General features: G+C 71.9%; 41 protein-coding genes (1 of these 41 running past the window's edge). 29 read left to right on the top strand and 12 right to left on the bottom strand.

What is annotated here, in order from left to right; translation table 11 throughout:
- Nucleotides 1-315: 315 nt before the first annotated feature.
- Nucleotides 316-1,152 (bottom strand): undecaprenyl-diphosphate phosphatase, encoded by an 837-nt coding sequence (locus ACIQNG_RS06405; RefSeq protein ID WP_401482860.1) that lies wholly within the window; start codon nt 1,150-1,152, stop codon nt 316-318.
- A gap of 424 nt (nt 1,153-1,576) precedes the next feature.
- Here ACIQNG_RS06405 and ACIQNG_RS06400 point away from each other — a divergent pair, with 424 nt between their 5' ends.
- From ACIQNG_RS06400 to ACIQNG_RS06290, 23 genes are all read left to right on the top strand, one after another.
- Nucleotides 1,577-5,359 carry an ABC transporter ATP-binding protein gene (locus tag ACIQNG_RS06400; protein WP_401482859.1) on the top strand — a complete coding sequence of 1,261 codons (3,783 nt, stop codon included), beginning with the start codon at nt 1,577-1,579 and terminating at the stop codon, nt 5,357-5,359.
- 502 nt (nt 5,360-5,861) lie between these two features.
- Nucleotides 5,862-7,157 (top strand): glycosyltransferase family 4 protein, encoded by a 1,296-nt coding sequence (locus ACIQNG_RS06395; RefSeq protein ID WP_401482858.1) that lies wholly within the window; start codon nt 5,862-5,864, stop codon nt 7,155-7,157.
- A gap of 309 nt (nt 7,158-7,466) precedes the next feature.
- On the top strand, nt 7,467-8,465 hold the full coding sequence (locus ACIQNG_RS06390) for a GDP-mannose 4,6-dehydratase (RefSeq protein WP_401482857.1): 999 nt from the start codon (nt 7,467-7,469) through the stop codon (nt 8,463-8,465).
- Nucleotides 8,466-8,580: 115 nt separating this feature from the next.
- On the top strand, nt 8,581-9,306 hold the full coding sequence (locus ACIQNG_RS06385; protein WP_401482856.1) for an NDP-sugar synthase: 726 nt from the start codon (nt 8,581-8,583) through the stop codon (nt 9,304-9,306).
- Nucleotides 9,307-9,367: 61 nt separating this feature from the next.
- On the top strand, nt 9,368-10,330 hold the full coding sequence (locus tag ACIQNG_RS06380) for an NAD-dependent epimerase/dehydratase family protein (protein WP_401482855.1): 963 nt from the start codon (nt 9,368-9,370) through the stop codon (nt 10,328-10,330).
- A complete protein-coding gene (locus ACIQNG_RS06375; RefSeq protein ID WP_401482854.1) occupies nt 10,330-11,346 on the top strand; it encodes a radical SAM protein in 1,017 nt (338 codons plus the stop codon). The genes ACIQNG_RS06380 and ACIQNG_RS06375 overlap by 1 nt, the downstream gene beginning before the upstream one ends.
- Before the next feature lie 2 nt (nt 11,347-11,348).
- Nucleotides 11,349-12,254 (top strand): GNAT family N-acetyltransferase, encoded by a 906-nt coding sequence (locus ACIQNG_RS06370; protein WP_401482853.1) that lies wholly within the window; start codon nt 11,349-11,351, stop codon nt 12,252-12,254.
- Entirely contained in the window at nt 12,254-13,633 is a 1,380-nt protein-coding gene (locus ACIQNG_RS06365) for a glycosyltransferase family 4 protein (RefSeq protein WP_401482852.1), read from the top strand. Before ACIQNG_RS06370 ends, ACIQNG_RS06365 begins: the two co-directional genes overlap by 1 nt.
- Nucleotides 13,630-14,337 carry a PIG-L deacetylase family protein gene (locus tag ACIQNG_RS06360; RefSeq protein WP_401482851.1) on the top strand — a complete coding sequence of 236 codons (708 nt, stop codon included), beginning with the start codon at nt 13,630-13,632 and terminating at the stop codon, nt 14,335-14,337. The genes ACIQNG_RS06365 and ACIQNG_RS06360 overlap by 4 nt, the downstream gene beginning before the upstream one ends.
- On the top strand, nt 14,334-15,317 hold the full coding sequence (gene galE / locus ACIQNG_RS06355; RefSeq protein ID WP_401482850.1) for a UDP-glucose 4-epimerase GalE: 984 nt from the start codon (nt 14,334-14,336) through the stop codon (nt 15,315-15,317). The genes ACIQNG_RS06360 and galE overlap by 4 nt, the downstream gene beginning before the upstream one ends.
- A 1-nt stretch (nt 15,318) precedes the next feature.
- Entirely contained in the window at nt 15,319-15,924 is a 606-nt protein-coding gene (locus ACIQNG_RS06350) for a histidine phosphatase family protein (protein WP_401482849.1), read from the top strand.
- The gene (locus ACIQNG_RS06345; RefSeq protein WP_401482848.1) at nt 15,921-17,483 is read left to right on the top strand and encodes an alkaline phosphatase family protein; all 1,563 of its coding nucleotides are present in this window, start codon (nt 15,921-15,923) and stop codon (nt 17,481-17,483) included. Before ACIQNG_RS06350 ends, ACIQNG_RS06345 begins: the two co-directional genes overlap by 4 nt.
- Nucleotides 17,480-18,391, top strand: coding sequence for an ABC transporter ATP-binding protein (locus ACIQNG_RS06340; protein WP_401482847.1), 912 nt, complete (start codon nt 17,480-17,482; stop codon nt 18,389-18,391). The genes ACIQNG_RS06345 and ACIQNG_RS06340 overlap by 4 nt, the downstream gene beginning before the upstream one ends.
- Nucleotides 18,384-19,235 (top strand): ABC transporter permease, encoded by an 852-nt coding sequence (locus tag ACIQNG_RS06335; RefSeq protein WP_401482846.1) that lies wholly within the window; start codon nt 18,384-18,386, stop codon nt 19,233-19,235. Before ACIQNG_RS06340 ends, ACIQNG_RS06335 begins: the two co-directional genes overlap by 8 nt.
- Nucleotides 19,232-19,477 carry an acyl carrier protein gene (locus tag ACIQNG_RS06330; RefSeq protein ID WP_401482845.1) on the top strand — a complete coding sequence of 82 codons (246 nt, stop codon included), beginning with the start codon at nt 19,232-19,234 and terminating at the stop codon, nt 19,475-19,477. Before ACIQNG_RS06335 ends, ACIQNG_RS06330 begins: the two co-directional genes overlap by 4 nt.
- The gene (locus ACIQNG_RS06325; protein ID WP_401482844.1) at nt 19,474-20,163 is read left to right on the top strand and encodes a phosphatase PAP2 family protein; all 690 of its coding nucleotides are present in this window, start codon (nt 19,474-19,476) and stop codon (nt 20,161-20,163) included. Before ACIQNG_RS06330 ends, ACIQNG_RS06325 begins: the two co-directional genes overlap by 4 nt.
- Nucleotides 20,164-20,170: 7 nt before the next feature.
- Entirely contained in the window at nt 20,171-20,812 is a 642-nt protein-coding gene (locus ACIQNG_RS06320) for a class I SAM-dependent methyltransferase (protein WP_401482843.1), read from the top strand.
- Nucleotides 20,813-21,089: 277 nt separating this feature from the next.
- A complete protein-coding gene (locus ACIQNG_RS06315; RefSeq protein WP_401482842.1) occupies nt 21,090-21,554 on the top strand; it encodes an NUDIX hydrolase in 465 nt (154 codons plus the stop codon).
- 96 nt (nt 21,555-21,650) lie between these two features.
- A complete protein-coding gene (locus tag ACIQNG_RS06310) occupies nt 21,651-22,040 on the top strand; it encodes a hypothetical protein (protein ID WP_401483066.1) in 390 nt (129 codons plus the stop codon).
- A 138-nt stretch (nt 22,041-22,178) separates the two neighbouring features.
- Nucleotides 22,179-23,606, top strand: coding sequence for a S28 family serine protease (locus tag ACIQNG_RS06305; protein ID WP_401482841.1), 1,428 nt, complete (start codon nt 22,179-22,181; stop codon nt 23,604-23,606).
- 275 nt (nt 23,607-23,881) lie between these two features.
- Complete coding sequence (locus ACIQNG_RS06300) at nt 23,882-24,214, top strand: hypothetical protein (RefSeq protein WP_401433177.1); 333 nt, start codon at nt 23,882-23,884, stop codon at nt 24,212-24,214.
- Between the two features lie 99 nt (nt 24,215-24,313).
- Complete coding sequence (locus ACIQNG_RS06295; protein WP_401482840.1) at nt 24,314-26,596, top strand: hypothetical protein; 2,283 nt, start codon at nt 24,314-24,316, stop codon at nt 26,594-26,596.
- 201 nt (nt 26,597-26,797) lie between these two features.
- Nucleotides 26,798-27,646, top strand: coding sequence for a hypothetical protein (locus ACIQNG_RS06290; RefSeq protein WP_401482839.1), 849 nt, complete (start codon nt 26,798-26,800; stop codon nt 27,644-27,646).
- On the opposite strand, the gene ACIQNG_RS06285 is transcribed toward ACIQNG_RS06290, so the two are convergent.
- The 3 genes from ACIQNG_RS06285 to ACIQNG_RS06275 all read right to left on the bottom strand — a co-directional run bounded on the left by ACIQNG_RS06285 (nt 27,630) and on the right by ACIQNG_RS06275 (nt 31,724).
- Nucleotides 27,630-28,688, bottom strand: a complete 1,059-nt coding sequence (locus tag ACIQNG_RS06285; RefSeq protein ID WP_401482838.1) for a hypothetical protein — start codon at nt 28,686-28,688, stop codon at nt 27,630-27,632. The genes ACIQNG_RS06290 and ACIQNG_RS06285 overlap by 17 nt on opposite strands.
- Before the next feature lie 93 nt (nt 28,689-28,781).
- On the bottom strand, nt 28,782-30,623 hold the full coding sequence (locus tag ACIQNG_RS06280; protein WP_401482837.1) for a glycoside hydrolase family 3 protein: 1,842 nt from the start codon (nt 30,621-30,623) through the stop codon (nt 28,782-28,784).
- 183 nt (nt 30,624-30,806) lie between these two features.
- Nucleotides 30,807-31,724, bottom strand: a complete 918-nt coding sequence (locus ACIQNG_RS06275; protein ID WP_401482836.1) for a LysR family transcriptional regulator — start codon at nt 31,722-31,724, stop codon at nt 30,807-30,809.
- A gap of 153 nt (nt 31,725-31,877) precedes the next feature.
- Here ACIQNG_RS06275 and ACIQNG_RS06270 point away from each other — a divergent pair, with 153 nt between their 5' ends.
- Together ACIQNG_RS06270 and ACIQNG_RS06265 are read left to right on the top strand one after the other, a co-directional pair.
- On the top strand, nt 31,878-32,891 hold the full coding sequence (locus tag ACIQNG_RS06270) for an EamA family transporter (protein WP_401483064.1): 1,014 nt from the start codon (nt 31,878-31,880) through the stop codon (nt 32,889-32,891).
- A 53-nt stretch (nt 32,892-32,944) separates the two neighbouring features.
- Nucleotides 32,945-33,865 (top strand): DUF4037 domain-containing protein, encoded by a 921-nt coding sequence (locus ACIQNG_RS06265; protein ID WP_401482835.1) that lies wholly within the window; start codon nt 32,945-32,947, stop codon nt 33,863-33,865.
- Here the strand turns inward: ACIQNG_RS06265 and ACIQNG_RS06260 are convergent.
- From ACIQNG_RS06260 to ACIQNG_RS06250, 3 genes are all read right to left on the bottom strand, one after another.
- Nucleotides 33,849-34,649, bottom strand: a complete 801-nt coding sequence (locus ACIQNG_RS06260) for a sugar phosphate isomerase/epimerase family protein (protein WP_401482834.1) — start codon at nt 34,647-34,649, stop codon at nt 33,849-33,851. The genes ACIQNG_RS06265 and ACIQNG_RS06260 overlap by 17 nt on opposite strands.
- 64 nt (nt 34,650-34,713) lie before the next feature.
- Nucleotides 34,714-35,634 carry a GNAT family N-acetyltransferase gene (locus ACIQNG_RS06255; RefSeq protein WP_401482833.1) on the bottom strand — a complete coding sequence of 307 codons (921 nt, stop codon included), beginning with the start codon at nt 35,632-35,634 and terminating at the stop codon, nt 34,714-34,716.
- A 177-nt stretch (nt 35,635-35,811) separates the two neighbouring features.
- Nucleotides 35,812-36,579 carry a DUF2637 domain-containing protein gene (locus tag ACIQNG_RS06250; protein WP_401482832.1) on the bottom strand — a complete coding sequence of 256 codons (768 nt, stop codon included), beginning with the start codon at nt 36,577-36,579 and terminating at the stop codon, nt 35,812-35,814.
- Between the two features lie 519 nt (nt 36,580-37,098).
- On the opposite strand from ACIQNG_RS06250, the gene ACIQNG_RS06245 reads away from it, so the two are divergent.
- Entirely contained in the window at nt 37,099-37,581 is a 483-nt protein-coding gene (locus tag ACIQNG_RS06245; protein ID WP_401433150.1) for a hypothetical protein, read from the top strand.
- Nucleotides 37,582-37,638: 57 nt separating this feature from the next.
- Here ACIQNG_RS06245 and ACIQNG_RS06240 read toward each other — a convergent pair whose 3' ends face one another.
- Nucleotides 37,639-38,688 (bottom strand): LacI family DNA-binding transcriptional regulator, encoded by a 1,050-nt coding sequence (locus ACIQNG_RS06240; protein ID WP_401482831.1) that lies wholly within the window; start codon nt 38,686-38,688, stop codon nt 37,639-37,641.
- A gap of 267 nt (nt 38,689-38,955) precedes the next feature.
- Here ACIQNG_RS06240 and ACIQNG_RS06235 point away from each other — a divergent pair, with 267 nt between their 5' ends.
- The 3 genes from ACIQNG_RS06235 to ACIQNG_RS06225 are packed head-to-tail and all read left to right on the top strand — an operon-like array spanning nt 38,956 to nt 42,436.
- Nucleotides 38,956-40,107 carry a Gfo/Idh/MocA family protein gene (locus ACIQNG_RS06235; RefSeq protein ID WP_401482830.1) on the top strand — a complete coding sequence of 384 codons (1,152 nt, stop codon included), beginning with the start codon at nt 38,956-38,958 and terminating at the stop codon, nt 40,105-40,107.
- On the top strand, nt 40,104-41,474 hold the full coding sequence (locus ACIQNG_RS06230) for a DUF993 family protein (RefSeq protein ID WP_401482829.1): 1,371 nt from the start codon (nt 40,104-40,106) through the stop codon (nt 41,472-41,474). The genes ACIQNG_RS06235 and ACIQNG_RS06230 overlap by 4 nt, the downstream gene beginning before the upstream one ends.
- A 5-nt stretch (nt 41,475-41,479) precedes the next feature.
- Nucleotides 41,480-42,436 carry a sugar phosphate isomerase/epimerase family protein gene (locus ACIQNG_RS06225; protein ID WP_401482828.1) on the top strand — a complete coding sequence of 319 codons (957 nt, stop codon included), beginning with the start codon at nt 41,480-41,482 and terminating at the stop codon, nt 42,434-42,436.
- A gap of 81 nt (nt 42,437-42,517) precedes the next feature.
- Here ACIQNG_RS06225 and ACIQNG_RS06220 read toward each other — a convergent pair whose 3' ends face one another.
- The 4 genes in view from ACIQNG_RS06220 to ACIQNG_RS06205 are tightly spaced (at most 50 nt apart) and all read right to left on the bottom strand, a layout consistent with a single transcriptional unit that may run on beyond the window.
- Nucleotides 42,518-43,420 (bottom strand): ribokinase, encoded by a 903-nt coding sequence (locus ACIQNG_RS06220; protein ID WP_401482827.1) that lies wholly within the window; start codon nt 43,418-43,420, stop codon nt 42,518-42,520.
- Between the two features lie 15 nt (nt 43,421-43,435).
- Entirely contained in the window at nt 43,436-45,382 is a 1,947-nt protein-coding gene (locus tag ACIQNG_RS06215) for a substrate-binding domain-containing protein (protein WP_401482826.1), read from the bottom strand.
- Entirely contained in the window at nt 45,372-47,045 is a 1,674-nt protein-coding gene (locus tag ACIQNG_RS06210; RefSeq protein ID WP_401483062.1) for a sugar ABC transporter ATP-binding protein, read from the bottom strand. The genes ACIQNG_RS06215 and ACIQNG_RS06210 overlap by 11 nt, the downstream gene beginning before the upstream one ends.
- Nucleotides 47,046-47,095: 50 nt before the next feature.
- A protein-coding gene (locus ACIQNG_RS06205; protein ID WP_401482825.1) for a LacI family DNA-binding transcriptional regulator crosses the window boundary here: on the bottom strand, nt 47,096-47,370 show its final stretch. The gene runs 796 nt beyond the window's last position; the window shows 275 of its 1,071 coding nt (coding positions 797-1,071); its start codon lies off the right edge, out of view; its stop codon occupies nt 47,096-47,098.

Here is a 47,370-nt window from a genome sequence, read left to right as displayed (position 1 = left end):
GTCCGGCCGCCGCCACGTCCACCGGCCGCGGTCCGGCCGCCGCCACGTCCACCGGCCGCGGTCCGGCCGCCGCCACGTCCACCGGCCGCGGTCCGGCCGCCGCCACGTCCACCGGCCGCGGTCCGGGCGGCGCCTGCTCCCCGTCCGTCCACCTCGCGGGCTACTCCGACGATGACCCTCACCGGCACCCGAGCGGGCCGCCTGAAGCTCCTCCCGGCCAGCGACGACAACGAGAACCCGAACCGGATCACTCGCCTCTACGACCTCCGCCTCCTGCCGGAGTGACCCCCGCCCCCACCCCCACCCCCACCCCCGTCAGGTCGCCGGAATCACGTCCGTCCACAGCAGCACCAGGATCACCACACCCACCACCACCCGGTACCAGATGAACACGCTGTACGTGTGCCGGGCGATGAAGCGCAGGAGCCAGGCCACCGCCGCGTAGCCGACCAGGAAGCTGACCACGGTCGCGGTGATCGTGGCGGGCCAGCCGACGCCGTTCGAGATCGCGTCGTACTCGTCGACGACCTGGAGCAGGCCCGCCCCCGTCAGCGCGGGGATGGAGAGCATGAACGACAGCCGGGTCACCGTCACGCGGTCCAGGCCGCGCAGCAGCCCGGCCGAGCCGGTCGCGCCCGAGCGGGAGACGCCCGGGATCAGGGCCAGGCACTGCACGAGGCCGATGATCAGGGTGTCCTTCCAGGTGACGTCCCGCTCGCCCCGGGTCTGGGTGGCCCTGCGGTCCGCGAACCACAGCACCCCGCTCCACAGGATCAACGCGATGGCGACGACGTACAGGCTCCTCAGGGTCGTCTCGATGTGGTCCTTGAAGACCAGGCCCACGATCCCGATGGGGATCGAGCCGATGATCACCGCCCAGGCGAACCGGTAGTCCGGGTCGCGCCGCTCCTCACGGCGCGCGACGCCCCGGAAGAACGCCCGCAGCAGGCGGGCTATGTCCTTGCGCAGGTACAGGATGGTCGCCAGGACCGCGCCCACCTGGATGATCGCCGTGAACGCCGTGATGTCGGGGTCGTCGGTGGAATGACCGAGGAGTCTCTCCAGAAGGGTGAGGTGACCGGTGCTGGACACCGGAAGGAATTCGGTCAGTCCCTCCACGGCCCCCAGAAACGCTGCCTCGACGATGTTCACCCGGTCCTCTTCCTGTTCCCGTTGCCGTGTCCGTTGCCGTTCACGCTGACGTCCTGCTCCCTGTGCGGTCTCTCGCGTACCGGGGGAGCGTAGGAAGCCGGACCGGGCCGGCGTATCCGCCGATCGTCAGGGAACGGACCTGACCCTCGTCAGGGGGGAGGGCCCGGCCCCCGCCGCGGCCGGGGGATCGCGGCCGAACGGTGCCGGGTGTCCGCGGCCGTACGCGCCCGGTGTCCGCGGCCGTACGCGGCCAGTGACCGCGGCCGAACGGAGATGAGCGATCGCGGCCGGACGGAGACGAGCGATCGCGGCCGGACGGAGACGAGCGATCGCGGCCGAACCGTGCCGGGTGTCCGCGGCCGAATGTTGCGGAGGGATGAAATCCGGTTGGTTTCGTGTTGCCGCCCACTGGAGGAGCGGGTGTATGACGGACGACGAAAGAGGCGGCGGCGTGGCAGCAGGACAGGGGTGGGTACGACGGCTCGCCGGGTACGCCTGGCGGCATCCCAAGGACGTGATCCTCGCCCTCGGCTCCTCCCTGGCGGGCATGGCGGTCATGGCCCTGGTCCCGCTGATCACCAAGGTGATCATCGATGACGTGATCGGCGACAAGAGCCGCGCCATGGGCGTCTGGGCCGGTCTGCTGATCGCCGCCGCCCTCGTCGTCTACGCCCTCACCTACATCCGCCGCTACTACGGCGGACGCCTCGCCCTCGACGTCCAGCACGACCTGCGCACGGACATGTACGACACGATCACCCGGCTCGACGGGCGGCGTCAGGACGAGCTGTCCACCGGCCAGGTCGTCGGCCGGGCCACCAGCGACCTCCAGCTGATCCAGGGCCTGCTCTTCATGCTCCCGATGACCATCGGGAACGTCCTGCTGTTCGTGATCTCCCTGGCGATCATGGCCTGGCTGTCACCGCCGCTGACCCTGGTCGCGGTCGCCGTCGCCCCCGCCCTGTGGTGGATCGCCAAGCGCTCCCGCTCCCGGCTGCACCCCGCCACCTGGTACGCCCAGGCCCAGGCCGCCGCCGTCGCGGGCGTCGTCGACGGCGCCGTCAGCGGCGTCCGCGTCGTCAAGGGCTTCGGACAGGAGGAGCAGGAGACCGGCAAGCTGCGCGAGGTCGGCCGCAAGCTGTTCGCCGGACGCCTGCGCACCATCCGCCTGAACTCCCGCTACACCCCCGCCCTCCAGGCCGTCCCCGCCATCGGCCAGGTCGCCATGCTCGCCCTCGGCGGCTACCTCGCCGTCCGCGGCGACATCACCCTCGGCACCTTCGTCGCCTTCTCCACCTACCTCGCCCAGCTCGTCGGCCCCGTCCGCATGCTCGCCATGGTCCTCACCGTCGGCCAGCAGGCCCGCGCCGGCACCGAACGCGTCCTGGAGCTGATCGACACCGAGCCCTCCCTGGCCGACGGGACGAAGGAACTGCCCGCCGACGCCCCCGCCACCGTCGAGTTCGACGACGTCTCCTTCGCCTACGACGACTCCACCCCCGTCCTGCGCGGCCTCAGCTTCGAGATCCGCCCCGGCGAGACCCTCGCCGTCGTCGGCGCCTCCGGCTCCGGCAAGTCCACCGTCTCCCTCCTCCTGCCGCGCTTCTACGACGTCACCCACGGCGCCGTCCTCATCGGCGGCCACGACGTGCGCGAACTGACCCAGGAGTCGCTGCGCGCCGCCATCGGACTGGTCCCCGAGGACTCTTTCCTCTTCTCCGACACCGTCCGCGCCAACCTCGCCTACGGCCGCCCCGACGCCACCGACGAGGAGATATCCGCCGCCGCCCGCGCCGCCCAGGCCGACCGGTTCATCACCGAACTCCCCGACGGCTACGCCACCACCGTCGGCGAGCAGGGACTGACCCTCTCCGGCGGCCAGCGCCAGCGCATCGCCCTCGCCCGCGCCCTGCTCACCGACCCCCGGCTGCTGGTCCTGGACGACGCCACCTCCGCCGTGGACGCCCGCGTCGAGCACGAGATCCACGAGGCGCTCAAGGAGGTCATGCGCGACCGGACCACCCTGCTCATCGCCCACCGCCGCTCCACCCTCGGCCTCGCCGACCGCATCGCCGTCCTGGACTCCGGCCGCCTCGCCGACCTCGGCACCCACGACGAACTCCAGGAACGCTCCCCGCTCTACCGCCGGCTGCTCACCGACCCCGACGAACTGGGCGGGGTCTCCCCGGGCCACGCCCTGCCCGCCGCCCCGCCCGAGGACACCTCCGTCCGCGCCGAACTGGACGCCGAGTTCGACGCCGAGCGCGGCATCACCCCCACCCTGTGGACCGGTGACCGCGCGCCCAAGGACCTCGCCCTGGCCGGCAGCCCCGCCACCCCCGAACTCCTCGCCCAGGTCGACGCCCTGCCCCCGGCCACCGACGTCCCCGGCGTGGACGAGGCCCGCGCGGTCCGCCCCGAGGCCCACTACGGCCTCAAACGCCTGCTGCGCGGCTTCGGCGCCCCGCTCCTCATCAGCCTCGGCCTGGTCGCCGTGGACGCCGGCATGGGCCTGCTGCTGCCGGTGATGATCCGGCACGGCATCGACAGCGGCGTCACCGAGGCCGCCCTCGGCGCGGTCTGGGCCGCCTCGCTGCTGGCGCTGATCGCCGTACTCGTCCAGTGGGTCGCGCAGACCGGCGAGATCCGGATGACCGGCCGCACTGGCGAACGCGTCCTCTACTCCCTGCGTCTGAAGATCTTCGCCCAGCTCCAGCGGCTCGGTCTCGACTACTACGAGCGCGAGCTGACCGGCCGCATCATGACCCGGATGACGACGGACGTGGACGCCCTGTCCACCTTCCTCCAGACCGGCCTGGTCACCGCGTTCGTCTCGATCGTCACCTTCTTCGGCATCATGGGCGCCCTCCTCGTCATCGACCTCCAGCTCGCCCTCGTCGTCTTCGCCACCCTGCCCCCGCTGATCGTCGCCACCTACTTCTTCCGCAAGGCGAGCGTGAAGGCGTACGAACTCGCCCGTGAGCGGGTGTCGACGGTCAACGCCGACCTCCAGGAGTCGGTGGCCGGACTGCGGATCGTGCAGGCGTTCGGCCGCGAGCGGGACGGCGGCCGGCGGTTCGCCGCGCACAGCGACAGCTACCGCCGGGCCCGTATCCGCGGCCAGTGGCTGATATCGGTCTACTTCCCGTTCGTGCAGTTCCTCTCCTCGGCCGCCGCCGCGTCCGTGCTGATCGTGGGCGCCGGCCGGATCGAGGCGGCGACCCTCACCACCGGCGCCCTGGTCGCCTACCTCCTCTACATCGACCTGTTCTTCGCCCCCGTGCAACAGCTCTCCCAGGTCTTCGACGGCTACCAGCAGGCGTCCGTCTCCCTCGGCCGGATCCAGGAACTGCTGCGCGAGCCGACCTCCACCCGCTCCGCCCGCACCCCCCGCGAGGTCGGCTCCCTGCGCGGCGAGATCGCCTTCGAGGACCTGCACTTCGCCTACGGCCCCGCCGACGGTGCCGACCGGGCGGAGCCGGCCCTCACCGGGATCGACCTGCGCGTCCCCGCCGGGCAGACCGTCGCCTTCGTCGGCGAGACCGGCGCCGGCAAGTCCACCCTGGTCAAGCTGGTGGCCCGGTTCTACGACCCCACCTCCGGCCGGGTCACCGTCGACGGCGCGGACCTCAGGGACCTGGACATGACGTCGTACCGGCACCGCCTCGGCGTCGTCCCGCAGGAGGCGTACCTCTTCCAGGGCACCGTCCGCGACGCCATCGCCTACGGCCGCCCGGCCGCCACCGACGCCGAGGTGGAGGCGGCGGCCCGCGCGGTCGGCGCGCACGAGATGATCGCCCGCCTGGAGGGCGGCTACCTGCACGAGGTCGCCGAACGCGGACGCAACCTCTCCGCCGGGCAGCGCCAGCTGATCGCCCTGGCCCGCGCCGAACTCGTGGACCCGGACGTCCTGTTGCTCGACGAGGCGACGGCCGCCCTCGACCTGGCCACCGAGGCACAGGTCAACCAGGCCACCGACCGGCTCGCGGGCCGCCGTACCACCCTGGTGGTGGCGCACCGGCTGACCACGGCCGCCCGCGCCGACCGGGTGGTGGTGATGGACCACGGCCGGGTCGCCGAGGACGGCACCCACGAGGAACTCCTCGCCCTCGACGGCCATTACGCCCGTCTGTGGCGCACCTTCATCGGCCACCCCGAAGGACCGGAGGAGCCGGAGGGCGAGCAGTCGGTGGCGGCACTCCGCTAGGGCCTGTCGTGGGGATCATCCCGGCGTCGCGGGGTCTGGCCGGGCGATGGGGGAGACAACGGCCGGAAAACATACGAGAAGGGGCAGAATCTCGTCACATCGCATGGGCTGGCCGCATATTTCATCGGACGTCTTTGCCGTGCCGACCTGCCCCGGAAGAGGAATACGGCAGCCAAACGTGACCTCGGTCACGTTGCATTGGTCAATCTGATTTGCCTTATTCCGCCTACAATGGAAACAGGATTCCGTGGCAATGACCGATGCGGGCCTCGAAGTGAGCTGCCTGGAACGGTTGTTGAGACGCGGTATGAGAGTGGCCTTTGGTAAAAGGTTTGACTCCGGTTGACTGTGGTCTTTCCTGTGGCTTTTGAAATTCAGGGCACAGGTGCGTCGGTGTATTCCGGGGTATTCGGGTGTCGGCTGCTGCACTTCCATCCAGGACGTCGCCGTGAAAATTCTCGTCACCATTTCCGACCGTGTCTGGGGCGGAAAGCATCAATTCATGCTCGACACGCTCTTCGCGCTGCGGCGACTCGGTCACGAGGTCCGGCCCGTCATGGAGGGCGAGGGGATGGCGGCGGCCCGTTTCACGGAGCACGGCTTCCCGCTCCTGGCCGTGCCCCCGTTCGCCACCCACCCCGCGCAGGCCGCGGCCGTCGTCGCCCGGGAGGTGGCGGCGGCCGAACCGCACATCCTGTGCGCGACGGGACGCCATGACGCCGCCGTGGTGAACCGGGCGCTGAAGGGCGCGCGGACGACACCGATGACGGTCCTGTACCGGCTGTCGGCCTTCCCGCTGGAGGAGAAGGGCGACGCCAGGGAATTCGCCGACGGGGCCCACCTCACCATCGCCACCTCCATCGAGCAGCGCGAGCGCCTTTTCCCCCACAAGGAGGAGGACCGAGACCTCGTCATCGTCACCAGCGGCGTGCGGCGGGAGTTCGTGGAACGGTTGACCGCGCTCGAATCCAGCACCGCCCGCCGGGAGTTGGGCATCCCGGAGGGGTCCTTCGTCTTCACCGTCTCCTCTCGGCTGTCGTGGGAAAAGGGAATCGACCGGGTCATCCGCGCGATGAAACCGGTGAGCGAGTCCTGCCCCTCCGCACTGCTGCTGCTGACCGGAGACGGTGCGGAACGCGAGGCCCTGAGCACGCTGGTGCGCGAATCGGGCCTGACCGAACGCGTGCTCTTCACCGGCCATCTCCCCGACGTGGCGCCCGCCCTGGTCGCGACGGACGTGGCCGTACTCGCGACCGTCGTGCCGGAGCCGCAGCCACTCGCCCTCAAGGAGGCCATGGCGATCGGACGTCCGGTCATCGCCTCACGGACCGGCGGCATTCCCGAGTTCGTCACGGACGAGGAGAACGGCTTGCTCGTCTCCGACGACGACGAACTGACGCGGGCCATGCTGCGCCTCGCGGCCGAGCCCGCGCTGGCGGCCGAACTCGGACGGCGCGCACGGCGGACCGTCCTCGGCGGACATCTCTTCGAGCAGAAGGCCCGGCACCTCTCGCACTGCCTGGACCGGCACGCCATCCGCCATCTCCCGCTGGACACCGTCCTCGGTGAACTCGCCTTCGCCGAGATGTCCTGGCCGGACGATCCGGACCGGGGCGTCGACTCCGGCCCCCGAATACCCGCCCTCACCGGGCTGCCGCGCGATGTCCTCGCCGTCCTGCGGGACGCCGTGCGGCACCGCGATCCGCGACGCCTCCTCGGCCTGCCCGCGGGCGCCGCCCCGTACGTCGAGACGTTCCACGCCCTGGGCGTCCTCGTACGGCCGGCCGCGCTCGGCTAGAGACGCCGGGACGGACGTAGCCGCAGGGGCGTCGACGCCGGTGTCCGGCGTCCGGGTCGGCCCGTGGGAGGGCCCGGACGCCGACGCCGGGGCGGTCGCGCCGACGCGATCACCCGGGCGCGCGCCGGACCGCGCCTGACACCCGGTCCGCCGCCCGGCGGCACCGGGTCCGGCGAGGCGGATTCCCTCCCCCTCACGCCCTCCCTGTCCCTTCCACGTCCCCTCATGCCCTCACGCCCCTCATGCCCTCATGTGCTCACGCCTTCATGCCTTCACGCCTTCATGTCCCTATGCCCTAGAGGAGCGCCAGTGTCTCTTTCCAGTTGGGCCGGCCGCAGCGTTCTGGTGACCGGCGCGGAAGGGTTCATCGGGTCGACGCTCGTCGATCTGCTGGTGGAACGGGGTGCCCGGGTGCGGGCCCTCACGCACTACAAGCCCTACGCCGAGAAGGGCCACCTCGCCCACTATCCGGACGGCTCCGACACCGTCGAGATCATCGCCGGGGACGTGCGGGACGCCGGACGGGTCATGGACGCCGTGGCGGGCTGCGACACGGTGTTCCATCTGGCGGCGCTGGTCGGCGTGCCGTACAGCTATGTGTCCCCCGGTGCCTACGTCCAGACGAACGTCGGCGGCACGGAGAACGTCGCCGAGGCGTGCCGCCGGCACTCCGTGCGCCGCCTTCTGCACACCTCCACGAGCGAGGTGTACGGAACGGCGCGCTCCGTGCCCATCGCCGAGGACCATCCGCTTCAGCCGCAGTCGCCGTACGCGGCCTCGAAGATCGGCGCGGACATGATGGCGCTGTCCCACTGGCACGCGTTCCAGCTGCCCGTCACGGTCGTGCGGCCCTTCAACACCTACGGACCCCGGCAGTCCGCGCGGGCGGTGATCCCGACGATCCTCGCCCAACTGCACGCGGGAGCACGGCAGATCAAGCTCGGCTCACTCACCACGAGCCGTGACTTCACCTACGTCACGGACACCGCCGCGGGGTTCCTGGCGCTGGCCGAGTGCGATCACGCCGTCGGCGAGGTCGTCAACCTCGGCACGGGTCACTCCCTGACGATCGGCCGTCTCGCCCAGGCGCTGATCGCCGCGTCGGGGAAGGACGCGGAGGTCGTCGTGGACCCCGGCCGTGTCAGGCCCGGGGGAAGCGAGGTGGAGCGCCTGCGCTCGGACAACGCCCGGGCACGTTCCCTGGCCTCGTGGAAGCCGCTGGTCCCCCTCGAAGAGGGGCTCAGGCTGACCTCCCGCTGGGTCGCCGAGAACCTTCACCGGTTCGACGCCCGGCGCTACCAGGTCTGAGCCTCGGCCGCCGCACGCGAGCGGCTCCCGGCGGGGTCCCCCCGCCCGTCCCGTCCTCTCACCGGCCCGGAGCGTCAGCCGGGCGGACCACGAAGAAGGGTGCGTCGATGCCGACATGAAGGCCGTCATCATGGCGGGAGGAGAGGGGAGCCGGCTGCGTCCGGTCACCACCGCCACCCCCAAACCCCTGATCGAGTTCGGCGGGACACCGCTGCTGCACCATGTGCTGCGGCGGCTGCGCGCGGCGGGATTCACCCAGGTGACGCTCGCCCTCCGCCACCAGGCCGACCTCATCAGAAGGACCTGCGAGAACACCGACTGGGGCCGGCTGGACCTCCGGTTCGTGGTGGAACGGCAACGGATGGGCACGGCCGGCGCGCTCTCCCTGATCCCGGCCTCCCCCACACCGGCCCTGGTCATGAACGCCGACCTGCTCACCAGCCTCGACTTCGCGCGGCTGATGCGCCACCACGACCGGTCCGGCGCCGACGCCACCGTCGTCGTCACTCCTCGGGACACCGAGATCGAGCACGGCGTGGTGGAGATCGACGAACAGCACCGCGTCCTCGGCCTCACCGAGAGACCCCGCCTCACCCACCTCGTCAACTGCGGGATGTACGTCCTCGATCCGGTGATCCTCGACCACCTGCCGCGGGGCGAACCGTACGACATGCCCGCCCTGCTCGAAACGGCGCGCGCGGCCGGCCGCAGTGTCCTCGCCCACCTCTTCGAAGGCGAGTGGCGTGACATCGGCACACCTCGGCGACTGGAGGAGGCGCGGCTGGCCTTCGAGGCCGACGCGGCGCTCTTCGCACCGCGGATGCAGACCGCCGACTCATGACCACGCGCCGTGCTCCACAACCGACCCAGCAGAGAAAGCCAGCAGAGAAAGGGGGTACTCCATGCCCGGCAACCTGGCGAGCGGGGGAGTCCTCATCACCGGCGGTGCGGGATTCATCGGCGGTCATCTCGCCCGACACCTCGCCGCGAAGCACACCAAGGTGCTGGTCGTCGACGACCTGCGGGTCGAGCCGATGATCAGCCCCGAGGGCACCGGGAAGTTCCGGGAGAAGGCCGTACTGGACCTGACCGCCGCGGACCTCGACGGCATCGACCTCGTCTACCACCTGGCCTCCCACAAGAACGTGCCCCGGTCGTTCCGGCAGCCCCTCGACTACCTCGACAACGTCGACTCCGGGCGCCACCTCCTGGCGCTGTGCGCGATCACCGGCGTGAGACGCGTGATCGTCGGCAGCACCTGCGAGGTCTACGGACAGGCGACGCTCCCCACCGTGGAAAGCACGCCCCTGTCGCCGCGCTCACCGTACGCCGCGAGCAAGGTCGCCCTGGAGATGCTCGCCCGCGCCCACCAGCGCAGCGCCGGCGGCACCGAGGTCGGCATCGTGCGGTTCTTCAATGTGTACGGGCCGGGTGAACGGCCCGACGCCCTCGTCCCCAGACTCTGCGCCAACCTCCTGCTCAGGAACGAGCTGCCGGTCGAGGGCACCGGTGAGCAACGCCGCGACCTCACCTACATCACCGATGTCGTCCGCAAGCTGGACGGCCTCGCCGGCAGCGACTTCGCCCCGGTCGTCAACCTCGGCTCCGGCCGCTCCTACTCGGTCAACGAGATCGTCGAGATCCTGCGGACCGTGACCCCGAAGGCCGAGGTGGCCCACAAGAGCGGGCGCACCAACGAGATCAGCGAGTTCCGGGCCGCGACCGCCGTGCAGGAGCGCCTGCTGGGCGACACCGCACCGACCGTCGACATCACCGAGGGAGTCGGCAAGACCCTCGCCTGGTGGGCGACCCGCGACCTCGACGACATCACCCGACGTCTCCTGACAGAGGAAGAATCCGACTGATGGCTGGCTACACCGCTCCGGTCCGCGCGAGCATCGACGTCACCTACGCCTGTGACCTGCGCTGCATCCACTGCCGGACCAACACCGGGGAGATCCCGGCACACATCCGGCGAAAGATGCTCTCCATCGCGCAGCTACGGCAGGTGATGCTCGACCTCGACCGTATGGGCACCTTCGAGATCACCCTCACCGGTGGCGAGCCCACCCTCCGCAAAGGATTCTGGGACCTCCTGGACGTGGTGCCCGCACTGCGGCACGCCACCGTCACCCTGATCACCAACGCCGCCCGTCACACCCGCGAACAGCTCGACCGGATCGTGGACAGCGGAATCCCGTCCGTGCGGGTCAGCATGGACGGCACGCGGGAGACCTTCGCCGCGGTCCGTCTGAAAGACGTCTTCGACACCGTCGTGGAGAACTCGGTCTACCTCCGCGACAGGGTGCCGAGCTTCAAAGTCCTCACGACCGTGATGAAGACCAACCAGCACAACGTGTTCGACCTGACGCGCCTCCTGCGCGCCGAGGGCTTCCGCCGCCAGGACCTCATCCTGGTCCGCGCCCACGGCCGCGGCGGACGCAATCGGCTGCTGCTCACCGAGGCCGAGACCATGGCCGTCCACGACCAGGTCCGCGCATTCAAACGGGTCGTCCCCGCCAAGGACTTCGACCTGAACCTCAACGCCCCCTACCTGGTGCCCGGCGAGCAACTGCGCCCCTACCAGGACGTGGTGATGTTCCCCTACCTCGTCCGCGACAGCAGTATCGCGGTCTCCGCGACGGGCGATGTGACCATGAGCCGCCTCTACAGCGCCGAGCCCCTCGGCAACACCAAGACGGCACCGGTGGACCGCATCTGGGCCGAGGGTCAGCAGCAACTGGCCGTGGAACAGGAGGAGTTCACCGAGGACCGGCTGCGGGAGATCTTCTGGGACTTCGCGGCCGAGGACGGCCGGGAGGTCATTCCGCTGACCTCGCTCCTCGACCGGCAGATCTTCGAGGGAGCCGAGGTGAAGTGACCATGCCGGAAGCACTCGTCCGTCTCTACGACCTCCCTGCCTGCACCGCCGGGGACAGCGCCCTCACCGCGGGACGTCAGGTGGTCCACCTCCCCGGCGCGGGGGCCAGGAGCCCGGCCCACGTCGAACTGTGGCACGGGGACACCCGGCTCGGCCGGTGCACCCTCAACGCGCGAGGCCCCGGCACCGTCGGCCCCGCGCGGTGCGAGGCCGCCCCCGAGCTGGACTGGACGCTGACCCGACTCGCCCTGGAGCGCCTGCGATGGCTCGGCTACGCCTACGGCCTCGTCGACGTCCCCGACAGCGCCCCGGTGCCGCCGCAGGCCGCCGCCGCCCTGTGGTGGCTGCCCGACGCCGAGGAACCGGTGCCCGCCGCCGAGCGGGACGTACCCGAACTGGAATGGGGCGACTTCTTCATCGACCTGCGCCGCTGGACGCCTCCCCCGCCCGCGCCCACGCTGGAGGCGGCCGGGCGCACCCTGCAGATCCGCAGACCGGAGACCAGCGAACACCTGCTGCTCACCGGGTGGATCCGGACCACCTTCGGCGGCGGCTGGGCCAGCGAGGTGCACCGGTCCTTCGCCCGTGACCCGGTCTCCTCGGTGATCGTCGTGGACGCCGACAAGGAACTGCCCGCCGAGGACCGGCTCCTCGGCTTCATCTCCTACGACACCGCCCGCCTCGGCATGCTGTCGTCCATCGCCCTCGCCCCCGCCGCGCGCGGGCTCGCGCTCACGGTCGCGGGGACCCTCATCGAGCAGTGCCTGAGCGAGGCACACGCGTCCGGGATGCCGTACGCGGTGCTCGGCGGGGTCAGTCACCGGCGGCAGGCACTGCGCTACCTCGACTCGTTGTGGACCATCCCCGGCTCCTGCCCGGGGATCTTCGGAAAGGGGGTGCGGAACTAGTGCGCATCGTCATCACCACCGCCGACCGGACCTGGAGCGACACCCAGCGTCATCTGCTCGACCAGGCCCGTGGACTGGTGGCGGCCGGACACGCCGTCACCGTGCTCGCCGAGGAAGGCGGCGCCCTGCTCACCCGGTGCGGCCCCGCCGGGATCCCCGCCGTCGCCGTACCCGCGTTCGCGGCCCCCTCCCCGCGGACGCTGGAGATCGCCGCCCGCACACTCGACGGGACCGGCGCCCGCATCGTGTGGGCCACCGGCGTCCCCGACGCGCTGGTCATGCGGCGGACACTGCGGCACGGCGGGGGAGAGCGGGCCCTCGTCCTCGCCCACCACGGCGCCCACCCCCTCGGCACCGCCGACCGGCTGCGCGGCCTCCTGGCCGATGTCGCACTCGTGCTCGCCGGGTCCGAGGAACAGCGGGAACGGCAGTTCGCGCCGCTCGTCACCGCCGGCGTGCTGCCCGAGGACCGGATCGAGGTCGTCACCACGGGCGTCGGCCAGGACTTCCTCGACCGGCTCGCCGACGCCGACCGCACAGCCCTCCGCGCCGAACTGGGCGTGCCCGACGACGACTTCCTGTTCCTGCTGCTCGGCGCCCTCACCTGGGAGGACGGCGTCGACCGGGCCCTCGACGCGCTCGACGCGATGGAGGCCGGACCACGCTCACGCACCCGCGTCGTCGTCCCCGGGGACGGCCCGCTCGCCGACGAACTGCGCGACCACGCGACCGCGTCACGGATCGGCGAACGGGTCCTCTTCCTCGACGGGCGGTACGCCATGGCCGACCTGGTCGCCGCGGGCGACGCCGCCGTACTGGCCACCACCCTCCCGGAGACCGGACCGCTCGCCCTCAAACAGGCCATGGCCGGAGGTCTCCCGGTCGTGGCCGCCGCCCAGGGCGGCATCCCCGAGTTCGTCGAGGACGAACGGCACGGCCGTCTCGTCGTCGACGACGAGGACCTGCGCGACGCGCTGGAACACCTCGTCCGCGACCCCGCCGCCGCCCGCGCACAGGGCGAGGCGGCCCGGGACGACATCCTCGCCGGGCACCGCCTGGAACGGAGAGTCGAGTACCTCGTGCACCGGCTCGACCTGCTCGCCCTGGGGGAGCTGTCCCTCGACGCGATCCTGCCCGAGCTGACCTGGGACGACGTACGCCTGCGCAGCGAGAGCGACGGCGGGTTCGTGTTCGTACCGCGCACCTCGCAGCTCATGGAGCTGCCGTCCGACACCTTCCCCGTCGTCCGCGACGCCGTCACCGCGGGCGACCCGGCGTCGCTCCTCGGCCCCGGCCCGGGCGCGCCCCGCCCGCTGGTCCGCGAGCTGTACGCCATGGGCGCGCTGGTACGCCCCCGGGTCACCGCGGCGGCGACATGAGGGCGCTCGTCGTCGCCGCCCACCCCGACGACGAAGTCCTCGGCGCGGGGGCCACCGTGGCCCTGCTCGCCGCCCAAGGAGCCCGGGTGCACCTGCACCTCCTGGCCGAGGGAGTGTCGCTGCGGCACCCCGGTGTCTCCCTCGCCGAGGCCCGCTCACGCTGCGAAGCCGCCGCCGCGGAACTCGGCGCGGACGACGTGTCGTTCGGCGCCCTCGCGCCCGACGCGAGACTCCTGTGCGAGCTGCCGCAACGGCTGACCGTCGAAGCGATCGGCGACCGACTCCGCGCCCACCGGCCCGAGACCGTCTTCACCCATCATCCCGGCGACATCCACGCCGACCACCGGCTCGTCGCCCACGCGGTCACCTATCAGACCCGGTCGCTCGGCACCGGATCCGTCCGGCAGGTCCTGCACTTCGAGGTGCTGTCCTCCACGGAACAGCAGACCCACCTGGTCGCCCCGTTCACCCCGCACGTCTTCTACGACGTGACCGGCCACGTCGACGCCAAATGCCGGGCCCTCGCCGTCTACGACCACGAGGTCCACGCGCCCCCGCACCCCCGCTCGGCCGAAGCCGTCCGCGCCCAGGCCACCCTGCGCGGGGTGCAGGCGGGCGTCCACGCGGCGGAGGCGTTCGTCCTCGGCCGGGAACTGCGCGGCACACCCCCGGCCCGCCCCGCACCGAAAGGCACCCCCACATGAGAGTCCTGGTCACCGGAGGCGCCGGCTACGTCGGCTCCTTCACCGTCCGCGATCTCCTCGCGGCGGGACACGAACCCCTCGTCGTCGACAACCTCAGCAGCGGACGCCGCGAAGCCGTCGCCGACGTGCCGCTCACCGTCGCCGACGTACGCGACAAGGACGGACTCCGCGAGGTCTTCCGGCGCTTCAGGCCCCGCGCCGTCCTCCACTTCGCCGGACTCAAATCGTCCCAGGAGTCCCTCACCGACATCACCACCTACTACGACGTCAATGTCGTCGGCACCCACCACGTCCTCGCCGCCTGCGCCGACACCGGCGTGGAACGCTTCGTCTTCTCCTCCTCCTGCGCCGTGTACGGCACCCCGCCGGCCTGCCCCGTCGACGAGTCCGCCCCGATCCGCCCGGAGAGCCCCTACGGGGAGACCAAATACCTGGGCGAACGGATGATCGCCTCCTACGCGGACGTCACCGGCATGCGCCACGCCAGCCTGCGCTACTTCAACGCGGCGGGCGCGGACCCCGACCGCGCCCTCGGGGAGTACACCGGCGCCTCGTCCGGGCAACTCCTGCCCGCGGCGGTCCGCGCCGCACTCGGCCGCACCCCCGGGATCGAGGTCTTCGGACAGGACCACCCCACGCCGGACGGCACGGCACTGCGCGACTACGTCCACGTCGTGGACCTCGCCCGCGCCCACGTCCGGGTCCTCGACCACCTGGACACCACGCCCTGGTCGGGCGTGGTGAACCTCGGCGCGGGCCGTCCGGTCAGCGTCCGCGAGCTGCTCGACACCGTACGGTCCGTCTCCGGCCGCGACTTCGACATCCGGCCGGCGCCGCGCCGCCCCGGGGACCCCGGCGCGTCCTGGGCGGACCCGACACTCGCCCGGGAGCGGTTCGGCTGGAAACCCGAACACGGTCTCGACGCCGTCGTCCGCACGGCCTGGGCCTGGCACACCTCCGTCCCCACCTCCCTGGGGTGACATGCACCTCTACCTGATGCGCCACGCCCAGGACCGCTCCCGGCCCGCCCCGGGCGGCGGCGACCGGCGCCGCCTCACCCCGACGGGACGGCGGCAGGCCGCTGCCGCGGCCCGCTGGCTCGCCCGCCACGAAGTGACCGAGATCCGGACGAGCTGCCTGCCGCGGGCCCGGGAGACCGCCGCCGTCGTCGCCGAGGGCACCCGCCTCGCGTGCCACGAGGACGCGCGGCTCGACGAGATCCGCACCGGTCCCGGCGGCGCCGGGCTGCCCCCGCCCAGGGAACGGCGGGACGCCGTACACCCGCCGGACACCGAGGCGTGGCCGGACTTCCTCGGCCGGGTCCGGGACTGCGTCGCCGACCTGTGCCGCAGACCGGACCCCGGACACCGGATCGTCCTGGTCACCCACAGCGGCTTCTTCGACGCACTGCACGAACTCGTCGCCGGCGGGGGAGACAGGATGGAACTCCAGGTGGACCACGCCGCGATCACCCAGTGGCAGTACCGCCCCGGCTGCCCGGCCGGAGCCTGGCTGCTGCACCGCCACAACCACACCCCCTGCCCCGACGGGACCGTCCCCGCCCGCGGCCCCGGAGGAGCGGCATGAGCGGCCCCCGCCCCCGCCTGGTGATCATCTGCGTCGACGGCGGTCTTCCCGACCTGATCCGCCGCCATGACTTCTTCAACCTCACCCGCGTCCTGCCCGGCCTGACCGACACCGGGGTCCGCACGATGCGCAGCGTCTTCCCGTCGTCGACCGCGCCCGCGCACGCCTCCTTCCTCACCGGCCGCACCCCGGCGGGCCACGGCATCGTCGGCAACCGGTTCTGGGAGACCCAGAGCGTCGCCGAGATCCGTACGCGCGCCGACGACCCGCTGTCCGCGTTCCACCCCTACGAGCGCGGCTCGCTCACCGCACCGGACCTCCTCGACCGGTTCGCCGAGCACGGGGCGTCGGCCGTCGCGGTGCACTTCCCGCACACGTTCGCCCGCCGGGACGGCACCCCCGATGTCCCCAGCTGCTACTGCCTCTACGCCCCGGCCCGCGACCTCACCGTTCCCCTCACCGACCGTGCTTCGGGCACCCGCACCGGGACCCGCCCCGTCACCTACCTCGGCCACCCCGTACACCTCACCACCACCCTCGACCCGTCCGGCGACCTCGTCCACGTCACCCTTGCCGGAGCGGCCCCCCGGGCGCTGCGGCCCGCACACCCCGTCCGGCTCGACGCGCCCACGGCCGTGGGCGAGGTGTCGGTCGCGGCGACCCTCCTCGACACGGACCCGGCGGCCGTCACCCTGCGCCTGGGCACGGCGGTGATCGTCCGCGCCCACGGCGGCCTGACCGTCACCGCCGAACCCCCCGGCAGCGGACCGGCGTCCCTGCACCCCACGTACACCGCCGGCCCCGGCCACCGCTTCCACGAGGCACCCCGTACGGCATGGATCGAGCACACCGCGCTCACCGCACTGCGCACCCACGACCCGGACGTGCTGCTCGTCCGCTTCAACCAGGCCGACCACGCCCAGGAGTTCCTCTACTGGCACGCCGAACGGGGCTTCGGCACCGAGCGGCGGCACGCCTGGCAGCAGATCCTCGACGTGTACGCCGAGATCGACGCCGCCGCCGCCCGCCTCGCCCAGGAGGCCGGACCGGGCGCGGAGATCGTGTTCTTCTCCGACCACGGCATCGACTACGTCGAGACCCATCTGCGCCCCAACCGGCTCCTCGCCGACGCCGGAGCCCTGGACCGCATGGTCTTCCAGGGCGACAGCAACTGCGCCTACCTCTACGCCGACGCCCCCCTCGCCGCCGACGAGGAACAGCGTCTGATCCGCGGGCTGCGCGCCCTGGACCCGACCGTCTCCGTCCTCGGCCGCGACGAGCGGGGGCGGCTCGGCCTGCCCACGGACAGCCCGCGCACCGGCCGCCTCACGATCTCCTGCGGCCCGCACATCGAGTTCCAGTACGGGCAGGACGCGGCCCGGGAGCACGTCGCGTCCGCGTCCCACGGCTATCTGCCCACCGCGCCCACCATGAGCGGCTTCCTGCGCCGGTTCGGCCGGACGGTCCGCCCCCAGGAGGAAGCCCCGGACATCACCGTGGCCGCCGCGCTGATCCGGGCGACCTGGCGGCGCATGACAGAAGGGACCCACCCCGGATGACCGGCACCCCGTACGCCTACGAGGTCCAGAACGTCAGCAAGCGGTACGAGAAATCATCGGCCCCGGTGACCGAGGACGTCACCTTCCGCATCCGCGAAGGCGCCTTCTTCGGCCTCCTCGGCGGCAACGGCGCCGGAAAGACCACCCTCATCAAGCAGATGCTCGGCCTCGTCCGACCCGACCGGGGGAGGATCCTGCTCTTCGGCCGGTCCGTCCTCACCCACCCCCGCTTCACCACCCGCACCGTCGGCTACATGCCGCAGTCCGCGTTCGCGCTGAACAGCCTGACGGTCCGTGAGTCGCTCTACTACACCGCCCATCTGCGCGGTCTGCCCGCCCGGGCCGCCCGCCTCGAACGCGACCGCCTGCTCGACCTGCTCGACCTGGGCCACCTCGCGAGGAAAGCGGCACGGCAACTGTCCGGCGGCGAACGGCGGCTGCTCCAGCTCGCCGTCACCCTCACCGGCTCCCCGCCCGTGCTCGTCCTCGACGAACCGACCAACGAACTCGACCCCGCCCGCCGCCGCCAGGTCTGGGACCTGCTGCGAGCCCTGCACCGGACCGACGGCCGCACCATCGTCCTCATCACCCACAACGCCGTGGAGGCGGAGCAGGTCATCGAGCAGGTCGGCATCCTCCGCGACGGCGTGCTCGCCGCGGTCGGACCGCCCGCCGAACTGAAGATCCCGCTGCGCTCCCACGTACGGCTCACCTTCTCCCACCCGCAGGACCGGCCCCCGGAACTGCCGGACTACGTGCGGGTGCGGTCCCATCACGGGGGCAGGGTGGTCGCCCATCTGGCGTCGGCGGACCTGGCCCGGCTCGCCGTCGACATGGACCTGGCCGCCCTGCCGGAATTCGCCCTGCACACCGCCACGCTGGAGGACGTGTACCTCCGCCATGCGTGACGCACCACGGGGCCTCTGCTTCGCCGGCCAGGTATGGGACCTGTTCCGGGTCCAGCTCACCAACTGGCGCTGGTCCTGGCCGCAGATGGTCCTCACCGGAATGCTCGCCCCCCTGGTCGGACTGGCCGGCCTCGGCCTCTTCGCCCGGCACTCCGGCGGCGAGGCCGGCGCCTATGTGATGACCGGCAGCGTGACGATGGCCATCCTCTTCGAGACCCAGAACAAGATCGCCAGCAATTTCTCCTTCCTGCGGAACACCGGGGCGTTCGAGTTCTACGCGGCCCTGCCGGTGCGCCGCGAGGCACTCGTCCTCGCCACCCTCGCCGCCTTCTTCCTCCTGTCGCTCCCCGCGGTGCTCCTCACCGTCGCCGCCGGAACACTTCTGCTCGACGTACCCCTGCGACCGTCCCCGCTGCTGCCCGTGTGCCTCGCCCTGGCCCTGCTGCCCTCGGCCGGACTCGGCGCGCTCATCGGCAGCCGGTCGGCCTCCATCGAACAGGCCACCTCCGTCAGCCTCGCCACCACCCTGCTGATGCTGGCCCTGGGCCCCGTCGCCGTCCCGCCCGCGCTGCTCCCCGAGACCCTGGTGTGGATCGGCCACCTCAACCCCGCCGTCCACGCCTCCGCCGCCCTGCGGTCCGCGCTCACCGGCACGGGCGAACCGGCCGGGCACCTCACCGTCCTCGCCGTCTTCTCCGTCGCCGCCTGGGGCCTCACCACCGTCCGGATGCGCTGGCGCGCCCGCGCCCCCCGCGCCCCCCATGGCCCCCGCGGCACGCGCGGCACGCGCCGAACGAGAGCCGAAAGAGTCCCGTCCCCACCCCCTGAGGAGAAACACTCATGACCGAGCAGGAATTCATCGCCATCCTCAACCCGCTCATGGAGGACATCACCGGTGACCCCCTCGGCGAGAGCGCACTCGACGCCACCTTCGCCGAGCTCGGGCTCGACTCCCTCAGCCAACTGGAGATCATCAACCGGGTCGAGGAGAACTTCGACTGCCGGCTCGACGACGCCGTGCTGCGGTCGATCGGCTCGCCGCGCGCGCTGATGACGGCCATCAAGGGGACCGTCACCGCCCCGTGAACCGCCTCCGTCCGCCGGGCCCGACGCCGTACGGTGCGACCCTGCTCGCCACCTGGCTCGCCCTGCACTGCGCCGCGCTCCTCGCGGTGGCGGTGTCCGGCGGCGACGTCGGGCTCAGCAACGCCCTGTGCGTCTGGACGGCGGACCACCCGGCCGCGCAGGCGCTGCTGAGGCCGCTCACCGCCTGGGGCGATCCCGGGCCGGTGACCCTGCTGGCGGTCGGCACCGCCCTGTCGGCCCTGGTCCGCCGGGACTTCGTCGCCGCGGCCGTCCTCCTCGCCGTCCCGTACGCGGCGACGGTCAGCTGCGGCCTCCTCAAAGGGTGGACGGGCCGGGAACGCCCCGGGTTCGCCTGTGCGTCGATCGCCGCCGACGGCCTCTCGTTCCCCAGCGGCCACGCCGTCGGTGTGAGCACCGGGTACGTGCTGGCCGCGATCGCCCTGAACGAAGTCCTCGGCGCCCGCCGTCCCACGGCACTCCTCGTCCCGGCGGTGGCCCTCGCCGACCTCGTGTCGTTCAGCCGGGTCCTGCTGGGCGTGCACCATGTCGTCGACGTACTCGCGGGACAGCTCCTCGCGGTCGCCTGGCTCGGCCTGGCGGCCCTCCCGCTCACCCGGCGCCGGCGGACCGGGGCCGTCCCGGGCCGACCCGTCGGGACCGCGGACCCGGACCCTCCCGTGCCATGATGCGCGGGTGCCCTTCGACCACAACGACCACTATCATCCCCTTCTGCTCCGCGAGGTTCCGGCCGGCGGCGGACGGGCACTGGACGTGGGCTGCGGCACCGGCCGGTTCGCCGCGGCCCTCGCCCGCCGCGGCCTGGACGTGGACGCCGTCGACCGCGACGCGGAGACGGTCGCCGCGGCACGGCGCCTCCACGGGGGCGGCCCCGGTCCAGGCCGCCTGAGCTTCCGCCACGCGGACATCACCCGCGTCCCGCCGCCGCCCGCCACCTACGACGTCATCTCCTGTGTCGCGAGCCTGCACCACATACCGTTCGCCACCCTCGCCGCACTGCGGGACGCGCTGCGCCCCGGCGGGGTCCTCCTGGTCCTCGGCTGCTACCGCGAACAGAGCCTCACCGACCACCTGACCAGCGTGGCCGCGGTCGCGGTGAACACCGGGTACAGAACGGCGACGGCCGTCCGGGAGGCCCTCACCCGCCCCTCGCCTCCCCGACGCCCCGCCGCACCGACGACGGCACCCGCCATGTCCCTCGAAGAGATCACCGAGGGCGCCCGGGACCTGCTGCCCGGCAGCGAGATCCGCCGTCTCCTGCTGTGGCGCTACCTCCTCATCCACCGCACACCCCCCGGCCCACCGTCCCGAAGGTGACGGGACACCGGGGCGAGACACCGGGACGGGACACCCGGACGAGGCACCGGGGCGAGACACCCGGGCGAAACACCCGGGCAAGGCGCCCGGACGAGACACCCACCGGAACCGCCACCCGGAACCGCCACCCGGAACACCCACCCGGAACACCCACCCGGAACACCCACCCGGAACCGCCACCCGGAACACCCATCCGGAACACCCACCCGGAACGCCCACCCCGAACACCCACCCCGAACACCCGGTGGGCACGGAGCGAAGACCGACAAGGACCGCCATGCCAGACCACGCTGCCTACCGACTGGGAGCGACCTGCGTCACCTTCGACCCCGCCGGGCAGGTCCTCATCACCCGGCGCCGCAGCCCCGAGCGCTGGGAACTCCCCGGCGGTCTCGTCGACCCCGGTGAGAGCCTGCACGCCGCCGCGGCCCGCGAGACTCTTGAGGAGACCGGCGTGACGGTCGCGGTGCGCGGCCTGGTCGGTGTCTACCAGCACCCCCAACGGGGCATCCTCGCCGCGCTGTTCCTCGCCGCCCCGGTCGCCGGCACCCCCCGCCCCACGGAGGAGTCCAGCGAGGCCCGCTGGGCCGACGTGCCCGACGCTCTGGAACTCCTCCACCCCTTGTACCGGCCCCGTCTCGAAGACACGCTCAGCACCCGGCACACGGTGCCCCTGCGGGTCCACGAGGGAGCCATCACCCTGGACGTGCTCGCGGTGCGGGAAGTGGCGGCACGGACCTGACCGGTTGCCGGACTCCGCGCAACCATCCGGCGCCCTCGCGGCGTCCGTACACCCGTACGGCCGGTTGTCTTGGATGCCGCGGAAGGGGCGACAGCAGTGGACTGGGGCGCGCTGAACCGCTGGCTCTCGCTCACCATGGCCCTGTTCACCGCCTGCGGACTGCTCACCCTGACGGCACCTCAGGCCGAGGCCGCGTCGACGGGGTTCTGCGCGGGCCGCAAAATGCGGACCCTGCCCTTCTCCACCGGCTCCGTGCAGATGTTCAAGCGCGGCGGCTACGTCTGCGCCGTCGCCCTCCCGAGGACCGTCGGCAGCCGGAAGTGGATGTCGGTCTCCGTGCAGGCGCGCGGCAACCGCCCGGTCACGGACAAGGGCCGCTTCGTCCGGCGGGCCGGACCGGTCACCGTCCACGCGGGCCAGCGGTGCGTACGGGTGAGGGGGACCGTGGGCGGAGGCTCCGTCAGCTCCGGCTGGATCCTGTGCTGACTCCTGTGGTTGGCCCAGGTGGGCGGAATCGGTCAGTCCGCTGAGGGAATCCCCTAGGGTTCGTCAGCACCCCCTGGTGCGGAACGTGTTGCTCCGATAGCTTCCGGCGACGCACATCGGTTTCACAGGGGAGGGTGCATGCGCAAGGCGCTCAGATGGCTGCTCGCGCTCACGGTGCTCATAGGCACACTGAGCACGGCAGGGGCGGCCACCGCCGCTCAGCAGTCGGAGGCCACGGACATCAAGGACCGGCTGCTCGCCGTACCCGGCATGAGCCTGGTCCAGGAGAAGCCGTACCCGGGCTACCGCTTCTTCGTGTTCCACTACACCCAGCCGGTCGACCACCGCAGGCCGTCCAAGGGCACGTTCGAGCAGCGCATCACCGTGCTGCACAAGGACGTCTCGCGCCCGACGGTCTTCTACACCGGCGGCTACAACGTCTCCACGACCCCGAGTCGCCGCGAGCCGACCCAGATCGTGGACGGCAACCAGGTCTCCATGGAGTACCGCTACTTCACACCGTCGCGCCCCAGCCCCGCCGACTGGAGCAAGCTGGACATCTGGCAGGCCGCCAGCGACCAGCACCGCATCTTCGAGGCGCTGAAGCCGATCTACTCGGAGAACTGGATCTCCACCGGCGGCTCCAAGGGCGGCATGACCGCCACCTACTACGAGCGTTTCTACCCGCGTGACATGGACGGCGTCGTCGCGTACGTCGCCCCCAACGACGTGGTGAACAAGGAGGACTCGGCCTACGACCGCTTCTTCGCCACCGTCGGCACCAAGGAGTGCCGCGACCGGCTGAACGGGGTGCAGCGCGAGGCGCTGGTGCGCCGCGAGGTGCTGAAGGAGCGCTACGCGGCCTACGCCGCGGAGAACGGGTACACCTTCACCACCGTCGGCAGCCTGGACAAGGCGTACGAGTCCACCGTCCTCGACTACGTCTGGGGCTTCTGGCAGTACAGCGTGGTCGCCGACTGCGCCACCGTCCCGGCCGACGCCAAGAACGCCACGGACGACGAGATCTGGAACTCCGTCGACACCATCGCGGGCTTCTCGTTCTACACCGACCAGGGCCTGTCCCCGTACACGCCGTACTACTACCAGGCGGGCACCCAGCTCGGCGCCCCCACCATCCACTTCCCGCACATCGAGAAGAAGTACATCCGCTACGGCTACCTCCCGCCGCGCTCCTACGTCCCGCGGGACATCGAGATGCGGTTCCAGCCGCACGCCATGCGGGACATCGACAGCTGGGTCAAGCGCAACGCCCGCCAGATGCTGTTCGTCTACGGCGAGAACGACCCCTGGGGTGCCGAGCCCTTCCGCCTCGGCAAGGGCGCCCGTGACTCGTACGTCATGACCGCGCCCGGCGCCAACCACGGGGCGAACGTGGCCGGTCTGGTCGCCGACGAGAAGGCCCTCGCGACCGCGAAGATCCTCAAGTGGGCGGACGTGGCTCCGGCGGCGGTCCGGCAGGACGCGTCCGAAGCGAAGCCGCTGGCCCGCTTCGACCGCAAGCTCGACGTCCGTGACGTGGAGCGGGAGCCGGCACTGCGCCCGTGAGGCAGTGGCTGTAGGGCTCGACAGGCTCGACGCAGGACCGAGGGGCCGGCTCGTCAGGGGGCCGGCCCCTTTCCCGTGCCCGCGGCGGACCCGCCGTACCGAGCCGCTTGCAGCCGCCGTCGATGGCTGTACGAACCTCATACGGACGCCATACGCAACTGTGAAGGGGCTGTGACACAGGAGGCGCGGTCCGGTTGTTAGCCTGACGGGCGTACGCGATCAAGCGGATGAGCAGATGAGATGAACGGACGCCGAACGAGCGGACGGGGGACGACGTGACGGACTTTGGATCCAGCCCGGAGCAGAAGAAGGCCGCGGCGAACGCTCTGGAACAGCACATCGAGCCCGACACCAAGAAGGCGGGCGAGCACGCGGACGACCGGACCGGGGCGGCGGTGACGGCGTTCGGCGCGAAGGACGGCGACGGCTGGGTCACCTCGGCGGCGCTGAAGAAGGCCCACACGACGTGGGGCGAGAAGGTGGGGCGCCTCGGCAACCGCCTCGGTTCCGACAAGCAGGCGCTGCGGGCCACCAACACCCTGTTCCGGGGGACGGACTTCGGGGTCGGGCTGACCGCCCGCCAGTCGTCGAACCTGGACGGCTACTGAGCCGCACCGGGCTCACGCCCCACCCGCTCCGCGGCTCTGCGCCTCCCTGTTCACTCCGTTCACTCGTTCCCTTCCGCGCACGACGAGGACCGACACCACATGCCGACGTACCACGAAGCCATGACCACCGACCTCACCGCGCTCACCACCGCGGCCGAGGGCTGGGACGCCATGGCCAAGGAGTTCAACAAGCAGGAACGGGCCTACAAGCGGGATGTGCACGGCATCACCCTGGGTGGCCCTTGGCTGGGCCTGGGTCAGCAGGCCGCCGGTGGCCGCTTCGACGTCACGCTCAAGGAGTTCCAGAACGCCCAGCAGGAGGCGAAGTCGATCGCCTCGCTGCTGCGGGACGCGCACACCCAGTTCACCCGGCTGCGCGGCGAACTCAAGGACGCCCGCGACGGGGCGGTGGAAGCCGGGATGAAGGTGACCGACAAGGGCGAGGTCTCCTTCGACATGGCCCGTCTGGACGAGGGCGCGCGCAACGCCTACCGCCACGACCCTGACTACCAGGAGAGCGTCCGCAAGGCCGTCACCTCCTGGCAGAACCGGATCGACGCCCTCGTCAAGGCCGTCACCGACGCGGACAAGGGCGTGGAGGTCGCCTTCAAGGCCGTGGTCATCGACAGCGACCCCTCCGACGGCACGCTCAACGGCTTCAACGGGCAGGCGCAGGGCGACATCGAGGTGTACGAGGCGCGGGAGGCGGAGGAGATAGCGAACCGTCTCAAGGACGGCGACAAGATCTCCGACGCCGAGATGGCGGCGCTCCAGCGTGCCTTCCGGGACAACTCCGACGACCGGGCCTTCAGCCAGACCCTGCTCACCGCGCTCGGCACCGACGGCACCATCAAGCTGACGGACCGGCTCAACGAGTTCGCCCACGACGACGACAAGGGCCGCAAGGACCAGTACCTGCAACTCCAGGGCGGCCTGGCGGACACCGTCGCCAAGGCCACCCAGGTCCCCGGCTCGGTGACGGACGCGCCGCCCGGATCCCCGAGGTTCAACCAGTGGCTGGCCAGCGACGACGGCCGTTTCTACCGCCAGTGGACGGAGAGCCTGGAGAAGAACGGCACCAAGAACTACGGCTCGAACACCAGCCCCCGCTACGGCTACCAGTCCTTCGCGGGCCTCATGTCCCACGCCGACGCCACGTACGACGACCAGTTCCTCCACGAGGTGGCCGGCGACATGATCGCGGCGGAGAAGAAGCAGGAGGGTCTGTTCACCGAGTGGGGCGCCGGCAACAAGGGCATCCGCGGGGACGGCCTCGACGTGGTCCTCGGCGTCATGAGCAAGAACCCCGACGCGGCCACCGCCTTCTTCGACCCGGCGGGCAACGGCACGGGGGCCGACCATGTGAAGAACGATCACCTCACGTACCTCTTGAACGAGCGTGATTGGCCGCAGAGGGTGGTCACGGGCTACGGGGTGACGGAGTTCGACGATCCCCTGAGTCGAGTCGGCCTGGGCGCTGCCCTGGAGGCCGCTGCCACCGGGCAGCCTCCGCTCGAGGACGGGCAAGACCCGTGGCCGGAGGTGCCGCACACGGACAGCCAGGCCCGTGTCATGCACGGCATCATCGAGCAGCTCAAGCCGAGCGAGGGCACGGACGCGCCCGTACCGGACAACCTGCGGCAGCCTTTGGCGAACGCGCTGGCTCAGTACACGAATGACACGCACGAGATCCTCGGTGGCGAGGACGCGGACTATGTGAGAGCCCTTGATGAGGGTTACTTCCGCGAGGGCGACTCCGCGCACCTCGCCGTGTCGCAGAAGGACCTGATCCAAGTGATGCGGGGGCTGTCCGAGGACCCGGAGGCTTACGCCACTCTCCACAAGGCGGAGTCCCGCTACATCGACACCCAGTTGTACGGGCTGCCCGAAGGCGCGAGTGCATCCGAGCAGGAAGCCACGGTGCGCAGGTCCGGCTCCGCATTGGGAACGTACACCGCGATCAGGGAAGATGTGATCAATGACGGCCGGATGGCCGAGTACAGCGAGGCCGACTGGAAGGCCAAGGTCGCGTACCACGTCATCGGAGGGGTGGTCACTCCGATGGCCATTCCCACCGCAGGAGGCTCGATCGTGGTCGGTGACGCCCTTCAGCGTGGAGTGGACACCTGGGCCTGGCAGTGGGGCAACGCCATGAAGGCCGACGCGGATGCATCGGCCAATGCCGACGTCGCCGACAGGTACCTTGAGGCCAACAACCAGATGACGACCATGGTCGACACCTGGGCAGGTCAACGGGGTGATATCGACATCACCACGCGTGAGGGCGAGCTTCGTACGGGTGAACTCATCAAGGCCATGAAGGACGACCACCACTTGGGCTCCGACATGGCACAGAAGTACCTGACGGACACGACGAACTGATCCCGACCGTCCGCCTCGCATCCCGCAGCAAGGAAGATCATGTCTGAAGCATTGCCTCCCTCCACCTCTCGACGGCCCCCGCGCCTCGCGTTGATCTCCGCTGCGTGTGGTGTGGCGGTGGCCGGGGGAGTGGCCGCGTGGCTGCTTCTCGGTTCCGACGGGCGGTCTGGGGGGTGTGAGGCGTTGCTGAAGGACCAGCGTGTGCGGGAGGCGTTGGGCGACGGCTACGCGGAGGGTATGGACTGTGGGGAGTTGGGGTCGGCGATCCAGAAGGTGACCGTGGGCAGCGCTCCGGGTGAGCATTCACTCCGGCAGGCGCAGGCCATGAAGGATGTGCTGCTGGCCGTCGAGGACAGCCTGGGGGACACGGAGGGCCGGCTCGACCCGGGGCTTCGGGAGCCGCTCGCGGTGGCGCTGGCCGACTACGCCGCCGATACTCACATGGTCCTGGGCATCGAGAACACGGAGTACACCCGTAAGGGCTCCCCGTCCGAGCCTGCCTGGAAGGATGCCGACGGGGTCCATCTGGCGGTGTCCCGCGACTCCTTGCTGCGCACCGTCCGTGCCGTCTCGGCTGACCCCAGCGCATACGTCACCGTGCGCACGGCCGCGACCCGCACCGCGGCCGAGGAGCTGGCAGAAATACGGCAGGGGACCACGGGAGACGAACTCACCGCACCGCCGGTGTGGAACGCCCATGTGCTCGGCAGCCTGGACGCCATCGCAGCCGATGTCCGCCGGGACCTCGGCGGCGGGGAAGCGACCGCGTGGTCGCGCGCCGTGTTCACCGGCCTGACCGACGGGACGCCCGAGAGCCCGCCCACCTACTCCGAGGACCCGGTCGCACACCTGGTCGACTCATGGCGCGAGCTGCTGCGCACGGCCGACCCCGCAGACGACCCCGATTTCATCGAGAAGGAGAACGTCGTCGTCATCGATGTCTGGGGCACAGCACTGGAACTCGGGGAGACCACGACCAAGGCGATCGCCCGGGACGGCCTCGGCAGCGCGCACGACGCCGGCACCTATGTGCTCAAGACGCTGGACTGAGGTTCGGCGCTGCGCCCTGGCCCCCGCCGCAGCCCACCCAGCGGCCCGCGTTTCGTAGGAAGCTGTCGAAGAGGTCGTGCAGGGGCGGGGTCAGGGGCTGGCCTATGGCCTCCGTGTAGCCCTGTTCGACGCGGAGGGAGAAGTACGTGGGGGTGCCGTCGCAGTCGGCGGTCACTTGGGTGGGGGCGAATCCCGAGAGCTTGAGGCCGGCCACGTCCGGTTGTTTCGTGTAGCCGGGGGAGGATTCGATGGCGGTCACGAGGGCTGGGTTCTGGGTGATGGCGTAGATGGCGTGGCCGGTCACTTCGCAGGACCAGGTGGGGCCTGTTTCGCCCTGGACGCGTTCGGTCACGTCGGCTTGTCCGGGTGGGCCGGGGAAGGCCAGGCCGGGTAGCCCGCACACGGAGACCGGTTCGGTGGGACGGGGGTCGGGGGGTACCGGGAGGGTCTCAGGGGGTGTGAGGGGACGGTCGGCCGCGCAGTCGGCGCGTTCGGCCGCCCTGTTCGCCACCTCGGTCAGCAGCCGGGTGAACCGCAGCGGGTCCGTGCCTTCCGGGGCGTAGCCCTCGACCGCCACCGGGCCGTCCTGCGTCGTGCACCCGGCGGGGAGCAGGACCCAGCCGTGATCGTCGCTGCCCAGCGCGCCTGTCGCACCACCCTCCACGGGCGGGAAGAAGGACACGGCCGCGGGACTGGGCCAGCGGCCCTCCTCCACGAACGCGAAATCGCCCCGCTCACGAGCAGCGGAGATCCGTAGCTCCCCGCCGCCCGCCCCGGGCAGGAACGAGGTGGATTCCAGGGTGCAGGAGAAGACCAAGGGGTCCTCCGGTTCGGTGTCCAGGCCCTCCCCGTCACTCACCCGGCCGGGACCGTCCAGGACCGAACCCGCCATACCCGTGGACACCAGACCACCGCACATCTCCTCACCGGTGAACACATCCGTGTTCAGCCACAGATGCGCGCCCGCCGCCACGACCACCACCGCCAGCAGCGGAGTCGCGATCCTCGCTCCGAGCCACGCCCGGCCACCCACACTCGTCATGGCACCCCTGGCACGAGAGCCTACTGACCGCCCGCCGGGCTTCCGGAAGCCCGCTTGAACTTCCGGAAGTCCGGGGAGTGCGGGGAGGGCACCTCAGTAGGACAGGCCGTGGCCCATGGGGTAGAGCACCTGTCCCGGGGTGTCCGCCCGCTGCACCGGTACCGGCAGTCTGCCCCGGGGGCGTACCCGCCCCGCGATGACGCGGGCCGCGGCGCGTAGTTCCACGTCGGTCCAGGAGTAGGTGGCCACGTAGGCGGGGACGGAGGGGAGTTGGGCCACGTCGTAGGGGTTGCGGATGGCCAGGGCCACCACGGGGGTGCCGGTGGCCAGGAGGCGGTTCACGAGGGTGCGCTGGGAACTGGTCGCCGAGACGTTGTACGTGCCGATGACCACCGCGTCCGCGTCCTCCGCCGCAGCCACCGCGCGGTCGATCGTGGCGGCGTTCGGAGCCGTCCCGGTGGACAGGGCGGTGGCGGTGAAGCCCAGTTCGGTGAGGGCCTGCGCGAGGACGGTGGTGGGTGGGCCGGTGGTGCCGGAGGGCGAGGCCGGGTCGGCGCCCAGCACCAGCACGTTCCGGTGGGTGCCACGGTCCAGCGGGAGGAGCCCGTCCTCGTTGACCAGCAGGGTGGTCGTGCGCTCGGCGATCCGGTCGGCCGCGGCGAGGTGCGCCCCGGTGCCGACCGACCGGTCCACCCCGGACCGGCTGACGTACGGCTCGTCGAACAGATCCAGCTTGGCCTTCAGCCGCAACACCCGCAGGATCGACTCCTCCAGCCGCGCCTCGGTCAGCTCACCGTCCTGTACGGCCTTGAGCACGGCGTTCCAGGCCACCTCCAGCTTCGGCGCGTTCAGCAGTACGTCCACCCCGGCCTTCAGCGCCAGCACCGGCACCCGGTCGTCGCCGTACTTCTGCCGTACGCCCGCCATGTCGAGCGCGTCCGTCACCACCAGCCCGTCGTAGCCCAGTTCCTCGCGGAGCAGTCCGGTGAGGATCCTGGGGGAGAGGGTGGCGGGGTCGCCGGAGTCGTCCAGCGCCGGGACCAGGAGGTGGGCGGTCATGATGGAGTCGATGCCGGCCGCGATCGCCGCGCGGAACGGCGGGGCGTCCAGCCGCTCCCACTCCTCCCGGGTGTGGGTGATCACCGGGAAGCCGTAGTGGCTGTCGACCTCGGTGTCCCCATGGCCCGGGAAGTGCTTGGCGGTCGCCGCCACGTCCGACGACTGGTAGCCGCGGACCTCGGCGGTCACCAGCCCGGCCACCGCCTCCGGGTCGGCGCCGAAGGAGCGGACGCCGATGACCGGGTTGGCCGGATTCACATTGACGTCGGCCACCGGGGTGTAGTCCTGGCGGATCCCCATCGCCCGGAGTTCCTTGCCCGCGATCCGCCCGAGCAGCCGGGCGTCCCCCCGCGAGCCGCCCGCGCCGATGGCCATGGCGCCGGGGAAGAGCGTGGCGGGCCGGCCGACCCGGGCCACGATGCCGTGCTCCTGGTCGGTGGAGATCAGCAGCGGCAGTCCGCGCGGCTGGGCGAGGGACGCCTTCTGGAGACCGTTGGAGAGGCTCGCGATCTGGTGCGGGTCGCGGGTGTTGTGAGCCCAGGCGAAGTAGATGACCCCGCCGAGCTTGTACGTGGCGACCAGTTCGGCCGCCGTCCGCACGCCCAGCTCACGCAGGTTGGCGTCGATGTCCGCCTGGTCGGGCGCGGTGGCGGAGTGGCCGTAGACCCGGGAGACGAAGACTTGGCCGACCTTCTCCTCAAGGGTCATCCGGGAGATGAGGGCGCGCAGTTTACGGTCGTCAGGGCGGCCGGCACCGGTGACGGCACCGGCACTGGCGGCACCGGCACCCACACCGGTGGCGCGGGCGTCGGCGCCGATCGCCAGGGACGCGGTGACACCCGCGGTGGCGGCGAGAACGGTACGTCTGGAGGGCACGTGCGCTCCTTCCGGAGGTGATCCACTGAAGGAAACTTCCGAGGAATCACCAATATCCTGGAAGTTTCTTCCGGTCAAGGGAGTGCACGGTAACCGCTGGGACGGGTGAGAACGGGCAGGCAGGGTGACGCGCCGCGGCGCGGCCGGGCCGGGCCTCCGCACCGGCGGCGGACGTGCCGCGCCTCAACGGTCCGCGTCCCCCGCCACCTTGGGCCACAGCTCCCGCAGGGTCCGTACCGTCTCCGTGATCGCCGGACGGCGCGACGCGCCCTCGCGCCACAGCGCGTACAGCCGCCGCACCGGCATCGGCTCCAGCGGCAGCTCCACCACCCCCGGCGGCAGCTGCCCCCGTCCCAGCCGCGGGATGACGGAGATGCCGAGCCCGGCGGCGACCAGCGCGACGAGGGTGGGGTTCTCGTCGGCCTGGTGGACGATCTCCGGCTCGTGCCCGATCGCGCGCAACGTCCGGACCAGCCAGTCGTGGCAGACCCGCCCCGGCGGCTGGCACACCCACCGCTGCCCGCCGAGTTCCTCGCGCCGCACCGACGCCCGGTCCGCGAACGGATGCCCCTCCGGCACCAGCAGAGTGCAGTGGTCGTCGCCGATCACCGCCCGCTCCACCCCGGGCGGCATCCGCAGCGGGGCCACGTCCCAGTCGTGCGCCACGACCAGATCGACCGCGCCCTTCGCGACCATCCCCACCGACAGATGCGGGTCGATCTCGCTGAGCCGCACATCCAGCGCGGGATGCCGGGCGGCGAGGTCGGCCAGCACGGACGGCATCAGACCGCGGGCCGCCGACGCGAACGCCGCCATCGTCAGCCGCCCCGACGGCTCCCCGCGCCGCCGCTCCAGCTCCGTTTCGGTCCGCTCGACGATCGCCAGCAACTCCTGTGCCGCGTCGACCAGTTGCTCGGCGTCCGCGGTGAGTCTGACGCCCCGCCCCTCCCGTTCGAGCAGTACGGTCCGGGTCTCCCGCTCCAGCTTGGCGATCTGCTGGGACACGGCGGAGGGGGTGTACCCGAGGGCGGAGGCGGCGGCGCCGACGGTGCCGTGCACGGAGACGGCGTGCAGGGCCCGCAGCCGCTGGAGGTCGAGCACGGGGACATCACTTCCCTTCTCTTCTTTCTCTTCTTCTCTTCTTCGCTTGCTTCGCTACTCTTCGCTTCTCTGTGCATTCTTCAGCTCTGCTAAATCCAAGCATGCATGAATCGTCGCTGGTGCTTCATGCCCGTCCCGGCCATCCTCGACCTCATGCGCCCCTCCCATCTGCTCCTCGCCGTGCTCGTCGCCGCCGTGTGGGGCGTGAACTTCGTGGTCATCGAGATCGGCCTCGACCACTTCCCGCCCCTGCTCTTCTCCGCCCTGCGCTTCCTCGCGGCGGCGCTCCCGGCCGTCTTCCTCGTGGGCCGCCCGAAGGTCGCCTGGAAGTGGATCCTGGCCGTGGGGCTGTTCCTCGGGGTCGCCAAGTTCGGTCTGCTGTTCGTCGGCATGGACGTGGGCATGCCGGCCGGACTGTCCTCCCTGGTGCTCCAGATCCAGGCGGTGTTCACGGCGCTCATCGCGTACGTGGTCCTGGGCGAGCGTCCCAACCGGATCGGCGCGATCGGCATGACGGTCGCCCTGGGCGGCATCGCGGTGGCGGCGGTGAGCGAGGGACAGTCCGGCCCGCTCACCGGGTTCGCGCTGGTCATCGCGGCGGCGGCGTGCTGGGGTGTGTCCAACGTGGTGACCCGCAAGGCGGCGGCCCCCGACGCGCTCAACTTCATGGTCTGGGTCAGCACCGTCCCCGTCCTCCCCCTCCTCGCGCTCTCCCTCCTCACCGAGGGCTGGGACCGGGACGTGGCGGCCCTGCGTTCCCTGGACTGGCAGGGCGTGGGTGCGGTCGTCTTCGTCGCCTGGATCGCCACGGTCTTCGGCTTCGGCGCCTGGGGCTGGCTGCTGCGCCGCCACCCCGCCTCCACGGTCGCCCCCTTCTCCCTTCTGGTCCCCGTCTTCGGGATGTCCGCGGCGGCCCTGTTCCTCGGCGAGTCGATCACCCCGCTCCAGGGGTGCGCGGCGGTGCTGCTGGTGGGGGGCGTGACCCTGACGTCCCTGAGCGGCCGGCTCGGCAAGCCACCGACGCCGCCGACGCCCACGCCGCCGCCCACGCCGGTCCCCCCGTCGGCCCCCGCGTGGGCGGCGACGGACCCTGACCTTGCCCCTCATCACCCTCACCCTGATCCCCTCGACCAGCCCCCGCCCCGCCCGGAACCCTCCCCGGCGTGAGAACGAAAGCGTCAGAACGACAGCGTGAGGCTGAAAAGCGTGAGAACGACAGCGTGAGGACGAAAGCCGTGGCCCCCGCCCTGGAACTCGCCCGCCGCCACTACGCCGTCTCCGTACGGCCCCTGCTGGAGCGGGCGCTCCCCGGTACGCCCCACTCGGCCGCCCGGCTCGCCCCGGCGGACGGCGGCCCGGGAAGCCCCGAAGAACCCCTGCTCCTGCTTCTGCTCCCCACCCCGGACGCGGTCGCCCGCACCGATCGACTGTTCGCGCACCGGCCGCAGACCGCCGCCCCGGGCCACGCCGGGTGGGACATCACCGACCCCGACACCTGGTTCACCCGGCACCTGGGCTTCGACCCGCACCAGGGAGTGACCCTCGCGCACTGGCTGACCACCCCCACCGCGGCGCTGGCCGAGGTGACCGGGAGCGACGTCCTCCACGACGGCCTGGACCGGCTGACCCTGGCCCGCACCGCCCTCGCCTGGTACCCGCACGACCTCTGGCTCCACATGCTGGCCCGCCAGTGGCAGCGGATCGCACGGGAAGAGGCCCTCGCCGCCCGCTGCGCCGAGGCCGGTGACACCCTGGGGGCCGATGTGGCGGTCGGCCGGACCGTCCGCGAGCTGATGCGGCTCGGTCTGCTGATGGACCGCCGCTACCCGCCCCACGAGCACCGGCTCGGCGCCGCCTTCGCCCGCACCCCGTACGCGCCCGTCCTCCTCCCGCGCCTCGCGGCGACGCTGGCCGCGACCGACCGGCACATTCAGGAGTCCTGGCTGGCCCGCACCTACGAGACGGTGGCGCGGGCACACGACGCGCTGGGCGTCACCGCCCCGCTGAGCGCGGCCCGCGACCGGCGCCCCGAGCGTTTCACCGCCGCCCTGGTCGCCCGGGTGACGGACCCGGAGATCCGCGCCCTGCCGCTGACGGGCACGCCGCAGCCGTACGCCGGTCCGCTCAGGCGGAGTCGTTGAGCAGCCGCCCCAGATGCCTACGGCCGTCCGCGAGCAGTCCGGGCAATGGCGCGGCGGCCTCGTACCACCGCTTCTCGTACTCCCAGCACAGCCAGCCGTCCCAGCCGCGCCGCGAGAGGAGTTCCACGCACTCGGCGAGCGGCAGGATGCCGGTGCCGAGCGGGAGCGGAGTGGTGTCGTCGGCGGAGGCGATGTCCTTCACCTGCACATAGCCGAGGTGCGGGGCGAGCGCGGCGAGGCTCTCCGAGGGCTGTTCGCCGCCGAGCCAGGTGTGCATGACGTCCCACAGCGCGCCGACGTTCGCATGCCCGACGGGGCCGAGGACGCGGATGGCGGCGGCGCCGGTACGGTGCGAGTCATGGGTCTCCAGCAGGATCCGTACGGCGGAGTCGGCGGCGAACTCGGCACCCACCCCCAGCCGCCGTGCCGCGACGGCGTCCGCCTCGGCCGGATCCTGACCGGGCTCGGCCCCGGGGAACACCCGTACGTAGGGGGCGCCCAAGTCCCTTGCGAGCCACACCAGTTCACGCAGCTCGTCGAGGACGGGGCCGTCGTCGCCGGGCGCAGCCACCCGCACATACCCGGCGAGCCCCAGCAGCTTGACCCCGGCCGCCTTGAACCGGGCCGCCACGTCCGCCCGCTCGGTGTCCCCGATCCCCGGATGCACCGGTTCCTCGGGGTGGGCCCGCAGTTCGAGCCCGTGATAGCCGTGCTCGTTCGCGAGCCCCAGGACATCGGACAGCGCAAGGCCGGGAACCCCCAGCGTGGAGAAGGCCAGCTTCATACGACGGGACCCTACTCGCGATCGTCCCGGGACCACATGCCTTGCGCCATGTCGGCCGCCCCGGCTACCGGAGTCGCAGCCGCCAGTCCTGACCCACCAGGTCATGGCCGAAGGAGTGGTGGGGTTCCTCGGCGACCAGGGTGAAACCGTGGCGTCGGTAGAGGTGGCGGGCCGCGGAGAGGATGTCGTTGGTCCAGAGCACCAGCTCCCGGTAGCCGACCGCACGGGCGAAGCCGACCACCTCGCCGACCAGCCGGTTGCCGATGCCGAGGCCACGGGTGTCCGGCTCGACCAGCAGCAGCCGCAGCCGGGCCGTGGCGGGCGCGTCGTCCCGTACGCACATCACGCTCCCCACCGGCCGTCCGTCCAGCTCCGCGATCCACACCCGTTCCAGGCGCGGGTCGTGGTCCTGGGCGAAGTCGGCGACGATCCTCGCGACGAGCCCCTCGTAGTCGGCGTTCCAGCCGTACTCCGCGGTGTACAGCGCCGCGTTGCGCTGCACGATCCAGCCCAGGTCGCCGGGGCCCGGCCCACGCAGGACGACGTCCTCGGGGCCGGGGGCGCGGCCGTCGCCGAGGAGCGTACGGACCGTCCGCATCGCCTCCGCCAGCCGCGGCCGGTCCGCCGAGGCCACGGTCGCGAGCAGGGACCCCACCGTCTCGCGCGCCCGCTCCTCCAGCAGATCGGCGGCGGAACGCCCGGCCGCGGTCAGGGTGACGCGGCGGCGGCGCGGGTCCCGCTCGGAGGGGGCGCGCTCGACCAGCCCGTCGTGCTCGAACTTGTTCAGGATCCGGCTGAGATACCCGGCGTCCAGGTGGAGCTGGGCCCGCAGGTCCGCCGCGTCCGTCCGGGGCGCGTGCGCCAGCTCGTACAGCACCCGCGCCTCGGTGAGCGTGTAGGGCGTGTACACGTGCCGGCCGTAGTCGAGGGCGCCGATGACGTTCGTGTAGAAGCGGTTGAAGGAACGGATGTCCTGGACGGTCATGATCGGCCCCATGGATGGCTCGACGGAATCTCTGACTCAGTCAGAGAAATCCTAGGCCGACCTCACCGCACCCGTCCACACCCGCACCTGTCCGCCCGCCCCTGCCCGCGCCCACCGGTGGTCGTCCCGCCCGCCACCCTGCCTCACCGGAGCCCCCCCTGGGGGCAGGCGCGGGCCTCACTTCTTCGCGGTGGGCAGGGCGTGCGCCCCTTTGCGGCGCAGGTAGTTCCCGGAGAACTGCCCGATGATTTCCCAGAAACAGACCAACGCGGTAATCGGCGGGAATCCGAACATCACGAATGACAGCGGTGAATGGGAAGCATGGCTCACGCTCAACGCCGCCGCGGCGGCCGAGGCGGCGAGCAGAACACCCCAGGAACGGCGGGCCCGTCGGCGCTGAACGGTGGCGTGCAGAATGGACAGCGCCGCCACGAACCAGGGACCGTACACCGTGAGTGGCCACCAGCGCGCGAGTTCCGGCGGCAGAACTCCTTCGGCGGTGTCCAGGAGTTGCCGATAGGTGTAGAGGACGGACCAGGCCAGCATGGACACCGCGACGCATACCGAGATCACGGCGATCAGAACCGTGCTGCAACGCCGGCCGTCGGGCAGGAACGTACGCTTCTTGCGCACATGCCGACCGTCGCCCCGCCGGGGCGGTTGATCCGGGCCCGCGGGCGGTTCGGGGGAGGCGGGAGCCCGTTTCTGGGCCGCCTCCTCGGACAGCAGGGTGATCAGTTCCTGTTCCGGGTCCCAGTCGTTCAGGGTCCCGGTGGCCGTCGAGGGGTCCCTCATCTGCTGGGCCGGGATCGGAATGTGGTCGGCCTGCGGTTCCGGCGCATGCGGAATGGTGTAGGGATATTGCGCCTCTCGGTACCTGCCCACATGGAAATCGTCCAGCAGATCCCTGGACATTCCGAGATGCACACCGCCGTCGGCCGGCATGGCCCCATGGACGCCGGGTGGGGTAATCCACTCCTCATACCGTTCGTTCCGTGTCACGCACACTTAACGACTGCCCGGAGGGTAGGGCGTACTGCGATCGAGTGATGGGATATACCGAACGAGTCGTCGGACATATACAAACTGAGTGTATGGGTGACGGAAGTGAAAAGCGGCTACAGGATCAGTTCATCGGAATTCCGACCCGACCCGACCCGACCCGCATCGCACCGCACCGGCGCACCGGCGCACCGGCGCACCGGACCCGCTCCCGCTCCCACCCGCTCCCGCCCGCTCCCGCCCCTTTCTCCCCTTCCGTCGCCCCGGCCGTCCCTCTTCGCATCCGGGACTCCCGGCCCCTGCGACGGCGCCGGAGCGCACCCGGTCCCGTGCCGTGCCTCGCGCCTCCGGTCCCTTCCTCAGGGCGGTTTCGCGGGGCGTGCCGTTTTCCCCGCCACGCTGAGGTGATTCCCCCTGCTGGGAGCCGTCCGGCCCCGGACCCCATGGGATGGAGAAACCCAGATGCGTCTGCAAGGAGTACGCGGCTCGCTCGCCGTCTGTGCCGTCACCCTCGCGCTGGCGGGCACCGCCGCCGCCGTGTCCGCCGCGCAGCCCAGCGGGCCCAAGGCGGCACGGTACGCCGTCGAGTACGCGGTCGGGTTCGAGAACCCGGGTGAGTCCGGTGACCTCCAGCCCTACGGGCGGGTCTACCTGCGCACCAAGGACGGTGTCGAGTTCACCCTCTGGTACGAGCAGCGCCAGGGCGGCGGCACCCCCGCCGGCGCCCGCTACCCCGTCCAGGGCCACGCCACCAAGAACCTCTTCTTCCCCAAGGACGACATCGACCAGGTCTGCGCCTTCGTGGACGAGTACGACACCGGCGACCCCGACGACAGCCTCGCCGCCGCCTGCCTCACCTACACCGGCCCCTCCGACACCCCGTACACCGTCCGGGGCGCCGACGCGGACAGCGCCGTCCAGGTGACCGTCAAACGGGTCTACTGACCCCGGACCCGGCGTCTACTGACCCCCGCCCGACGTCTGCCGACCCCCGCCCGGCGTCTATCGACCCCGGACCCGGCCGGAAGACCCCCGCACCACCAACTCCCCCCGCACCAGGGCGACTCCGCCTCCCGGCGTCTCCTCCCGGCCCATCGCGATCCGTCCCGCCCGCGCCCCCGCCTCCGTCAGCGGCAGCGCCACCGTCGTCAGCGCCGGTACCGCGTCCCCACTGAACGGCAGATCGTCGAAGCCCACCACCGACACCTCCTCCGGCACCCGCAGCCCCGCGTCCCGCAGCGCCGCGCACGCGCCCAGCGCGATCGAGTCGTTCGCGGCGACGACCGCCGTCAACCCGCCTGCCACGGACAGGAGTTCGCGCGTGGCCTCGTACCCGGACCGGCGGTCGTAGTCGCCGTGGACCGTCCAGCGGGCGTCCTCCGCCACCCCGGCCGCGTCCAGCGCCGCGTGATGGCCCTCCAGACGGTGTCTGGTCGTCGTACGGTCCGGTGGCCCGGCGATGTAGCCGAGGCGGCGGTGGCCCAGCGACAGGAGGTGGTCGGTGAGTTCCCGCGCCCCGCCCCGGTTGTCGAAGGGCAGGGCCACCGCGTCCGTGTCCGGCATCGCCGGGCGCCCGCACAGCACCACCCGGGTTCCCGCCTCCGCCAGCCTGCGGAGCTTGCCGGCCACCGCAGCCCCGTGCTCCGGGTCCTCCACCGCGCCGCCCGTCAGGACCACCGCCGCGGCGCGCTGCCGCTGGAGAAGGGTGAGATAGGTGAGTTCACGCTCCGGGGAGCCGCCGGTGTTGCAGACCACCGCCAGTCGCTCGCCGCCCGCGCGCCCGCCGGGACCCCCGATCTCCGACTGGATCGCGCTCGCCATGATCCCGAAGAACGGGTCGGCGATGTCGTGGACGAGGATGCCCACCAGATCGGAGGTGGCGGCGGCCAGCGCGCTCGCGGGGCCGTTGAGGACGTAGTCCAGGTCGTCCACCGCCTTCAGCACCCGCTCCCGCGTCGCCGCCGCCACCGGATAGTTGCCGTTCAGCACGCGCGACACCGTCGCGGGCGAGACCTGGGCGCGGGCCGCCACGTCCGCCAGGGTCACCGTCATGTCGTCGTCCTCCGGTCGCGCTCACGTCTCATGGCTGTCCAGGACGGTCCTTGGGGCATTCATGGCCCGTTCGTGGCCCGTTCATGGCCGTGCCCGTCGACACCCTTGTCCGGCACTGTGCGGAGAGGTTAGCTTCTCCGCAGTCGCAGAAAGCGCTTACTGTCTTCCTCTCCACCAACCCGTCCACCAACCCGTCCACCAACCCGTCCACCATCCCGTCCACCATCTCGTCCACCATCCCGTCCACCGTTCCAGGAAGGGAACGACGTGACACGCAAGACGGTGCGGATCGCGATGAACGGCGTCACCGGGCGCATGGGCCACCGCCAGCATCTCGTCCGCTCGATCCTCGCACTGCGCGAACAGGGCGGGCTCGACCTCGGCGACGGCACGGTGCTGTGGCCGGAGCCGATCCTGGTCGGCCGCCGCGCACCCGCCCTGGAGGCGCTCGCCGAACGCCATGGCCTGGAGGCGGTCTCCACCGACCTCGACGCCGTGCTCGCCGACGACTCCGTCGACGTCTACTTCGACGCCCAGGTCACCTCCGCGCGCGAAGCGGCCCTCAGGAAGGCCATCGCGGCGGGCAAGCACCTCTACACCGAGAAGCCCACCGCCACCGGCCTCGCGGGCGCCCTCGAACTGGCCCGGCTCGCCCGGGACGCGGGCGTCAGACACGGCGTCGTCCAGGACAAGATCTTCCTGCCGGGGCTGCTCAAGCTGAAACGGCTGGTCGACGGCGGCTTCTTCGGCCGGATCCTGTCCGTGCGCGGCGAGTTCGGCTACTGGGTCTTCGAGGGCGACTGGCAGCCGGCCCAGCGGCCGTCCTGGAACTACCGTGGCGAGGACGGCGGCGGCATCGTCGTCGACATGTTCCCGCACTGGGAGTACGTCCTGCACGAGCTCTTCGGCCGTGTCACCTCCGTACAGGCCCTCGCCACCACCCACATCCCCCGGCGCTGGGACGAACAGGGCAAGCCCTACACCGCCACCGCCGACGACGCCGCCTACGGCATCTTCGAACTGGAGGGCGGCGCCGTCGCGCAGATCAACTCCTCCTGGGCGGTCCGCGTCCACCGCGACGAACTGGTCGAGTTCCAGGTGGACGGCACGGAGGGCTCCGCCGTCGCCGGGCTGCGCCACTGCCGCGCCCAGCACCGGGGCGCCACCCCCAGACCCGCCTGGGACCCGGACGTACCCACCACCCAGGCGTTCCGCGAGCAGTGGCAGGAGATCCCCGACAACGGCGGCTACGACAACGGCTTCAAGGCCCAGTGGGAGCTGTTCCTCCGGCATGTGTACGCCGACGCCCCCTACCGCTGGGACCTGTTCGCCGGTGCCCGGGGCGTCCAGCTCGCCGAACTCGGCCTGAAGTCCTCGGCCGAGGGCCGCCGTGTCGACGTACCGGAGATCACCCCATGACCCTCCGACTCCCGGACGTCCACGGCGTACCGCGCGCCTACGCGCCCCGCGCCGAGCCCCTGACCCCGCCCAAGGGCGCGGCTCCCGCCTCCCGTACGGTCTTCGCCGCCGCCCATGTCGTGGCCGATCCCCGCGCCGACCTGAGCCCCGGCTCCCAGGCCGTGCTCGACTGGGACGCCACGCTCGCCTTCCGGCGCCATCTGTGGGCCCACGGGCTCGGGGTCGCCGAGGCCATGGACACCGCCCAGCGCGGGACGGGCCTGGACTGGACGGGCGCGGCCGAACTGATCCGCCGCAGCGCCGCGGAGGCCCGTGCGGTCGGCGGCCGGATCGCCTGCGGGGCGGGCACGGACCAGCTCACCGGCCCGTCGGCCGGGGGACTCACCGGCGCGTCGGCCGGGGGACTCACCGGCCCGTCGGCCGGGGCACCCACCGGCCCGTCGGCCGGGGGACTCACCGCGTCTCCGGCCAGGGCACTCGCCGCGTCTCCGGCCAGGGCACTCACCACGTCTCCGGCCAGGGCACTCACCACGTCTCCGGCCAGGGCACTCACCGGCGCGTCGGCCGCGAGATCCGACCGCCCGGCCGCCCTCGCCGAGGTGCGGGCCGCCTACGAGGAGCAGATCGCCGTCGTCGAGGAGTCCGGCGCCCAGGTCGTCCTGATGGCCTCACGCGCGCTGGCGGCGGCGGCCCGCGACCCCGAGGACTACCTGGAGGTCTACGGCCATCTGCTGCGCCAATGCGCCCGCCCGGTGATCCTGCACTGGCTGGGCCCCATGTTCGACCCGGCGCTGGAGGGCTACTGGGGCACGACCGACCCGGACGCGGCCACCCGCACCGTCCTGGACGTCATCGCCGCCCACCCCGGCAAGGTGGACGGGGTCAAGATCTCGCTGCTCGACGCCGGGCGCGAGATCGCGCTGCGTCGGCTCCTCCCCGACGGCGTCCGCTGCTACACCGGCGACGACTTCCACTACCCCGAACTGATCGCGGGCGACGGACAGGGCTTCAGCCACGCCCTGCTCGGCGTCTTCGACCCGCTCGGCCCGCTCGCGGCGCACGCCGTACGGCTGCTGGACGCGGGGGACGTGACCGGCTTCCGGTCCGTGCTCGACCCCACGGTGGCGCTGGCCCGGCACCTCTTCGCACCCCCGACCCGCCACTACAAGACCGGCGTCGTCCTGCTGGCCTGGCTCGCGGGCCACCAGTCCCACTTCACGATGCCCGGCGGCCACCAGTCCTCCCGCTCGCTGCCCCATCTGGCCCGCGCCTACGAACTCGCCGACGGGCTCGGCCTGTTCCCCGACCCGGAACTCGCCGAGCGACGGATGAAGAGCCTGCTGACCGTGTACGGAGTGGTCCAGTGAACCCCATGCAGACATCGCCGGGCGGGGCCCTGTCCCGGCTCTCGATCAACCAGATGACCGTGAAACAGCTCCCGCTCCCCGAACTGATCGACGGCTGCGCCGGGCTGGGGGTACCGGGGGTCGGGCTGTGGCGGGCGCCGGTACGGTCGTACGGGCTCGACGCCACCGCCAAGCTCGTCCGGGACGCCGGGCTCACCGTCACCACCCTGTGCCGGGGCGGCTTCCTCACCGCGATCGACGCCGGGGAGCGGGGCGCCGCGCTGGACGACAACCGGCGGGCGGTCGACGAGGCCGCGGCCCTCGGCACCGACACGCTGGTGCTGGTCTCCGGGGGACTGCCCGCCGGCTCCAGGGACCTGCGGGGCGCGCGGGAACGGATCGCCGACGCGCTGGGCGAACTGGGCCCGTACGCCGGGGCGCGGGGCGTACGGCTGGCCGTCGAACCGCTGCACCCCATGTACGCCGCCGACCGCTGTGTCGTCTCCACCCTCGCCCAGGCCCTGGACCTCGCGGAACGCTTCCCCGCCTCCCAGGTCGGCGTCGCGGTCGACACCTACCACGTCTGGTGGGACGACCGGGCGCCCGACGGGATCGCCCGCGCGGGCGCGGCCGGCCGTATCCACGCCTTCCAGCTCGCGGACTGGATCACCCCGCTGCCCGAAGGCGTCCTGGAGGGACGCGGACAGCTCGGGGACGGCTCGATCGACCTGCGGGAGTGGTCGGGGCACGTGGCGGACGCCGGATACACCGGGCCCGTGGAGGTGGAACTGTTCAACGCCGGGCTGTGGGCGCGGGACGGGCGCGAGGTGCTGCGGGAGACGGTGCGGCGGTTCCTGGCACACGCCGGAGATGAGCCGGATGAAAAAACTCTCAGCGGGCGTGCAACCCTTCGCGGGGTCGGCGGGTCGTACTCGGCGTCAGGACCTTTGGAGGGGGATCCGGGGGGATCGCGGAGGCCCTGACACGGAGGGGAAAGCAGGGGGCGGCCCGGTCACCGACGGGGCCGCCCTCCCGTTTACGCCCACGCGGCCGGCTGTCTCCGCTCAGAGCGCCGCGGCCTCCTCCGCCGTCGGGTACGACTCCTGCGCCCCGGCCCGGGTCACCGCCGCCGCTCCCACCCGGGCCGCGTACGCCGCCGCCTCCGGGAGGGACGCGCCGCGCCCCAGCCGCCAGGCCAGCGCGGCGGTGAACGCGTCCCCCGCGCCGGTCGTGTCCACCGCCTCCACCTTCACCGACGGCACCCGCACGACCTCCGGGCCCGACGCCACCAGCGCGCCCTCCGCGCCCAGGGTCACCACCACCGAGCGCGGGCCCTTGGCGAGAAGCAGCCGCGCCCAGTCGGCCGGTTCGTCGCTGACGCACGCGTCACCGAGGATCACCCGGGCCTCGTGCTCGTTCACGATCAGCGGATCGCACGCGGCGAGCACCTCACCGGGCAGCGGGCGCGGCGGCGACGGATTCAGCACGAACCGGCTGCCGGGCGCCAGGCTCCGCACCACCGCCACGACCGTCTCCAGCGGGATCTCCAACTGCGCGGACACCACCCGCGAGGCGTGGAAGAGACTCCCCGCCGCCCGGACGTCCCCCGGCAGCAGCCGGCCGTTGGCGCCCGGCGACACCACGATGCTGTTGTCCCCGGACGGGTCCACCGTGATCAGCGCGACCCCGGTCGGCGCCCCGCCCACCAGCACCCCCACCGTGTCCACGCCCGCCGTCCGCAGCGAGTCCAGCAGCAGCCGGCCGTACGCGTCGTCGCCCACCCGCGCCAGCAGCGCCGTACCGGCGCCGAGGCGGGCGGCGGCGACCGCCTGGTTGGCGCCCTTGCCGCCCGGATGGACCGCCAGGTCGGAGCCGAGCACCGTCTCCCCGGCCCCCGGCCGCCGCTCCACCCCGATCACCAGATCGGCGTTGGCGGAGCCGACGACCAGCAGGTCGTAGTCGTACATCAACCGTCTCCCTCGTCAGCCGCCGAACCCGGCGACGTTCTCCTCGGTGACCACCTTGACCGGCACCATCACCGTCTCGCCGACCTGCTCGCCGTCGGCGGCCTTGAGCGCGTTGTCCACGGCGATCCTGCCAAGTTCCGTCGGCTGCTGCGCCACGGACGCGAACAACGTGCCCGCCTCCACCGCCTTGAGCCCGTCCGGCGTACCGTCGAACCCGACGACCTGCACGGACTTCCCGGCCTTCGCGCCCAGCGCCTTGATCGCTCCGAGTGCCATCTCGTCGTTCTCGGCGAACACCCCGTCGACGTCCGGATGCGCCTGGAGCAGATTGGTCATCACGTCCAGGCCCTTGGTCCGGTCGAAGTCGGCGGGCTGCTTCGCGACGACCCGGATGCCGGGGAACTCCTTCAGCCCCTCGGCGAAGCCCGCCCCGCGCTCGCGGCTGGCGGACGTACCGGCCTGCCCCTGGAGGATCACGATGGTGCCGCGTCCGCCCAGCTGCTCGGCGAGCGCCCGCGCCCCGAGCCGTCCGCCCGCCACATTGTCGGAGGCGACCAGCGTGGCCGTCTCGGCCTGGTTGACGCCCCGGTCCACCCCGACGACCGGGATGTCGGCCTCGTTCGCGGCCCGTACGGAGGGACCCGCGGCGTCCGAGTCGACCGGGTTGACGATGATCGAGGTCAGCCCCTCGCTGGTGAAGTTCTGGAGCTGGTTGGCCTGCTGGGAGGCGTCGTTCTGGGCGTCCGTGACGGTCAGGTCCACGCCCCGCCGCTTCGCCTCGGCCTCCGCGCCCGCCCGGATCTGCACGAAGAAGGGGTTGTTGAGCGTGGACAGCGACAGCCCGACCTTCGGGTTCGCGGCCGAGGAGCCGTTGTGCAGCAGCGACGTCGCGCCCATGACGGCCGCCGCGACCACCGCCGCGAGGGCGTACGTCAACGCCTGCCGGCCCTTGCCGCCGCCCCCGGCGCCCGCCGCGGCCGCAGTGGCGCCCGCCTTGCGGCGCACCGTGTCCAGCAGCACCGCCAGCGCGATCACCACACCGATCACGACCTGCTGCCAGAAGGCCGACACCGACAGCAGATTGAGCCCGTTGCGCAGCACCGCGAGGATCAGCGCGCCGATGAGCGTCCCCGACGCCTTGCCCGTACCGCCCGCGAGCGAGGCGCCCCCGATGACCACGGCGGCGATCGCGTCCAGTTCGTAGCCCTGTGCGGCCTGCGGCTGCGCGGAGGAGAGCCGGGAGGCGAGCACGATGCCCGCCGCGGCGGCGAACAGCCCGGACAGCGCGTAGATCGCGAGCTTCTGCCGCTTCACCCGCAGCCCGGACAGCCGGGCCGCCTCCTCGTTGCCGCCGATCGCGTACATCGAGCGGCCCAGATACGTCCGGCCGAGCACGAACGCCGTGATCAGCCCCAGCACGATCATCACCAGCACGGGCACCGGCAGCCAGCCGCCCAGCGTGTCCCCGAGGTGCGAGACGGACTCGGGGAAGGCGATCGGCGAGCCCTGCGAGATCACCAGCGACAGCCCGCGCGCCACCGACAGCATCGCCAGCGTCGCGATGAACGGCGGCAGTTTCCCGTACGAGATCAGGAAGCCGTTGACCAGACCGCACGCGATGCCGGTCACCACGGCCAGCAGCACGGCGAGCGCGACCGGCACGCCCTCGCTGGTCGCGCTCCAGGCGAGGACGGTCGCGGAGAGCGCGGCGACCGAACCCACCGAGAGGTCGATCCCCGCGGACACGATCACGAACGTCACACCGAAGGCGAGGATCGCCGTCACGGCCGCCTGGACGCCGATGTTGAGCAGGTTGTCGGTGGTCAGGAAGTCGTCCGAGAGCGCCGACAGGGCGATGACGAGGACGATCAGCGCGGTGAGCGCGCCGTTGTCGAGCAGCAGCCGGCGCAGGCCCGCGGAGGTGCCGCCGCCCGTCCTGCCCTTGAGCGTGTCACTGGCCATGGGAGCGGCCCTCCGTCCGGTCGTCGTCGATGGGGGATGAGGATGGGGATGCGGATGGGGATGAGGATGGGGATGCGGATGGGGATGCGGATGGGGATGCCGATGCGGATGGGGACGGGGGTGAGGGTGGGGACGGAGGTGAGGGTGAGGGTGGGGGTGTCTCAGGTGTGCTGACGGCGAGGGCCATCACCGAGTCCTGGGTGGCCCGGTCGGCGGGGAGTTCGCCCGCGATCCGCCCCTGGGCCATCACCAGCACCCGGTCGCTCATCCCGAGCACCTCCGGCAGATCGCTGGAGATCATCACCACGGCGGCCCCGGCGGCGGTCAGTTCATTGATGAGCTGGTAGATCTCGACCTTGGCGCCGACGTCGATGCCGCGCGTCGGCTCGTCGAGGATCAGCACCTTGGTGTCGGCGAGCAGCCACTTGCCGATCACGACCTTCTGCTGATTGCCGCCCGACAGGGTGCGGACCTGCTGGTCGAGTCCGGCCATCCGCACCCCGAGCTGTCCGGCGATCCGCGCGGCGTCCGCCCGCTGCCCCTTGAGGTCCACGACCCCGCCCCGCGCGGCACGGCGCAGCGTCACCAGCCCGAGGTTGTCCGCCACCGAGGCGTCGAGGACCAGCCCCTGCCCCTTGCGGTCCTCGGGGACCAGCCCGATCCCCGCGGTGAGCGCGGCGCCGACGTCATGGGCGCGGACGGCGGCACCGCAGACCCGTACCGCCCCCCGGTCGTAGGGGTCGGCCCCGAACACGGCCCGCACGACCTCGGTGCGTCCGGCGCCGACCAGCCCCGCGATCCCCACCACCTCACCGGCGTGCACCTCGAAACTCACGTCGTGGAACACCCCGTCCCGGGTGAGCCCCTCGACACTGAGCAACGCGGGCCCCCGGTCGGGCCGTTCGCGCGGATACTGCTGGTCGATCGAGCGTCCGACCATGAGCCGTACGAGATCGTCCTCGGGCGTGGCGGCGGGCACCTCGCCGACGCTGCGCCCGTCACGGATGACGGTCACCCGGTCGCCCAGGGCGGCGATCTCCTCCAGGTGATGGGTGATGAACACGACCCCGACCCCGTCCGCGCGCAAGCGGCGCACGATCGCGAAGAGCCTCTCGACCTCCTCGGTCGTCAGCACGGCGGTCGGCTCGTCCATGATCAGCACGCGGGCGTCGAGACTGAGCGCCTTGGCGATCTCGACCATCTGGAGCCGGGCGATGCCCAGTTCCCGGACCCGGGTGCGGGGCGAGACCCGGACGCCCACGCGCGCGAGGAGCGTCTCGGCGTCGGCCTCCATCCGCCGCCGGTCGATCACCCCGAACCGGCGCGGCTGCCGCCCCAGGAAGATGTTCTCGGCGACGGTCAGATCGGGGACGAGGTTGAACTCCTGGTAGATGGTGGCGATCCCGAGCCGCTCGGAGTCCTGGGCGCCCTGGATCCGCACCTCGCGGCCGTCGACCAGGATCCGCCCCGCGTCGGGCGTGTGAGCGCCGGAGAGCATCTTGATGAGGGTGCTCTTCCCGGCCCCGTTCTCGCCGAGCAGGACATGCACCTCGCCCCGCCGTAGCTGGAAGTCCACCCCGTCCAGGGCGACGACACCGGGGAACGCCTTGCGGACGCCCTCGACGCGCAGCAGTTCGGGCGCGACCGGTTCCTCCGCGTTCACGGCTCGTTGCTCGTTCTCGGCTCGCTGCTCGTTCGCGGCACGCTGCTCGTTCACGGCTCACTCCTGTTCGTGGCAGGGGAGGGGGCGGGTACGGACGGCTCATCGCCCCGTGCCCCGCACGAGCGGCGTACGACCAGCCGCGCGGGCAGCGTCACGGACCGGGGGGAGCGCCCCTCGATGACGTCGACCAGCGCCCGTACCGCGGCCCGCCCCAGTTCCCCGGTCGGCTGGGCGATGGCGGTGATCGGCGGATCGGTGTGCACGAACCACCGGATGTCGTCGAACGCGGCCAGCGCGATGTCGTCGGGCACCCGCAGCCCCCGGG

The organism is Streptomyces sp. NPDC091377 (assembly GCF_044757045.1).
GTDB lineage: Bacteria > Actinomycetota > Actinomycetes > Streptomycetales > Streptomycetaceae > Streptomyces.
The sequence above is the reverse complement of the archived record's forward strand: the minus strand, read 5'-3'. Positions and strand labels throughout refer to the sequence as shown.

Coding starts and splice junctions, on each gene's coding strand:
- ACIQNG_RS06400 (WP_401482859.1), top strand. CDS start 1,577: ATGACGGACGACGAAAGAGGCGGCGGCGTGGCAGCAGGACAGGGGTGG.
- ACIQNG_RS06395 (WP_401482858.1), top strand. CDS start 5,862: ATGCTCGACACGCTCTTCGCGCTGCGGCGACTCGGTCACGAGGTCCGG.
- ACIQNG_RS06385 (WP_401482856.1), top strand. CDS start 8,581: ATGAAGGCCGTCATCATGGCGGGAGGAGAGGGGAGCCGGCTGCGTCCG.
- ACIQNG_RS06380 (WP_401482855.1), top strand. CDS start 9,368: ATGCCCGGCAACCTGGCGAGCGGGGGAGTCCTCATCACCGGCGGTGCG.
- ACIQNG_RS06375 (WP_401482854.1), top strand. CDS start 10,330: ATGGCTGGCTACACCGCTCCGGTCCGCGCGAGCATCGACGTCACCTAC.
- ACIQNG_RS06370 (WP_401482853.1), top strand. CDS start 11,349: ATGCCGGAAGCACTCGTCCGTCTCTACGACCTCCCTGCCTGCACCGCC.
- ACIQNG_RS06360 (WP_401482851.1), top strand. CDS start 13,630: ATGAGGGCGCTCGTCGTCGCCGCCCACCCCGACGACGAAGTCCTCGGC.
- galE (WP_401482850.1), top strand. CDS start 14,334: ATGAGAGTCCTGGTCACCGGAGGCGCCGGCTACGTCGGCTCCTTCACC.
- ACIQNG_RS06350 (WP_401482849.1), top strand. CDS start 15,319: ATGCACCTCTACCTGATGCGCCACGCCCAGGACCGCTCCCGGCCCGCC.
- ACIQNG_RS06345 (WP_401482848.1), top strand. CDS start 15,921: ATGAGCGGCCCCCGCCCCCGCCTGGTGATCATCTGCGTCGACGGCGGT.
- ACIQNG_RS06340 (WP_401482847.1), top strand. CDS start 17,480: ATGACCGGCACCCCGTACGCCTACGAGGTCCAGAACGTCAGCAAGCGG.
- ACIQNG_RS06335 (WP_401482846.1), top strand. CDS start 18,384: ATGCGTGACGCACCACGGGGCCTCTGCTTCGCCGGCCAGGTATGGGAC.
- ACIQNG_RS06330 (WP_401482845.1), top strand. CDS start 19,232: ATGACCGAGCAGGAATTCATCGCCATCCTCAACCCGCTCATGGAGGAC.
- ACIQNG_RS06315 (WP_401482842.1), top strand. CDS start 21,090: ATGCCAGACCACGCTGCCTACCGACTGGGAGCGACCTGCGTCACCTTC.
- ACIQNG_RS06305 (WP_401482841.1), top strand. CDS start 22,179: ATGCGCAAGGCGCTCAGATGGCTGCTCGCGCTCACGGTGCTCATAGGC.
- ACIQNG_RS06295 (WP_401482840.1), top strand. CDS start 24,314: ATGCCGACGTACCACGAAGCCATGACCACCGACCTCACCGCGCTCACC.
- ACIQNG_RS06285 (WP_401482838.1), bottom strand. CDS start 28,688: ATGACGAGTGTGGGTGGCCGGGCGTGGCTCGGAGCGAGGATCGCGACT.
- ACIQNG_RS06270 (WP_401483064.1), top strand. CDS start 31,878: ATGCGCCCCTCCCATCTGCTCCTCGCCGTGCTCGTCGCCGCCGTGTGG.
- ACIQNG_RS06260 (WP_401482834.1), bottom strand. CDS start 34,649: ATGAAGCTGGCCTTCTCCACGCTGGGGGTTCCCGGCCTTGCGCTGTCC.
- ACIQNG_RS06255 (WP_401482833.1), bottom strand. CDS start 35,634: ATGACCGTCCAGGACATCCGTTCCTTCAACCGCTTCTACACGAACGTC.
- ACIQNG_RS06250 (WP_401482832.1), bottom strand. CDS start 36,579: ATGCCGGCCGACGGCGGTGTGCATCTCGGAATGTCCAGGGATCTGCTG.
- ACIQNG_RS06245 (WP_401433150.1), top strand. CDS start 37,099: ATGCGTCTGCAAGGAGTACGCGGCTCGCTCGCCGTCTGTGCCGTCACC.
- ACIQNG_RS06240 (WP_401482831.1), bottom strand. CDS start 38,688: ATGACGGTGACCCTGGCGGACGTGGCGGCCCGCGCCCAGGTCTCGCCC.
- ACIQNG_RS06230 (WP_401482829.1), top strand. CDS start 40,104: ATGACCCTCCGACTCCCGGACGTCCACGGCGTACCGCGCGCCTACGCG.
- ACIQNG_RS06225 (WP_401482828.1), top strand. CDS start 41,480: ATGCAGACATCGCCGGGCGGGGCCCTGTCCCGGCTCTCGATCAACCAG.
- ACIQNG_RS06220 (WP_401482827.1), bottom strand. CDS start 43,420: ATGTACGACTACGACCTGCTGGTCGTCGGCTCCGCCAACGCCGATCTG.
- ACIQNG_RS06215 (WP_401482826.1), bottom strand. CDS start 45,382: ATGGCCAGTGACACGCTCAAGGGCAGGACGGGCGGCGGCACCTCCGCG.